Source organism: Nocardioides zeae (assembly GCF_010686755.1).
Taxonomy (GTDB): domain Bacteria; phylum Actinomycetota; class Actinomycetes; order Propionibacteriales; family Nocardioidaceae; genus Nocardioides; species Nocardioides zeae.
In genome coordinates this window covers 234427-289916 of sequence record NZ_JAAGXA010000004.1, presented here as the reverse complement: position 1 = coordinate 289916, position 55490 = coordinate 234427, and the positions used below count along the sequence as shown (strand labels likewise).

Annotated in this window: 53 protein-coding genes (1 of these 53 running past the window's edge); 28 read left to right on the top strand and 25 right to left on the bottom strand. The window is 73.7% G+C overall.

Annotated features, from left to right (window positions below; genetic code table 11):
- Both G3T38_RS08000 and G3T38_RS07995 read left to right on the top strand, forming a co-directional pair.
- Window positions 1-883 carry the 3' portion of a type IV toxin-antitoxin system AbiEi family antitoxin gene (locus tag G3T38_RS08000; RefSeq protein WP_163771672.1) on the top strand. The gene continues 200 nt to the left of window position 1, outside the view, so the window shows 883 of its 1083 coding nt (coding positions 201-1083); its start codon lies beyond the left edge, outside the window; the stop codon is at window positions 881-883.
- Complete coding sequence (locus G3T38_RS07995) at window positions 867-1703, top strand: hypothetical protein (RefSeq protein WP_163771670.1); 837 nt, start codon at window positions 867-869, stop codon at window positions 1701-1703. The genes G3T38_RS08000 and G3T38_RS07995 overlap by 17 nt, the downstream gene beginning before the upstream one ends.
- 10 nt (window positions 1704-1713) lie before the next feature.
- On the opposite strand, the gene G3T38_RS07990 is transcribed toward G3T38_RS07995, so the two are convergent.
- A complete protein-coding gene (locus G3T38_RS07990; RefSeq protein ID WP_206675824.1) occupies window positions 1714-2709 on the bottom strand; it encodes an iron-siderophore ABC transporter substrate-binding protein in 996 nt (331 codons plus the stop codon).
- A 72-nt stretch (window positions 2710-2781) separates the two neighbouring features.
- On the bottom strand, window positions 2782-3255 hold the full coding sequence (locus G3T38_RS07985; RefSeq protein WP_163771667.1) for a MarR family winged helix-turn-helix transcriptional regulator: 474 nt from the start codon (window positions 3253-3255) through the stop codon (window positions 2782-2784).
- Between the two features lie 66 nt (window positions 3256-3321).
- Here G3T38_RS07985 and G3T38_RS07980 point away from each other — a divergent pair, with 66 nt between their 5' ends.
- Window positions 3322-5343 (top strand): MMPL family transporter, encoded by a 2022-nt coding sequence (locus G3T38_RS07980; protein ID WP_338037526.1) that lies wholly within the window; start codon window positions 3322-3324, stop codon window positions 5341-5343.
- Between the two features lie 85 nt (window positions 5344-5428).
- Here the strand turns inward: G3T38_RS07980 and G3T38_RS07975 are convergent, their stop codons facing one another.
- The 3 genes from G3T38_RS07975 to G3T38_RS07960 form a co-directional block, all read right to left on the bottom strand.
- Entirely contained in the window at window positions 5429-6349 is a 921-nt protein-coding gene (locus G3T38_RS07975) for a universal stress protein (protein ID WP_163771665.1), read from the bottom strand.
- 1 nt (window position 6350) lies between these two features.
- Window positions 6351-7811 (bottom strand): amino acid permease, encoded by a 1461-nt coding sequence (locus tag G3T38_RS07970; protein WP_163771663.1) that lies wholly within the window; start codon window positions 7809-7811, stop codon window positions 6351-6353.
- A 263-nt stretch (window positions 7812-8074) separates the two neighbouring features.
- On the bottom strand, window positions 8075-9481 hold the full coding sequence (locus tag G3T38_RS07960; RefSeq protein ID WP_163771661.1) for an NAD-dependent malic enzyme: 1407 nt from the start codon (window positions 9479-9481) through the stop codon (window positions 8075-8077).
- 120 nt (window positions 9482-9601) lie between these two features.
- On the opposite strand from G3T38_RS07960, the gene G3T38_RS07955 reads away from it, so the two are divergent.
- Together G3T38_RS07955 and G3T38_RS07950 are read left to right on the top strand one after the other, a co-directional pair.
- Window positions 9602-9916, top strand: coding sequence for a GNAT family N-acetyltransferase (locus G3T38_RS07955; protein WP_163771659.1), 315 nt, complete (start codon window positions 9602-9604; stop codon window positions 9914-9916).
- Between the two features lie 4 nt (window positions 9917-9920).
- On the top strand, window positions 9921-10433 hold the full coding sequence (locus G3T38_RS07950; protein ID WP_163771658.1) for an SRPBCC family protein: 513 nt from the start codon (window positions 9921-9923) through the stop codon (window positions 10431-10433).
- A 13-nt stretch (window positions 10434-10446) separates the two neighbouring features.
- Here G3T38_RS07950 and G3T38_RS07945 read toward each other — a convergent pair whose 3' ends face one another.
- Window positions 10447-11106 carry a pentapeptide repeat-containing protein gene (locus G3T38_RS07945; RefSeq protein WP_163771656.1) on the bottom strand — a complete coding sequence of 220 codons (660 nt, stop codon included), beginning with the start codon at window positions 11104-11106 and terminating at the stop codon, window positions 10447-10449.
- A gap of 162 nt (window positions 11107-11268) precedes the next feature.
- Between G3T38_RS07945 and G3T38_RS07940 the strand changes: the two genes are divergently transcribed.
- Genes G3T38_RS07940 through G3T38_RS07925 form a run of 4 tightly spaced genes read left to right on the top strand, consistent with a single transcriptional unit; the run spans window position 11269 to window position 13065 of the window.
- Window positions 11269-12156 carry an MbnB/TglH/ChrH family RiPP precursor modification enzyme gene (locus tag G3T38_RS07940; protein ID WP_163771654.1) on the top strand — a complete coding sequence of 296 codons (888 nt, stop codon included), beginning with the start codon at window positions 11269-11271 and terminating at the stop codon, window positions 12154-12156.
- Window positions 12153-12605, top strand: a complete 453-nt coding sequence (locus G3T38_RS07935) for an SCO6045 C-terminal-like domain-containing protein (protein WP_163771652.1) — start codon at window positions 12153-12155, stop codon at window positions 12603-12605. The genes G3T38_RS07940 and G3T38_RS07935 overlap by 4 nt, the downstream gene beginning before the upstream one ends.
- Window positions 12602-12862, top strand: coding sequence for a hypothetical protein (locus G3T38_RS07930; protein WP_163771335.1), 261 nt, complete (start codon window positions 12602-12604; stop codon window positions 12860-12862). The genes G3T38_RS07935 and G3T38_RS07930 overlap by 4 nt, the downstream gene beginning before the upstream one ends.
- A complete protein-coding gene (locus G3T38_RS07925) occupies window positions 12862-13065 on the top strand; it encodes a hypothetical protein (RefSeq protein WP_163771650.1) in 204 nt (67 codons plus the stop codon). The genes G3T38_RS07930 and G3T38_RS07925 overlap by 1 nt, the downstream gene beginning before the upstream one ends.
- Window positions 13066-13207: 142 nt before the next feature.
- Here the strand turns inward: G3T38_RS07925 and G3T38_RS07920 are convergent, their stop codons facing one another.
- Window positions 13208-13840: a nitroreductase family protein gene (locus G3T38_RS07920; RefSeq protein ID WP_163771649.1), complete on the bottom strand. Its 633-nt coding sequence runs from the start codon at window positions 13838-13840 to the stop codon at window positions 13208-13210.
- A gap of 113 nt (window positions 13841-13953) precedes the next feature.
- On the opposite strand from G3T38_RS07920, the gene G3T38_RS07915 reads away from it, so the two are divergent.
- Both G3T38_RS07915 and G3T38_RS07910 read left to right on the top strand, forming a co-directional pair.
- Window positions 13954-14553, top strand: coding sequence for a TetR family transcriptional regulator (locus tag G3T38_RS07915; RefSeq protein WP_163771648.1), 600 nt, complete (start codon window positions 13954-13956; stop codon window positions 14551-14553).
- A 66-nt stretch (window positions 14554-14619) separates the two neighbouring features.
- Window positions 14620-16899 (top strand): MMPL family transporter, encoded by a 2280-nt coding sequence (locus G3T38_RS07910; protein ID WP_163771647.1) that lies wholly within the window; start codon window positions 14620-14622, stop codon window positions 16897-16899.
- A 411-nt stretch (window positions 16900-17310) separates the two neighbouring features.
- Here the strand turns inward: G3T38_RS07910 and G3T38_RS21005 are convergent, their stop codons facing one another.
- Entirely contained in the window at window positions 17311-18762 is a 1452-nt protein-coding gene (locus G3T38_RS21005; RefSeq protein ID WP_163771646.1) for a S1C family serine protease, read from the bottom strand.
- Between the two features lie 148 nt (window positions 18763-18910).
- Between G3T38_RS21005 and ald the strand changes: the two genes are divergently transcribed.
- Together ald and G3T38_RS07895 are read left to right on the top strand one after the other, a co-directional pair.
- Window positions 18911-20059: an alanine dehydrogenase gene (gene ald, locus G3T38_RS07900; protein WP_163771645.1), complete on the top strand. Its 1149-nt coding sequence runs from the start codon at window positions 18911-18913 to the stop codon at window positions 20057-20059.
- Between the two features lie 60 nt (window positions 20060-20119).
- Window positions 20120-20977 (top strand): aldo/keto reductase, encoded by an 858-nt coding sequence (locus G3T38_RS07895; RefSeq protein ID WP_163771644.1) that lies wholly within the window; start codon window positions 20120-20122, stop codon window positions 20975-20977.
- 77 nt (window positions 20978-21054) lie between these two features.
- Here G3T38_RS07895 and G3T38_RS07890 read toward each other — a convergent pair whose 3' ends face one another.
- Window positions 21055-21543, bottom strand: a complete 489-nt coding sequence (locus tag G3T38_RS07890) for an SRPBCC family protein (protein WP_163771643.1) — start codon at window positions 21541-21543, stop codon at window positions 21055-21057.
- Window positions 21540-22142, bottom strand: a complete 603-nt coding sequence (locus tag G3T38_RS07885; protein ID WP_163771642.1) for a rhomboid family intramembrane serine protease — start codon at window positions 22140-22142, stop codon at window positions 21540-21542. The genes G3T38_RS07890 and G3T38_RS07885 overlap by 4 nt, the downstream gene beginning before the upstream one ends.
- A gap of 69 nt (window positions 22143-22211) precedes the next feature.
- Here G3T38_RS07885 and G3T38_RS07880 point away from each other — a divergent pair, with 69 nt between their 5' ends.
- Entirely contained in the window at window positions 22212-23147 is a 936-nt protein-coding gene (locus tag G3T38_RS07880) for a DUF1707 domain-containing protein (protein WP_163771641.1), read from the top strand.
- A 2-nt stretch (window positions 23148-23149) separates the two neighbouring features.
- Here the strand turns inward: G3T38_RS07880 and G3T38_RS07875 are convergent, their stop codons facing one another.
- Window positions 23150-24619 (bottom strand): AAA family ATPase, encoded by a 1470-nt coding sequence (locus tag G3T38_RS07875; RefSeq protein ID WP_163771640.1) that lies wholly within the window; start codon window positions 24617-24619, stop codon window positions 23150-23152.
- 104 nt (window positions 24620-24723) lie between these two features.
- On the opposite strand from G3T38_RS07875, the gene G3T38_RS07870 reads away from it, so the two are divergent.
- Genes G3T38_RS07870 through G3T38_RS07860 form a run of 3 tightly spaced genes read left to right on the top strand, consistent with a single transcriptional unit; the run spans window position 24724 to window position 27658 of the window.
- Window positions 24724-25689 carry a glucosyl-3-phosphoglycerate synthase gene (locus G3T38_RS07870; protein WP_163771639.1) on the top strand — a complete coding sequence of 322 codons (966 nt, stop codon included), beginning with the start codon at window positions 24724-24726 and terminating at the stop codon, window positions 25687-25689.
- Window positions 25686-26549 (top strand): dihydropteroate synthase, encoded by an 864-nt coding sequence (gene folP, locus G3T38_RS07865; RefSeq protein ID WP_163771638.1) that lies wholly within the window; start codon window positions 25686-25688, stop codon window positions 26547-26549. The genes G3T38_RS07870 and folP overlap by 4 nt, the downstream gene beginning before the upstream one ends.
- Window positions 26550-26596: 47 nt before the next feature.
- Window positions 26597-27658 (top strand): class I SAM-dependent methyltransferase, encoded by a 1062-nt coding sequence (locus tag G3T38_RS07860; RefSeq protein WP_163771637.1) that lies wholly within the window; start codon window positions 26597-26599, stop codon window positions 27656-27658.
- An 88-nt stretch (window positions 27659-27746) separates the two neighbouring features.
- On the opposite strand, the gene G3T38_RS07855 is transcribed toward G3T38_RS07860, so the two are convergent.
- The 6 genes from G3T38_RS07855 to zwf all read right to left on the bottom strand — a co-directional run bounded on the left by G3T38_RS07855 (window position 27747) and on the right by zwf (window position 39237).
- Window positions 27747-29672, bottom strand: coding sequence for a hypothetical protein (locus G3T38_RS07855; protein ID WP_163771636.1), 1926 nt, complete (start codon window positions 29670-29672; stop codon window positions 27747-27749).
- Complete coding sequence (locus G3T38_RS07850) at window positions 29669-30874, bottom strand: VWA domain-containing protein (RefSeq protein WP_338037525.1); 1206 nt, start codon at window positions 30872-30874, stop codon at window positions 29669-29671. Before G3T38_RS07850 ends, G3T38_RS07855 begins: the two co-directional genes overlap by 4 nt.
- Window positions 30871-33321: a DUF5682 family protein gene (locus tag G3T38_RS07845; protein WP_163771635.1), complete on the bottom strand. Its 2451-nt coding sequence runs from the start codon at window positions 33319-33321 to the stop codon at window positions 30871-30873. Before G3T38_RS07845 ends, G3T38_RS07850 begins: the two co-directional genes overlap by 4 nt.
- Window positions 33314-34426 (bottom strand): AAA family ATPase, encoded by a 1113-nt coding sequence (locus G3T38_RS07840; RefSeq protein ID WP_163771634.1) that lies wholly within the window; start codon window positions 34424-34426, stop codon window positions 33314-33316. Before G3T38_RS07840 ends, G3T38_RS07845 begins: the two co-directional genes overlap by 8 nt.
- Window positions 34423-37698: a WGR and DUF4132 domain-containing protein gene (locus G3T38_RS07835; protein ID WP_163771632.1), complete on the bottom strand. Its 3276-nt coding sequence runs from the start codon at window positions 37696-37698 to the stop codon at window positions 34423-34425. Before G3T38_RS07835 ends, G3T38_RS07840 begins: the two co-directional genes overlap by 4 nt.
- 78 nt (window positions 37699-37776) lie before the next feature.
- Window positions 37777-39237 (bottom strand): glucose-6-phosphate dehydrogenase, encoded by a 1461-nt coding sequence (zwf, locus tag G3T38_RS07830; protein WP_163771631.1) that lies wholly within the window; start codon window positions 39235-39237, stop codon window positions 37777-37779.
- Between the two features lie 151 nt (window positions 39238-39388).
- Here zwf and G3T38_RS07825 point away from each other — a divergent pair, with 151 nt between their 5' ends.
- Together G3T38_RS07825 and G3T38_RS07820 are read left to right on the top strand one after the other, a co-directional pair.
- Complete coding sequence (locus tag G3T38_RS07825; RefSeq protein ID WP_163771630.1) at window positions 39389-39886, top strand: NfeD family protein; 498 nt, start codon at window positions 39389-39391, stop codon at window positions 39884-39886.
- 43 nt (window positions 39887-39929) lie between these two features.
- On the top strand, window positions 39930-41465 hold the full coding sequence (locus tag G3T38_RS07820; RefSeq protein ID WP_174267731.1) for a flotillin family protein: 1536 nt from the start codon (window positions 39930-39932) through the stop codon (window positions 41463-41465).
- Between the two features lie 92 nt (window positions 41466-41557).
- Here the strand turns inward: G3T38_RS07820 and G3T38_RS07815 are convergent, their stop codons facing one another.
- The gene (locus tag G3T38_RS07815) at window positions 41558-42025 is read right to left on the bottom strand and encodes a MerR family transcriptional regulator (RefSeq protein ID WP_163771628.1); all 468 of its coding nucleotides are present in this window, start codon (window positions 42023-42025) and stop codon (window positions 41558-41560) included.
- Between the two features lie 63 nt (window positions 42026-42088).
- Between G3T38_RS07815 and G3T38_RS07810 the strand changes: the two genes are divergently transcribed.
- Window positions 42089-43021 (top strand): NAD(P)/FAD-dependent oxidoreductase, encoded by a 933-nt coding sequence (locus G3T38_RS07810; protein ID WP_163771627.1) that lies wholly within the window; start codon window positions 42089-42091, stop codon window positions 43019-43021.
- A 10-nt stretch (window positions 43022-43031) separates the two neighbouring features.
- Here G3T38_RS07810 and G3T38_RS07805 read toward each other — a convergent pair whose 3' ends face one another.
- Window positions 43032-44489 (bottom strand): NAD-dependent succinate-semialdehyde dehydrogenase, encoded by a 1458-nt coding sequence (locus G3T38_RS07805; protein WP_163771626.1) that lies wholly within the window; start codon window positions 44487-44489, stop codon window positions 43032-43034.
- 106 nt (window positions 44490-44595) lie between these two features.
- Here G3T38_RS07805 and G3T38_RS07800 point away from each other — a divergent pair, with 106 nt between their 5' ends.
- From G3T38_RS07800 to G3T38_RS07785, 4 genes are read left to right on the top strand one after another with little or no spacing between them, the layout of a single operon-like run.
- Complete coding sequence (locus G3T38_RS07800) at window positions 44596-45606, top strand: ABC transporter ATP-binding protein (protein ID WP_163771624.1); 1011 nt, start codon at window positions 44596-44598, stop codon at window positions 45604-45606.
- Entirely contained in the window at window positions 45603-46364 is a 762-nt protein-coding gene (locus G3T38_RS07795) for an ABC transporter permease (protein ID WP_163771622.1), read from the top strand. The genes G3T38_RS07800 and G3T38_RS07795 overlap by 4 nt, the downstream gene beginning before the upstream one ends.
- Window positions 46361-47476 (top strand): histidine kinase, encoded by a 1116-nt coding sequence (locus G3T38_RS22565; RefSeq protein WP_163771620.1) that lies wholly within the window; start codon window positions 46361-46363, stop codon window positions 47474-47476. The genes G3T38_RS07795 and G3T38_RS22565 overlap by 4 nt, the downstream gene beginning before the upstream one ends.
- A complete protein-coding gene (locus G3T38_RS07785) occupies window positions 47470-48096 on the top strand; it encodes a response regulator transcription factor (protein WP_163771790.1) in 627 nt (208 codons plus the stop codon). Before G3T38_RS22565 ends, G3T38_RS07785 begins: the two co-directional genes overlap by 7 nt.
- A gap of 142 nt (window positions 48097-48238) precedes the next feature.
- Here the strand turns inward: G3T38_RS07785 and G3T38_RS07780 are convergent, their stop codons facing one another.
- Both G3T38_RS07780 and G3T38_RS07775 read right to left on the bottom strand, forming a co-directional pair.
- A complete protein-coding gene (locus G3T38_RS07780; protein ID WP_163771618.1) occupies window positions 48239-49441 on the bottom strand; it encodes a TerC family protein in 1203 nt (400 codons plus the stop codon).
- A gap of 123 nt (window positions 49442-49564) precedes the next feature.
- Window positions 49565-50671 (bottom strand): SGNH/GDSL hydrolase family protein, encoded by a 1107-nt coding sequence (locus G3T38_RS07775; RefSeq protein WP_163771617.1) that lies wholly within the window; start codon window positions 50669-50671, stop codon window positions 49565-49567.
- Window positions 50672-51013: 342 nt separating this feature from the next.
- Here G3T38_RS07775 and G3T38_RS07770 point away from each other — a divergent pair, with 342 nt between their 5' ends.
- Together G3T38_RS07770 and G3T38_RS07765 are read left to right on the top strand one after the other, a co-directional pair.
- Window positions 51014-51151 (top strand): hypothetical protein, encoded by a 138-nt coding sequence (locus G3T38_RS07770; RefSeq protein ID WP_163771615.1) that lies wholly within the window; start codon window positions 51014-51016, stop codon window positions 51149-51151.
- Between the two features lie 174 nt (window positions 51152-51325).
- Window positions 51326-51931 carry a YceI family protein gene (locus G3T38_RS07765; RefSeq protein ID WP_163771613.1) on the top strand — a complete coding sequence of 202 codons (606 nt, stop codon included), beginning with the start codon at window positions 51326-51328 and terminating at the stop codon, window positions 51929-51931.
- A gap of 90 nt (window positions 51932-52021) precedes the next feature.
- Here the strand turns inward: G3T38_RS07765 and G3T38_RS07760 are convergent, their stop codons facing one another.
- Both G3T38_RS07760 and G3T38_RS07755 read right to left on the bottom strand, forming a co-directional pair.
- Entirely contained in the window at window positions 52022-52444 is a 423-nt protein-coding gene (locus G3T38_RS07760) for a DUF1707 domain-containing protein (protein WP_163771611.1), read from the bottom strand.
- Entirely contained in the window at window positions 52441-53172 is a 732-nt protein-coding gene (locus tag G3T38_RS07755) for a PadR family transcriptional regulator (RefSeq protein ID WP_163771609.1), read from the bottom strand. Before G3T38_RS07755 ends, G3T38_RS07760 begins: the two co-directional genes overlap by 4 nt.
- A 104-nt stretch (window positions 53173-53276) precedes the next feature.
- Between G3T38_RS07755 and G3T38_RS07750 the strand changes: the two genes are divergently transcribed.
- A complete protein-coding gene (locus tag G3T38_RS07750) occupies window positions 53277-54275 on the top strand; it encodes a glycoside hydrolase family 6 protein (protein ID WP_163771606.1) in 999 nt (332 codons plus the stop codon).
- Between the two features lie 4 nt (window positions 54276-54279).
- On the opposite strand, the gene G3T38_RS07745 is transcribed toward G3T38_RS07750, so the two are convergent.
- Together G3T38_RS07745 and G3T38_RS07740 are read right to left on the bottom strand one after the other, a co-directional pair.
- On the bottom strand, window positions 54280-54771 hold the full coding sequence (locus tag G3T38_RS07745; RefSeq protein WP_163771604.1) for a glutathione peroxidase: 492 nt from the start codon (window positions 54769-54771) through the stop codon (window positions 54280-54282).
- Between the two features lie 123 nt (window positions 54772-54894).
- Complete coding sequence (locus G3T38_RS07740; RefSeq protein WP_163771602.1) at window positions 54895-55068, bottom strand: CsbD family protein; 174 nt, start codon at window positions 55066-55068, stop codon at window positions 54895-54897.
- A gap of 122 nt (window positions 55069-55190) precedes the next feature.
- Here G3T38_RS07740 and G3T38_RS07735 point away from each other — a divergent pair, with 122 nt between their 5' ends.
- Entirely contained in the window at window positions 55191-55421 is a 231-nt protein-coding gene (locus G3T38_RS07735; protein WP_163771600.1) for a hypothetical protein, read from the top strand.
- Window positions 55422-55490 lie beyond the last annotated feature (69 nt).

Here is a 55490-nt window from a genome sequence, read left to right as displayed (position 1 = left end):
CGAGGACCGGACTGCCCGCTCGCGACCGATCCTGGTCGTCGGCGCACGCATCCAAGAGCGCAGTGCGCGGGCATTTCGGGACCTCGGAATCGCCTACGCAGACACACTGGGAAACGCGAGCATCCGATTCGACGCCGTCCTCATCGAGGTACGGGGACGACGGCCCGACGGCGAGGGCGGCGCAGTTTTCGACCACCCTCGACACAACGTCAATGATCTCCGCCACGAGATAGGCGTGGGCGAACGGACGGTCCGCAACATGTTCAGCACGAGCCGCTCGATGGTCATCGCGACCGCCCTGGCCTGGCCCGACCTCATGCACGAGCCGACCAGGGTGCTGGCGGACGCGGCAGGCGTATCCATCGGACTGGCTCACGAGACGGTCAAGGCGCTCGACGCGAACGGTTACCTCATCGGGCGTCGCCTCCGACCGGATCGCGTCACCGAACTCCTCGATCTATGGAGTGCTGCTTACCCGAACGGGTTGGGGTCGAAGCTGGCCATTGCGTCATACGTAAGCGACAAGCTGCGGCGAGTCGAGCTTTCTCTCGACGACATCACCTGGCCCAGCGACCAGCCCATCGTCGTCAGTGGCGAGGCCGTCCCCGACCTCAGCCTTCGGAAGCGACAGAGCCACACCTACTACACCCCCGAGTGGGATCCCGCCACAGCCGCGAAGAACAGGTGGCGCCCGGTGCGCGATCCCCGCGAGGCCAACATCCGGATCCGCCGCCAGTTCTGGACCGTGCCAGGTCCGTCGGTGAACGAACGTTGGAGCACGGCGCCATGGCCCATCGTGTATGCGGACCTCTTGGCGGAGAACGACGCCCGCCTGAGGGAGGTCGCCGCTGAGTGGAAGGCGCGCCATGCTCGACTTTTCTAAGGTCCCGGCCGAAGAACTTGCACTGGTCGATCGCGTGTGCTCTGCGCTCGTCGGCAACGACGGGCTTCACGCAGAACGGCTGATGATCGTCGGCGCGCAGTGCCGCGACATCATTCAGGCGGCCCTCGGACACGACTTCGCGCTTCGCACGACCACCGACGTGGACTGCGCCATCACCGTCGACGACTGGAAGGTTTACGACGAGCTCACTGCCTCGATGTCGCGACTGGGCGGCACCGGCATCTGCTTTGACGTTGTAGGAATTCCCACCGACATCATGCCTTTCGGAGCAGTCGAGCGGCCCACCGGGACCGTGACGCCGCCCACGCGAGGCGAGGACATGAGCGTCTGGGGATTCCGCGAGGTGTTCGCGGCGTCGCACGCTCTCCACCTTCCGGGCGCCGGTAGCGTCCGAATTCCGTCGATCCCCGGATACTGCGCGCTCAAGCTAGCCGCCTGGCTGGACCGGAGCGCGTACGGTGCCTACAAGGACGCCTCGGACATCGCCATCGCGATCCACTGGTACATCGAGTCGCCAACTGTCGAAGATCATCTGTACGACGACACGACCCTGCTCGCACTGTCGGGCTACGACCCGCGTCTTGGCGCCTCTCGCCTCCTCGGAGCCGACATCGCGAGCCTCATCGGGCCGCAGCGGGTGACCGAGCTTCGGGAGCGGTGGCCAGGCGAGCATCCATACGCCCTGGTTCCCGAGATGAAGATCGCCGGTCCAGCGCCTTGGCCTGACGACCACACCACCCGCCTCGAGATCCTCAACGCCTTCGAGGCTGGCCTCGGCGTCTCGCTGACCATCATGTAGATCGCCCCCCTCAGGACACCGCCGCCGCGAGGCGCGGCACGAGGTTCTCGACCGCGTACGGCACCGACAGCGGCGAGTTGTAGGTGATCGCGCCGCGCTCCTCGGTGGTGGCGACCACGACCCCGTCGTCCTGCACGACGCCGAGACCGGCGAACAGCGGGTTCTCCGCCGCGAGGTCGATGTCCTCGTCGTCGCTGAGCACGAGCAGCACGTCGCCGTCGAGGGCGCCGACGTTCTCGCGCGACAGCTCGACGAAGAAGCTGTCGCCGGTGTCCCGCTCGCTGACCGCCTCCGGGAGGGTCACGCCCAGGTCGGCGAGGAACTGCCCGCGGGCGTCGCCGGGCAGGAACGCGCCGTACTTGCCGTCGTACGGCAGCACCGCCGCCCCCGTGCTCCCCGCCAGCTCCGGGTGGTCGGCGCGGGCCGACGCGAGGGCGGCGTCGGTCTCCTCGACGAGGCGCTCCCCCGCGCTCGGCTGCCCGAGCGCCGAGGCGATGAGCTCGACGGCGTCCTCGCGGGAGGCGGTGTACGCCGGCACCCCGGCCGGTCGGCCCACCACCGGCGCGATCTCCGCGAGCGCGTCGTAGGTGGCCTCGTCGAACCCGGCCGACACCCCGATGATGAGGTCGGGGTCGAGACCGGCGACCTGCTCGAGGCTGGGCGCGGAGTCGGACTCGAGGAACGTCAGGTCGTGGCCCTCGACGAGGTCGTCGGTCCACGGACCGAGGCCGTCGTCGAAGAAGGCGTAGCCGGTGTTGCCGACCGGCACCTTGCCGAGGGCGAGCACGACGTCGGCGTCCGTCACACCGAGCGTGACGATGCGCTGCGGCTCCTCGTCGATGGTCGTGGTGCCGAACTCGTGCGTGACCGCGACGGGGAACGCCCCCGCCTCCGCCAGCGCGGTCCCCTCCGACGTGGTCGTGTCGTCCGATGCGCCGCACGCGGCGAGCAGCGGCAGGAGCACGAGCCCCACGGCGAGAGGACGGACGGTGCGGGACGGCGACATGGAGCGGCTCCTCAGGTCGGGACTTAGGTTGCCCTAACCTAACCTGGGACGCCGCAACGGGTACGCCGCGGGTCAGGTGCCCCGCGGGTCGGTGCCCCGCCCCGCGACCTCGTCCAACGCCGCGATGGCACCCCGCAGGTACCGCGCGACGACGGCCCGCTCGGCCTCGTCGAACTGGTCGTCGAGCGCGACGACGGCCCGGAACATCGGCATGAGGTGTCCGCGCACCTCGGCGCGACCCGTCTCGGTCAGGTGCACCTCCGTGCGGCGTCGGTCGACGGCGTGGGGCCGGCGCTCGGCGTACCCCCGCGCCACGAGCCGGTCCACGATCCCCGTCGCCGCGGCCGAGGTGACCTCGAGCCGCCGGGCGATCTCCGCGGGGCCGACGGGTCCGGGGACGAGGTGCTGGAGCACGGCCATCTCGTGGTCCCCGAGGCCGGCGCCCCGCGCCACGACGCGGTGCACGGCGGTGCCGCGGTCGAGCAGCACGCGCAGCGCCTCGAGCGTCTCGGACGTGTGCCATCCCGGCCTGAGCTCCCCGGCCATTGTCATTCACCGCCTTAGTGGTTAACTTCGTGAAGCATATCGACCCGTTCCCCCGAGGAGTCTGCCGTGTCCCTTGTCCTGAGCCGCGTGCGAGGTGTCGTCGTCGCGCGACGCACCTCCTGGCTCGTCGCCCTCCTCCCGCTCCTGCTGGCGGGCGCGCTCATCGGTCTCGGCGAGGGCGAGCGCGACCGCACGCCGCTCGACAACGTGCCCGCCGGGGCCGACAGCACCGCCGCGCTCGAGCTCGCCGAGGACCTGCCCGAGCAGGACGGCACCGTCGCGGTCGTGCTGTTCACCGCCGACGACGACGGGCAGCTGGGCGACCGCATCCCCGAGCTCGAGGGCCTCGTCGCCGAGCTCACCGGGGGTGCGCCGACGCTCCAGCCCGCGGAGGACGGCACCGCGGCGATCGCCGTCGTGCCGCTCGAGGCGTCCACGGCCACGGAGGTCTCCGACGCCGTCACCGACCTGCGGGACCGGCTCGACGCCGACGTGCCCGACGGACTGACCGCCCAGGTCACCGGGCCGGCCGGCATCCAGGCCGACCTGGCGGCCGTCTTCGAGGGCGCCGACCTGCGCCTGCTGGCGATCACCGCGCTGGTCGTCGCGGTGCTGCTCGTCGTCACCTACCGCAGCCCGATCCTCTGGGTCGTCCCGCTGCTGGTCGTCGGCGCCGCCGACCGCCTCGCCGCCGTGCTCGCCACCCACGTGCTCGCGCTGCTCGACGTCGCCTGGGACGAGTCGACGGTCGGCATCCTGTCGGTCCTCGTGTTCGGCGCGGGCAGCAACTACGCGTTGCTGCTCATCAGTCGCTACCGCGACGAGCTCCGCTCCCGCGAGGACCGCTTCGCCGCCATGGACGTCGCGCTGCGCCACACCGCCGAGGCCGTGCTCACCAGCGCCTCCACCGTCGTCGTGGGCGTGCTCACCCTCGTGCTGTCCCTGACCCCCACCACCCGCGGCCTCGGCATCGCCTGCGCCGTCGGCATCACCGTCGCCGCCCTCTTCGTGCTGCTGGTGCTCCCCGCCGCGCTCGTCTGCTTCGGCCGCTGGATTTTCTGGCCGACCGCCCCGAAGCACGGGGACGTGGTGCTCGCGGAGAGCCGCTCCACCTGGCGGCGCATCGGCGACGTGGTGGCGCGCCGTCCCGCGGCGTACGTCGCCGGCTCGGCCGTGCTGCTCGTCGCCCTGGCCGCGGGCACGACCCAGATCTCGACCGGTCTGGGCACCTCCGAGCAGTTCCTCGACACGCCCGAGGCGATCACCGCCAGTGAGCGGATCGCGGAGTCGTTCCCGGCCGGCACGGCGGAGCCCACCCAGGTCGTCACCCGCGCCGACGCCGACGAGGTGAGCGCCGCGGTCGAGGGCGTCGACGGCGTCGACGCGGTGCGCGTGACCAACGAGGGCGCGGGCGTGACGCAGCTCGACGTGACCCTGGCGAGCACGCCGGGCAGCGACGCCGCCGAGACGACGGTGGAGGACCTGCGCTCCGCGCTGGCGGACTTCTCCGACACCCACGTCGGTGGTGCCTCGGCCGACTCGCTCGACGAGGCCGACGGCAACGCCCGCGACCGGCTCGTCATCCTGCCGCTCATCCTGCTGCTGGTGCTCGGCGTGCTGGGCCTGCTGCTGCGCTCGATCCTGGCGCCGGTCATCCTCGTCGGCACCGTGGTCGCGACCTTCGCCGCCGCGCTCGGTGCCTCGTGGTGGATCTTCACCGGGCTGCTCGGCTTCGAGAACCTGGCCGGGAACGTGCCGCTCTTCGCGTTCCTGTTCCTCGTGGCGCTGGGCATCGACTACAACATCTTCCTCGTCACCCGCACCCGCGAGGAGGCGCGGGCGCACGGCACCCGCGAGGGCGTGCTGCGGGCGCTGGGCGCGACCGGTGGCGTCATCACCAGCGCCGGCATCCTGCTGGCGGCGGTCTTCGCCGTGCTCGGCGTGCTGCCCCTCGTGGTGCTGGCCCAGCTGGGCGTCGTGATCTGCATCGGCGTGCTGCTCGACACGCTGCTGGTCCGGACCGTCGTCGTACCGGCGATCGTGCGCCTGCTGGGCGAGCGGTTCTGGTGGCCCCGGAAGCACGCCTGAACCGGATCCGCCCCCGGACGTGTAACGCGGTGTTCGTGCTACTTGTGCGGTGGTCGACCACCACTGCAGTAGCCCGGACACCGCGTTACACGCGGGGGCGCCACGACGCTCGCGGCACCACCACGACCGGCACGGGCGAGTGCCGCAGGATCTTGGCGGCGCTGGAGCCGAGGAACACCCGGGACAGCAGCCCCGCCGACGACGAGCCGACGACCAGCAGGTCCTCGGGCGTCCAGGGCAGGCCGCCGACCGCCTCGGCCCAGTCACGCCCCCGGCTGACGACGCGCTCGACCTCGGCCGGCACGGCGTCCGCCGGCAGCAGGGCGAGGGCGGCGGCCTGGGCGGCGGTCGCCTGCTCGAGGTAGGCCTCGAGCACGTCGTCCTCGCCGCGCACCTCGGGCGGGTACATCGTGCGGCCGAGCACCCCGAACGTCGCCACCCGCAGCGTCGCCCCCAGCTCCGTGCACAGCCCGGCGGCCCGGGCCAGGGCCGCCGCCGACGCCTGGTCGCCCCGGAAGCCCACGGTCACCCGTCCGACCCGCGTGCCGGGCGCCGCCCGGAAGCCGCGCGTCGCGACGGCGACCGGCACCGGCGAGGAGTGCAGGAGCCGGTCCGCGGCCGACCCCACGACGACGTGCCCCCATGCGCCGTTCGCGCCCGCGCCGAGCACGACGAGCGTCGCGTCGGCCGCCGCGACCTGCTCGAGCAGCGTCCCGGGCACCGAGCGCCCGACCGCGCGCACGACCTCGGCGGTCACGCCGGCCGCCTCCAGGTCCGGCGCCAGCTCCGCCAGCAGCGACCGCACCGCGGGCACCTCCTCGCTCGCGGCGTCGGCGAGGTACGCGGCGTACTCGCGGTCCACGCCCCCCGACAGCGGCGTCGGCCACGGGCCCGGCACGACGCACACGACCCGCAGGCGCGTGCGGAGCGAGCGGGCGAGGAGCGCGGCGTACGACAGCCCGTCGACGTCCGGCTTCCCCGGCGCGATGCCGGCGACGATGGTCATCTCAGACCCCCTCGCCCCGAGCGGTGGCGGGGTCGTTGAGGCGCGCGTGCCGCCGGCCCCACAGCAGGTAGAAGGCGAGCACGATCGCCAGCCACGTGCCGAAGATGGCCCAGGTGACGGCGGGCAGGCCCGACAGGATGTAGACGCAGACCACGACGGTCAGCACCGGCGTCACCGGGTAGCCCGGCACCCGGAACGGCCGCTCCAGGTCGGGCTGCGTGCGCCGCAGCACGAGCACCCCCAGCGCGACCACGATGAACGCGCCGAGCGTGCCGATGGAGACCGTGTCCCACAGGTAGTCGCTCGGCACGAACCCCGCGACCAGCGCGACGACGATCGCGACGACGACGGTGTTGTACGTCGGGGTGAGGGTCCGCGGGTTCACCCGCGCGAAGCGGGACGGGAGCATGCCGTCGCGGCCCATCGCGAAGAGGATCCGGGTCTGGCCGTAGAGGGTCACGAGGGTGACCGAGAAGATCGAGATGACCGCGCCCGCGGCGAGCACTGTGCCCGGGATGCTGGAGCCGGTGATGTTCTGGAGGATGACCGAGAGCCCGGCCTCCTGCTGCTCGGGGCTCTCGAACTCCGACGCCGGCTGCGCGCCGACGCCCGCGATGGCGACGAGCACGTAGACCGTGATGACGACGGCGAGCGCGCCCATGATCGCGCGGGGCAGGGCCCGCTGGGGGTCCCGCACCTCCTCCCCCGCCGTCGACACGGCGTCGAGGCCGATGAACGAGAAGAAGATGGTCGCCGCCGCGGCGGAGACGCCCGCGGCGCCGGCCGCCCAGAAGGCGTCGAAGCGGTCGACCTCGAACGCCGAGAAGCCGACGACCACGAACAGCCCGAGCACGGCCAGCTTGATGAGCACCATGACGGTGTTGACCCGCGCCGACTCGCTGGCCCCGCGCACGAGCAGGAGCATGCAGAGCAGCACGAGCACGACGGCCGGGAGGTTGATCCACCCGGTGGGCCCGTCCTCGTAGGGCACCGGCGACACCGAGAGCTCCTGCGGCAGGCGCACGCCGAGCACCGAGCCGGTCAGCTCGTTGAAGTAGCCGCTCCAGCCGACGGCGACGGCGGCCGAGCTCACGCCGTACTCCAGCAGCACGCACGCCGCGATCACCATCGCGACGAGCTCGCCGAGGGCGTGGTAGGCGTAGGAGTAGGTCGAGCCGCTGACCGGGATCGCGCTCGCCAGCTCGGCATAGCAGATCGCGGACAGCCCGGCCGCGAGGCCGGCGACGAGGAACGAGACGACGACGGCGGGGCCGGCGTCGGGCACGGCCTCCTGCAGCACGAAGAAGATGCCCGTGCCGACCGTGGCGCCGACGCCGAACATCATGAGCGAGAACGTGCCGATGCTGCGGCCCAGCTCGGGGCCGCCAGGGCCGCCAGGGCCGCCGCGGGCGGCGAGCGGCTTGCGGCGCAGCAGCTGGGTGCGGAACGGGACCGGTGCCATCGGGCCTCCTGCATCGACTGCGTCGACCACGCGGGGGTCGCGTGGTGCGGCGACGCTACTCCTGCGCTGTTACGGGGACCCGCCCCCGAACGCAGTCGTGGGGGGCGGGCCCCCGACCACCAAGCCCGGGGGCGCCCAACCCGGGCGGGGCGCAATAAAAGAGCCCCCCGCCCCCCCGGGGCGGGCCCCCCCCCCCCCCCCCCCCCGCGCGGCCCCCCCCCCCCCCCCCCCCCCGCCGCCCCCCCCCCCACGACCCGGGGGGATCAGATCTTCACGTGCTCCTCGCCCGCGATGGCCGCGGCGACGGCCTTCGGCACGGCGGGGTCGAAGACGCTGGGGATGATGAAGCTCGGGTTGAGCTCCTCGTCGGTGACGACGAGCGCGATCGCCTCGGCGGCGCGCAGCAGCGCCTCCTGGGTGACCTCGGAGGCGCGGGCGTCGAGCAGGCCGCGGAACACGCCGGGGAAGGCGAGCACGTTGTTGATCTGGTTCGGGTAGTCCGAGCGGCCCGAGGCGACGACCTTGGCGTACTGGCTCGCCACGTTGGGGTCGATCTCCGGGTCGGGGTTCGCCAGCGCGAACACGATCGGGTCGCGGCCCATCGTGGGGATCCACTCGCCCTGGAGGATGCCGGGAGCGGAGACGCCGATGAAGACGTCCGCCTCGACGAGCGCGTCCTGCAGGCTGCCGGTCACCTGGCGCGGGTTGGTGCGGCTCGCCAGCTCGCGGTGCGCCGGGGGCAGCGTCTCGTCGGTGCTGACGAGGCAGCCGATCTTGTCGACCACGACGGCGTCGGTGACGCCGGCGGCGAGCAGGAGGTTCACGATCGCCGTACCGGCCGCGCCGGCCCCCGAGACCACGACGCGCACGGTCTCGAGCTGCTTGTCGACGACGCGCAGCGCGTTGGTGAGCGCGGCGAGCACGACGATCGCCGTGCCGTGCTGGTCGTCGTGGAAGACGGGGATGTCGAGCTTCTCGCGCAGGCGGGCCTCGATCTCGAAGCAGCGCGGGGCGGAGATGTCCTCGAGGTTGATGCCGCCGAAGCCGGGGGCGATCATCTCGACGGCCTTGACGATCTCGTCGGTGTCCTGCGTGGCGAGGCAGATCGGCCACGCGTCGATGTCGGCGAAGCGCTTGAACAGCGCCGCCTTGCCCTCCATCACGGGCAGCGCCGCGCCGGGGCCGATGTTGCCGAGGCCGAGCACGGCGGAGCCGTCGGTGACGACCGCGACCGAGTTGCCCTTGATGGTGAGGCGCGGGACGTCCTCGGGGTTCTCCGCGAGCGCACGCGAGACCCGGCCGACACCCGGCGTGTAGGCCATCGACAGGTCGTCGCGCGTCTTCAGCGAGACCTTCGAGGAGACCTCGATCTTGCCGCCGAGGTGCAGCAGGAACGTGCGGTCGGAGACCTTGTGGACCGTCACGCCGTCGAGGGCGCTGACCGCGTCGACGAGCGCCTGCGAGTGGTCGGCGTTGGAGGCCGAGCAGGTCACGTCCAGCACGAGGCGGTCGTGACGCGACTCCGCGACGTCGATGGCGGTGACGACGCCACCCGCACCGGAGATCGCCGTGGCGACGGTGCCGATGTGGCTGTTGTCGGGCGTCGTGTGCAGACGCATGGTGATCGAGTACGACGACGTGGTCGCGGGAGTGGACGTGACGGGGGCCATGGAGCCCACCATCGGGCCGGTCTCGGGTTACGGGCAAGTCACGTGCGACCACAGTGTCCAAAAGCGAGCGACCGCTCTGTCGGCCCAGGTCAGACGCAGGACGGGGGTAGCGTCGTCCCCATGACCGACGTCTCCGTCACCGACAACACCGACGCGGCCCGCTACGAGGTGCGCGTCGACGGCGCCCTCGCCGGGTTCGCCGACTACCGGCTGCGCGAGGGCGGCACCGTCGTCGCCGTCATGCACACCGAGATCGACGACGCCTTCGCCGGCCAGGGCCTCGCGAAGCAGCTCGCCGTCGCGGTGCTCGACGGGCTCCGCGCCGACGGCCGCTCGCTCCTGCCGTTCTGCCCCTTCTTCCGCGGGTACGTCGCGAAGCACCCCGACTACGCCGACCTGGTGCCCGAGGGGCGCCGCGCCGAGTTCGGCCTCTGACGCCGTGCCCCAGGTCAGCGCCGCCCAGTGGGTGCCGGTCAGCCCGGCCACCGCGTTCGCGGTCTCCCAGACGACGGGCGAGGTGCGGCTCGCGTGGGACCCGTTCGTCCGCCACCAGCACCTCGTCGACGCCGACCGCCCCCAGAAGGGCGTCCGCACCGTCACGCGGGCGCGCGTCGGGCTCCGCATGGTGAGCGAGTACGCGTCGTACCGGCCCCCGACGTCCGTCGGGATGACCATGGTGAGCGGTCCCTGGTTCTTCGCGACGTTCGGCGGCGGGTGGCGGTTCGCGCCCGAGGAGCGGGTGCTCGACGGCACGCCGATCGCGGGGACGCTGGCGACGTGGAAGTACAGCTATGCCGTGCGGCCCGCCTGGCTGCGGCCCGTCGCGGAGCCGATCGGGCAGTGGCTGCTGGGACGGGAGATCCGCGCCCGCATCGCCGCCTTCGCCCTCGCGTGCACCGACGCCGACGTGCTCGCGGCGGCGGAGCAGGACCGGCGCGCCGACGGCGCCTGAGCGGGCCGCCGGGTCAGTCCTCGACCCGCAGCCCCAGCTCGGCGGCGATGGCCGGGGCGAGCAGCGCCAGCTGCGCCGGTGAGACGGTGGCGCCCCGGAGGTCCCGCACGCCGGTCACGTCGTCGAGGCGGGCGCCGCGCAGGTCGACGTCCGCCAGCTGCGCCTGCTGCACGTCGAGACGACCGACCGTCGTGTCCGCCAGCCGCACGCGGCTGAGCGCGGCACCACCGAGGTCGAGCTCCTCCACCACGCACCCCTCGAGGAGCACGTCGAGCAGCTCGGCGCCGCGCAGGTTGACGAAGCTGAGCTTGCAGCCGACGAGGTGCACCGACCGCCACGACGACTCGTAGGCCTCCAGCGACCCGATCCGACCGGTGACCCGCACGTCCCGCCACTGGGTGCCGATCGCGCGGACGACCGGCAGGCTCACCCCGTCGAGGGCCACGTCGGAGAGGCGCGCGCCCGACAGGTCGGCCTCGTCGGCGTGCACGTCCTCCAGCTGCGACTCGATGAGACGCGCACCGGCGAGCTCGAGCGCCCCGAGCCGGAGCCCGCCGAACCGCAGGCCGTCGACCTCGCCGCCCGGCCGCAGCGCCGTCGGGTCGCCGTCGACCAGGGGCCCCAGGGCGGGAGCGGCGATGCGGGGAGCGGACGTGCTGCGACGGCGGGCCATGCCGGGACCGTAGCGGTCGCGGGAGAGGGCTGTGGAGGACGCCCGGGACGGAGAACGCACCGGTTGGAACGCTCACATGGCCCGATCCGGAGCCGTTCTCCGCCTGGGGCGTCCTCCACAGGCGCGGTTTGGACCTCGGCCGTCCGGCGCACACTCGGGCGCATGGTCCGCGCCCCTGCTCCGCACGGCACGGCCGTCGCGTGGCGGCGGCCGGTGGCGGACCTGCTCGCGTCGTACGCCGCCGCCGGCGACCTCTCCTTCACCGAGGTCGTCGCGGAGAACGTCGACCCCGCGCGGCTGCCCGACGAGCTCGTGGCGCTGCGGGACGCGGGCGTCACGGTGGTCCCGCACGGCGTGACGCTGGGCCTGGCCGGGGCGGACGTGCCCGACCCCCGTCGGTTGGCCCACCTCGCCGCGCTCGCCGAGGCCCTGGGGGCGCCGCTGGTCAGCGAGCACGTGGCCTTCGTGCGCGCGGCCGCCACCCCCGACCCGCTGCACGGCGACGTGCTCGAGGCCGGACACCTGCTGCCGCCGCCCCGCACCGCCGAGAGCCTCGAGGTGCTCGTCGAGAACGTGCGGACGGCGCAGGCCGCGCTGCCCGTGCCGCTCGCCGTCGAGAACATCGCTGCCCTCTTCGCCTGGCCCGAGGACACGCTGGACGAGCCCGACTTCCTCACCGCCCTCGTGGAGCGCACGGACTGCCGTCTCGTGCTCGACGTCGCCAACCTCCACGCGAGCGCGGTCGCCCGGGGCAGCGACCCGGTCGCCGACCTGCTGCGCTTCCCGCTGGAGGCCGTCGCCTACGTGCACGTCGCCGGCGGCCAGGAACGGCCCGACGGGCTCTACCTCGACACCCACGCCCACGCGATGGTCCCGGCGGTGCTCGGGCTCGTGACGACGCTGGCCGCGGCGTACCGGCAGCGCGGGCTGCCCGTCCCCGGCATCCTGCTGGAGCGGGACGAGGACGTGACGCCGGAGGCCGTGGCCGGCGAGTACGACGCGTTGCGGGCCGCCGTCGCCCGGCGCCTCCCGGCGGGAGCGGACCGGTGAGCGCCCGCGCGCGGCTGGCCGGCCGTCAGGAGGAGGTGCTGGCCGCGCTGCTGCGCGGGGACGTCCCGCCCGGGTTCGCCCCGGCGAGCGCGGCGGGAACGGCGCTGACGACCCGCGTGCTGCACCGCAAGCGCAGCGACGCCGTGCTCCGCATCGCGCCCGAGCTCGACCTGTTGCCCGCCTGGCGCGACCGCTTCCACGGCTGGGCGGCCACGCACCCGGCTGCCGGGTGCGCGCACGACGACCTCGCGGCCTTCGCCGCGTGGCTCCCGCAGGCCCATCCCGACGCCGCCGACTGGCTGCGTCTCCACGCCGTCCACGACGGACGCCGCCGCGCGGCCGTCGTGACGATCGCCGGTCGGCGGGCCCTGGTCCTCGGACTGGGTAGCCGCACCTGGCACCTCACCCGCCGGCCCCGCGCCGGCCTCTCGGAAGGAGCTGCACCATGACGATCGTCATCGTGTGCGTCGTGCTGGCGGTGGTGGCCGGAGCGATCGCCCTCGCCGTCAGCACCAACGCGACCTCGAGCCAGCGGCGCCGGTCCCGCGGGCGCCGCGGGGCGTACGGCGCGGGCGGCGGGTACGTCGGGGGCTGCGGCAGCAGCGACTCCGGCAACGACTCGTCCTGCGGGTCCAGCTCCTGCAGCTCGAGCTCGTGCAGCTCCGGGTCGTCGTGCGGTGGCGGCGGCTGCGGGTCGAGCAGCTGATGGCACAGCTCGGGTCGATGGTGGTGCTGGGCCTCGTGGTGCTCGGCGTCGTGCTGGTGGTGCTGGTGGTGTTCGCCGTCCTGGCCCGGCGTGGCGGACGCCGCACCGGGCCGGCCACGGGCGAACCGGGGTCGGACTCCGACGGCAGCTCCGGCGGCTCCGGCTCCGACTCCGGCGAAAGAAAACGCGGACCCGGCGAATGAAAACGCGGACCGGCCGGTCGATTGGAACGTGCCAACCGGGCTTCTCCGACCGTCCCGTCCGCGTTTTCTTTCCTCCGAGGGGAGCCCCCCTCCCCCCGAGGGGCGCCGCCCTGCGACCCGCGCCCCCCGCGCGACCGGCTGGTCAGCCCGGGAAGGGCGTGCCCCAGACGCCGTCGTACCCCACCTCGGAGGCGCCCCGGCGCGTGCGGTCCTTGGTGTGGCGCGCGACGTCGCCCTCGGTGGCGCGTGCGACGTGCTCGTCGCCGCCCAGGCGGCCGACGGCGATGCCGACCATGGGCCGGTAGGCCTCGGGGATGCCGAGCGCGGCCGCGGCCGCCTCGTGGTCGAAGCCGGCGAACTGGTGCGTGTGCAGCCCGACGGCCTGTGCCTGCAGGGTGAGGTGCGCGACGGACTGGCCGAGGTCGTAGAGCGCGTAGTCGCCCATCCCCTTCCGGCCCTCCCACTCCCCGACGAGCGCGGCGGCGACGATCACGACGGGCGCGGTGGGCACCCACCCCGAGTTGCCGTTGCTCAGGCTGGCGATGACGGCGTCGTACGCCGCGGTGCCGGCCCGGGTGACGACGTACGCCCACGGCTGCGTGTTCCCGGTCGACGGCGCCCAGGCGGCGGCGGTCAGCATCCCGGCGAGCTCGTCGTCGCCGACGGGGACGTCGGTGGCGAACACCGCGGGGCTCCAGCGCGAGCGCATGGGCTCGGCGAGCACCTCGGCGCCGGGGCGCGGCGCGCGGACGGGGGTCTCCTGCGTGACGGACATGCCTCGATTGTGGGCTACGGACCCACGTCCACCCCCGCCCGGCCCCCGACTGCGGCACACGTCACAGCGCGAGTCTTTTGCACTTTCGGATACGCAGTGCAAACTTGCACTTCGTGAGCACGAGTGCAGAAAGCGGCGGGGCAGACCACCGCACCAGCAAGCGCGAGGAGACGGCGCGCCGCATCACGCTGTCCGCGCAGCGCCTGGCGACGGAGCACGGCCTCGACGGCTTCACGATGGACGAGCTCGCCGAGGCGGCGGGGGTCGCACGCCGCACCCTCTTCAACTACTACCCGTCGAAGGTGGACGCCTGCCTGGGTCCCCGGGTCGACGTGCCGGCCGACGCCATGGAGGCCTTCGCCCGGGGCGGACCGACGGGCAACCTCGGGGCGGACCTCGAGCACCTCGCCCGCGAGGTGCTGGGGGTCGAGGAGCCCACGCGGGAGGAGATGGTGCTGCACCGCCAGCTCTTCCAGATCCCCCGGCTGGTCGAGGCGGTCCACGACCGCTTCGCCGAGCTCGCCGTCGACCTCCAGGAAGCCGTCCGCGCCCGCGGCGGTGAGCAGCTCGACCAGGAGGGCGCCCTGCTCCTCATCCGCGTGCTGCTCGTCGTGTTCGACACCGCCATCGACGCCAGCATCGCCGGCGACGACACCCCGCTGCCCGACCTCTTCTCGCGCCACTTCGGCACCATCCGCCGGCTGCTCGCCTGAGCCGGCACCCCGACGCACCAGCCCGACGCCCGCACCCCACGCCCGCACCCGACAGGAGCACCAGCGATGGCCACCCTTCTCTACCGGCTCGGAAAGACCGCCTTCCGGCGATGGCCGGCCTTCATCGGCGTCTGGGTCGTCGCGCTCGTCGCCGTGGGCTTCACCGCCCTGGCGATCCAGCAGCCGACGAGCAGCACGTTCTCGATCCCCGGCATCCCCTCGGAGCGGGCGAGCGAGCTCCAGGAGGAGCTGTTCCCCGGCTCCGAGGACGCCCTCAACGACACCTCGGTCACCGTCGTCGTCGCGGTGCCGGAGGGTGAGCAGCTGAGCGACCCGGCGTACGCCGACCGCATCTCCCAGCTCGTCACCGACATCTCCGACAGCCCGCAGGTGCTGTCCAGCGAGCAGGCGCCGATCCTCGACCCGGTGGCCGCGGCCGCCGCCCAGGAGGAGGCGTTGTCGGCCGGTGGCGCCAGCCCGGAGGACGTCGCCAACCTCGCGCCCGTCGACGCGGACGGCCGGGTCGGTCTCATCACCTTCGACTTCGACGTCGACGAGCCCACCGACATCGAGCCCGAGAGCCAGGACGCGATCCTGGAGCTCCTCGACGACGCGCGCGGCGACGGGCTCGAGGTCGAGGCCAACGGTCCCGGCCTGCAGGTCATGGAGATCAGCGGTGCCTCCGAGCTCATCGGCATCGCGGTCGCCCTCGTCGTGCTCGTGCTGACGTTCGGCTCGCTCGTGGCGGCCGGCCTGCCCATCGTCACCGCCATCGTGGGCGTCGCCCTGACCTCGCTCGGCGTCACCGGCATGACGGCGTTCACCGACGTCTCCGACATGACCCCGATCCTGGCGGTGATGATCGGCCTGGCGGTCGGCATCGACTACGCGTTGTTCATCCTGGCCCGCTACCGCAGCGAGCTGGAGCACACCGACGACCGCGAGGAGGCGGCAGGCATCGCGGTCGGCACGGCGGGGTCCGCCGTCGTCTTCGCCGGCCTGACCGTCCTCATCGCCCTCGCGGCGTTGGCCGTCGTGCGCATCCCGTTCCTCACCGCGATGGGTCTCGCCGCGGCGAGCGGCGTGTTCCTCGCCGTGCTCGTCGCCCTGACGCTGCTGCCGGCCGTGCTCGGCATGCTCAAGTCGAAGGCCTTCGGCGGCACCGTGCGGCGCTACGCCCCGCAGCGCGACGAGAAGGGCCGCATCGTCAACAACGGCGTGCGCTGGGCCAAGCTCGTCGGGCGCTCGCCGCTCGCCGCCGTGGTGCTCGTGGTCATCGCGCTCGGCGCTCTCGCCGTACCCGTGCAGAACCTGCAGCTCGCCCTGCCCAGCGACTCGACGAGCCCGAGCGACACGACGCAGCGCAAGGCGTCCGACCTCATCGCCGAGGCGTTCGGTGACGGTCGGCAGGCGCCGCTGCTCGCGGTCGTCGACGGTCGGGACATCGCGGACGACGCCGAGCGCCAGGCCGCCTTCGGCGAGGTCGTCGCCTGGGCCTCGGAGCAGGACGACGTCGCGCACGCGCAGATCACGCAGACGAACGCCGACCCGGAGGGCGACCCCGCGGCAGCGACCGGCGCCCTGGTGCTCATCACCCCCGAGTCGAGCGCCGAGGACGCCGCCACCACGGACCTCCTCGCCGACCTGCGCGACACCCAGGGCGACATCGAGTCGTCGACCGGCGCCGAGCTGGGCGTCACCGGCATGACCGCCGTCGCCGTGGACGTCTCGGACCGGCTCAACGACGCGCTGCCGATCTACCTGACCGTCGTGATCGGTCTGGCGTTCCTGCTGCTCGTGCTGGTGTTCCGCTCGATCCTGGTGCCGCTCACCGCCACCCTCGGCTTCCTGCTGACGGTGCTCGCCACGCTCGGCATCACCGTGCTGGTCTTCCAGGACGGTGCGCTCGGGCTCGTCGAGGGCCAGCCCCTCGTGAGCTTCATGCCGATCTTCCTGGTGGGCGTGGTGTTCGGCCTGGCGATGGACTACCAGGTGTTCCTCGTGACCCGGATCCGCGAGGCCCACGTCCACGGCGCCGACTCGGTCGCGGCCGTCATCGACGGCTTCCGCAACTCGGCGCGCGTCGTGGCTGCGGCCGCGGTCATCATGATGTCGGTCTTCGCCGCGTTCATGCTGATGGACATGTCGTTCATCAAGGCGATGGGCTTCGCCCTGGCGACGGCCGTCTTCATCGACGCCTTCGTCGTGCGGATGACGCTGATCCCGGCGCTGATGTACCTCATGGGCGAGAAGGCCTGGTGGCTCCCCCGCTGGCTCGACCGCATCCTGCCCCGCGTCGACGTCGAGGGCGAGAGCCTCGAGCGCGCGCACGCGCGGCACGACTGAGCGGTACGCCGGGGCGTGGCCCCAGCGCGACGGTTTCCGTCGCGCTGGGGCCACGTTGCGTTTCGGGGGTGGGGTGGTCCCGTCGGCCCCGTGTAACGCGGTGTCCGGGCTACTGCACACGTGGTCGACCACCGCACAAGTAGCAGTAACACCGCGTTACACGCGTGCGCCAAGATCCAGGTCCCCGCCCCAACCCCCACCGCCCGAGCCGGACCGACGGCCGACCGCTCCCGGGGCCGTGCTCGTCCGGCTGATATCTAGCGCGGTGTTAGTGCTACCTCCGCGGTGGTCGTCCACGTGTGGAGTAGCCCGGACACCGCGTTACACGACGACACAACAGAGCGCCGCACGGCAAGGTCTCGGGTCCTCGGCCGTGCGGCGCCCTGGGTCAGCGGGAGCCTGGGGTAAGGCTCAGTTCAGCGGCGACTCCGTGAGGGTCGCGTCGCCGGTCATCTCGCGGCCGTCGCGCTCCCAGGTGATGGTGACGGTGTCGCCGGGCTCGTGGGACGCGACGGCGGCGGCGAGCTCGTCGAAGGTGGACACCTGGGTGTCGCCGATGGCGGTGATGACGTCGCCCTCCTCGAGGCCGGCCTGGCCGGCGGGGGTGTCGGCCTCGGCGGCGGCGACGAGCGGCTCGCCGCCGGACGGGTCGATGCTGACGCCGAGGTAGGCGGGCGTGCCGATGACGATGCCGTCGCCCTCGTCGCCGTCGATGACGGCCTGCACGACGTCGAGCGCCTCGTCGATCGGGCGGGCGTAGCTGATGCCGCCGCCCTTCTGGACCTGGCCCTGCCCCTGGGCCTGCGCCTGCGCCCCGGGCAGGCCGGAGGACGTCGGTCCGTCCTGGCCGTTGGTGGAGGCGGCGGCGGTGCTGATGCCGATGACCTCGCCCTCGGCGTCGAACATGGGGCCGCCGGAGTAGCCGGGCACCACGTCGGCGTCGGTCTCGATGAGGCCCGAGATCTCGGTCTCGTTGCCGTTGTACTGGTCCGTCGTCGTGATGCTCTCGTCGAGGGACGTGACCTCGCCGCGCACCTCGGAGAGGAAGCCCTGGCCGCCGGCGTTGCCGAGCGCGGCGACGGCGTCGCCGACGTCCACCCCGCCGTCGTCGTCGAGGGTGACGGTGTCGAGGTCGCTGACGCCGTCGATCTGGAGCACGGCGACGTCGGCGGACGCGTCGTACCCGAGCACGGTCGCCTCGTGCGTCTCCCCGGTGGCGGCGACCTCGACCTCGACGGTGGTCGAGTTGTCGACCACGTGGTAGTTGGTGACCGCGAGCCCGTCGGAGGTGAGCACCATCGCCGTACCGGCGCCCTCGCCGCCCTGGAGCGCCGTGTTGACGAGGAGCACGCCCGCGTCGGACAGCTCGCCGGGGTCGGAGGCCTCGTCGGTGTCGCCGCCGCCGCGGTTGACGAGGTCGTCGATGTCGGCGCCGCCCGACGTCGAGCTGCTCGGCCGGGTGTCGTCGTTGCCGCCGAAGTCCACGAACGGGATCGTGATCGCACACGTGAGCGCGGCCCCGACGACACCACCGGCGACGGCGGCGAGCACCCCGGCGCGACGCCTGCGGCGCGGCGGCGGAGCGGGCGGCCACGCGCCGTACGCGCCGTACGGTCCCTGGGGTCCCGGCGGGACCTGACCCCAGCCGGGCGGCGGGGGGAGCTGCTGCTGGGGCTGCTGGGGGTACGCCGCGGGCTGGCCCCAGGCGTCATGAGGCGCGGAGGCGTGAGCCCCGGCGGGGCCCTGTCCGTACTGCTCCCCCGGCGGCGGGAACGCGCCGGGCGCGCCGTACGAGGGGAGCGGCTGGGTCGCGGGACGCTCCGGCTCGTGGGGCGGCGGAGCGGAGGGACGGGAGTCGTTCATGGCACCAAGTTCACACCCGCCGACCCAATGTCCGGTGAGGGGACTCTGTGAATCCGGTGTGAGCACCCGTCACAATGAGTGAGCGGCGTCACACCCCGAGGCCGCGCCCCGCCGCGCCACCGCGCGTCCACGAGTCCGAGGAGTCCCCATGCGCATCGGTGTCCCCACCGAGGTCAAGAACCACGAGTACCGCGTCGCCCTCACCCCCGCCGGCGTCACCGAGCTGGTGGCCCACGGCCACGAGGTGCTCGTGCAGAGCGGCGCCGGTCTCGGCTCCGCGCTGACGGACGAGCAGTACGCCGCGGCGGGCGCCCGCATCGTCACCGGGGCCTCGGCGGACGAGGCCGCCGACGCCACCTGGGCGGAGGCGCAGCTGGTGCTCAAGGTGAAGGAGCCGGTGGCGGAGGAGTACCACCGGCTGCGCCCAGGTCTCGTGCTCTTCACCTACCTGCACCTGGCAGCGGACAAGGCGCTCACCGAGGAGCTGCTGGCGCGGGAGGTGACGGCGCTGGCGTACGAGACCGTGCAGGGGCCGGACGGGGGGCTGCCGCTGCTGGCCCCGATGTCGGAGGTCGCGGGACGGCTGGCGCCGCAGGCGGGCGCCTACCACCTGATGCGCGCCGGGGCCGGTGTGCTCGGCGGTCGCGGTGTGCTCATGGGCGGTGTGCCGGGCACCTACGCGGCCAACGTCGTGGTCGTCGGCGCCGGGGTCGCGGGTCTCAACGCGACCACGGTGGCGCTGGGGATGGGCGCCCGTGTGCTGCTCTTCGACCGCAGCCCCGCGGCGCTGCGGCGGGCCGACCAGCTGTTCGGCCACCGGGTGCAGACGGTCGCGTCGAACGCGCTGACCCTGGAGGAGGCAATGCTCGAGGCGGACCTCGTCGTCGGCGCCGTGCTCGTCCCGGGCGCGAAGGCCCCGACGCTCGTCACCAACGACACGGTCGCGCGGATGCGCAGCGGCGCCGTGCTCGTCGACATCTCGATCGACCAGGGCGGCTGCTTCGAGGACTCCCGCGCCACGACCCACGCCGACCCGACCTACCGCGTGCACGACGCGACCTTCTACTGCGTCGCGAACATGCCCGGCGCCGTCCCGCACACGTCGACCTACGCGCTGACGAACGTGACGCTCCCGTACGTCGCGGAGGTCGCCGCCCGGGGCTGGCGTGACGCCTGCGTGGCCGACCCGGCGCTCGCGCAGGGTCTCGCGACGCACGCCGGGGCGCTCACGAGCGAGCCGGTGGGGCGCGCGCACTCGATCGACGCCGTCCGCCTCAGCGCCGTCCTCGACGGGTGAGACGCCTCACGACGCTTCACGCGGAGGAATGATCTTGAACGCGGTGGCACTGTCACTCCCATGGCTTCCGCACAGATCCCGACCGTCAGCCTCAACAACGGCACGTCCATCCCCCAGCTCGGCTTCGGCGTCTACCAGGTGCCGCCGGACGAGACGGAGCGCGCGGTGCTGACCGCGTTCGAGGCGGGCTACCGCCACATCGACACGGCGCAGATGTACCAGAACGAGGCCGGCGTCGGCCGTGCGCTGCGCAACTCGGGCCTGGCCCGCGAGGACGTCTACATCACGACGAAGCTCAACAACGACTCCCACGAGCCCGCCGTCGCCCGCGCGGCCCTCGAGCAGTCGCTCCGTGAGCTCGACGTCGACCACGTCGACCTCTTCCTCATCCACTGGCCGCTCCCGACGCGCTACGGCGGCGACTACGTCTCGACGTGGCGCACGCTCACCGAGCTGGCCGCCGAGGGCAAGGCCACGTCCGTCGGTGTCTCCAACTTCCACCCGGAGCACCTCAAGCGCATCGTCGACGAGACGGGGATCGTGCCCGCGATCAACCAGATCGAGGTGCACCCCTACCTGACGAACGAGGACGCGCGTCTCGCCTCCGGTCGCCTCAACGTGGCGGTCGAGGCGTGGTCGCCGATCGCGCAGGGCGCGGTGCTCGACGACCCGGTGCTGGTGGAGCTGGCCGAGAAGTACGGCAAGACCCCCGCCCAGGTGACGCTCCGCTGGCACATCGAGCGCGGCGACATCATCTTCCCGAAGTCGGTCACGCCGGAGCGGGTGAAGGAGAACGCGGACATCTTCGACTTCTCCCTGCCCGCCGACGAGGTCAACCGCATCACCGCGCTCGACAAGGGCGAGGAGGGACGCACCGGCCCCAACCCGGACACGTTCGACTGGATCCCCGGTCTCTGATCCGACACCCCATCTCGGTCGTGGTGTGAGCCCTCCACTTCTCGGTGGCCTCACACCACGACCAGGGTGCTCCGGGGTCAGATCCCCAGGTGCCGGTCGAGGTTCTCCGCGAAGCCGTTGCCCATCGAGGCCACGACGCGCTTCATGGCGGTCTTGACCGCCGGCGCCGACAGCCGCGGGAGCGGCAGGTCGACGGTGATGGTGAGGCTGATCGCCAGGTGGGAGGCCACCTCCGCGGCGCCCCGCTCGGCGTCGGTGGCGTCACGCAGCTCGTACCACCCCTCGGCCCCCGCGTCCTCGTCCCGTCCCGCGGGCGGGTCGTGGCGGAAGTCGATGCGCTCCAGCTCCGTGAACGTCATGCGCTCCGTGAACTCCGGGGCGACGGCGAGGCTGAGCCCGGGCACCTTCGTCATGCGCCACACCCAGTGCTCGCCCTGCTCCTCGATCGAGGTCAGCATGGGCGTCAGCTGGGCGAGCGTCCCCGGGTCGGTCAGCACGTCCCACACGGCCTGCCGCTCGACGGGCAGCACGGCCGTCGCCTCGTGGGTCACCGAGAACGCAGTCATCGAGAAGCTCCTGTCGGATCGGTACGGCGCGGTGTCAGCATCGCCGCCGCGAGCCCTCCGCCGACGGCGCCGAAGAGGTGGCCCTGCCACGAGATGCCCGGCTGGCCCGGGAGCACGCCCCACAGGGCGCCGCCGTAGAGCACCAGCACCACGACACCGACGGCGATCTGGCCGATGCGCCGGGTGAAGAAGCCGCGGAGCACCAGGTAGACGATGAAGCCGAAGACGAGCACCGACGCGCCGATGTGGTTGGTGCCCGACGGGGCGAAGAGCCACGTGCCGAAGCCGCCGATGACCCAGATCGCGCCCGTGACCGCGAGCGCCTGGCCGATCCCCGACAGGGCGATGACGAAGCCCAGCACCAGCAGCGGGATCGTGTTGGAGACGAGGTGCTCGAAGCCGAGGTGCAGCAGCGGCGCCGTCGCGATGCCGACGAGGCCCTCGTCGGTGCGCGGCTGCACGCCGAACTGGTCGAGGCGGTGGCCGACGATCGTGTCGACGACCTCGAGGACCCACAGGACCGCGACGAACCCGCCGACCAGCGTCGCGGCGTCGCGGACCGGACCGCGCTCGGGGGCCGTCTGCACCGGTGTGCTCATGCCGATCAGGCTAGCGACGGGCGCCCAGCCAGGAGTCGGGACGACGCGGGGTGGGTAGGGACTGCCGACGTGGCACCACCGAAGCGCGCGAGGGACACCGACCGGAACGCCGTCGTCGCGGCACTCACCGAGGCGTACGTCGATGGTCAGCTCGACGCCGTCGAGCGCGAGGAGCGCACCGCGACCGCCCTCGCGGCGACCCACGTGGACCAGCTGGCCACCCTGCTCACCGACCTCCGGGGTGACGCCGTCGACGCGGCGGCGGCCCAGCTCGCGACGAGGCCGGCCCCGCGCCGTACGCCGCCGTCGTCCGGCACGAGCACGAGCAGCACCCGCCGTCTCCTGACCCTCGCCGTCACCGTGGCGCTGCTCGTCGGCGCAGGCGTCGGGGTGCGACAGCTGTTCGGCACCGACGAGCACGACGAGGCGGTCGCCGAGCAGCGGGCCCAGCTCGTCTCCATCGACGACGTCCGCCTCACGCCGGAGGAGCCGGACCCGGGCGACGTGTTCGCCGACCGGCCCACGGTCGCGCTCGAGGGTCTGGACGACTGGGCGCCCGACGAGGCCCACGTGACGACGCTGCTCGAGCAGTGGCGGGCGGTGAAGCGCCCCTACGTGACGGAGCTGCGCTTCGACGAGAACGGCGCGTCCATCACCATCCCGGTGGCGGCGACCACGCCGCGCACCGAGACCTGGACCGTGAACGACGAGGACCCGGGCGCGCCGTACCTGTGGATCCGCGACGACACCCTCGGGCGCGGCGCCTCCGTGATCGACCTGACCGACCTCGACGTGCCCCGCCTCTTCGACAACATCGGCCGCGGGATCGCCGACCTCAACGTGGAGGACGCCGTGCTCAACTGGGTCCAGGTCGGGCTCGACCCGATCGACAAGCTGCCCCAGGTCGACATCTGGATCACGAACGCCTACGCGGAGGGCGCCCGGATGAGCACGACGCTGTCGGGCCACGTGCTGGACGAGTACGGCTTCGACCCCGACCGCTGACGTCAGTCACCACCCAGGACCACGTGGCTGTTGCCCTCCTCGTCGAGCCACGACTCGCCGACCTCACCGCGACGGCGGGGACCGAGCGCCTCGTCCTCGTGCGTCGCCGGCCCCGAGGCCAGCAGGCTGCGGGTGAACGACTCGCGGTCACCGAGGAGCTCGTCGAGGGCTTCCTCCAGGTGCCGGTCGGCGACGGGCACGCCCTCCACGGCGGCGGCCAGCACGGTGCGGCGCACCAGCTCCTTGGCGAACGAGGCGGTGACACCCTCCGCCCGGTCGGCCGCCGCGTCCACGGCCGCATCGCTCAGGTCGAGGCTCCGGGCGTAGAGCGCGAAGAGCCGGCGCCGCGCGGCCGCGTCAGGTCGCGGCACCTCGATGGCGAGGTCGATGCGCCCCGGCCGCTGCGCCAGCGCCTGCTCCAGCAGGTCGGGCCGGTTGGTCGTGAGCAGGAAGGCGACGTCCGCGTCCCCGTCGAGGCCGTCGAGCGCCTCCAACAGCTCGAACAGCAGCGAGTCGGGCGACCCCATCATGTCGCGGTCCTCGGCGATGAGGTCGCAGTCCTCCAGCACGACGATCGCGGGTTCGAGCACGCGGGCGATGCTCGCGGCCTCCCGCACCGCACCGAGGGAGTTGCCGCTGAGCATCAGCACGGTCGTGCCCGCGGCCGCTCCGACGAGGTGGCGCACCGTGTGGGTCTTGCCCGTGCCCGGCGGGCCGTAGAGCAGGACGCCGCGCTTCAGGTGCTGCCCGGCGGCGAGCAGCGCCTCCCGGTGGACGCCGAGCGCGAGCACGTGCTGCTCGAGTCGTTCGAAAGCACCGTCCGGGAGCACGACGTCGTCCCGCGCCACGGAGGGCCGCTCGACGAAGGCGACGCCCCCGAGCATCGACTCGAACCCGTGCGGACGGAACGTCATCACCTGCCCGCGCAGCACGCTGTCGGCGGTCATCCGGCGTCGGACCTCCGCCAGGAAGGCGTCCACCGTCGCGGGGCGGGCGCCGACCACCTCCAAGGTCGCCTCCTGACGGTTCCACTCCGGGTCGGCGGCCGACTGCAGCACGGCCACCGGCTCGCCGGCCCAGGTCAGGAGACGCAGGCCGCGGGAGACGACGCGGCGCTCCTCCCCCGGCCCGATCGGCATCGTGACGTGGTCCACCGGAGCGATGCCCGCCGCACCGTGCCGGCCAGCCACGATCGAGCGGAAGCTGACATCGTGCTGCCGCCGGTCGACGGACAGACCCAGCACGCGACCGGCCGCATCCGCCATCGACTCCATCACCACGTCGGCGTCGACGAGGCGCCAGGGCGGCAGCTTCTCCGTCACGATCGAGCAGTCGGCGGCCGGCGTGCCGAGATGGGCGTCGAGGATCCGCACCAGCTCGCCCGGGTCGGACGAGGTCCTGCGCTCGTGGTCGTGCACCACCCTGTCGAGGAAGCGGGCGAAGGCGTCGATGAAGGCGTCCTGGTCGGGCATGGGTGCAGCCTGGCAGGAGCGGCTGACAGTCCTCGACCTGTTTTCCCCACCGGCCCGCGCCGACCGCCCCGACCCCGTTCCCGACCCACCTCTAACCTGTCGAGGTGAACGCGCCGCGCCCTGACGACGCCACGTCCGCGTGGTCGGCCCGTCGCACCCACCACTGGCAGGACTGGTCGCTCGACGCCCTCCTCGCCGCGCGCGAGGCGTCCGGCGCGACCGTCAGCCTCGTCGTACCGGCCCGCAACGAGGCCGCCACCGTCGGCGACGTCGTGACCCGCGTGCGCGAGCGGCTCGTCGAGACCGCGCGCCTCCTCGACGAGATCGTCGTCATCGACTCCGACTCCACCGACGGCACGGCGCAGGCAGCGGCCGACGCGGGCGCCGTGGTGCACGCCGCCGCCGACATCCGCCCCGACCTCGGCTGGGCGCCCGGGAAGGGCGAGGCGATGTGGAAGTCGCTCTTCGTGACCCGCGGCGACGTGCTCGTCTTCATGGACGCCGACCTGCGTGAGTGGGACACCCACTTCGTGCCCGGCCTCCTCGGCCCCCTCCTCACCGATCCGACCGTCGGTCTGGTCAAGGGCTTCTACGAGCGGCCGCTCGACGTCGAGGGCGGGGGTCCGTACGACGGGGGGCGGGTCACCGAGCTCGTCGCCCGCCCGCTGATCGCGCTCGCGTTCCCGGAGCTCGCCGGGCTCGTGCAGCCGCTGGCGGGCGAGTGGGCGGTGCGGCGCGACCTGTTCGGCTCGCTGAGCGTCCCGACCGGGTACGCCGTCGAGCTGGCCGCGCTCGTCGACACCCTGCGCGCGCGGGGCGCGGACGCGATCGCCCAGGTCGACCTCGGACGCCGCTCGCACCGCCACCAAGGGCTGGCCGACCTGGGCGCGATGGCGACGCAGATCCTCGCCGCGGTCGCGCGCCGCACGGGCGAGGTCGCCGGCGTCGACACGGTCGGGCTGCGGCAGTTCGTGCGCACCGAGGCCGGCGCCGTACCGCACCTGCGGGCCGTGACCGTGGGCGAGCGCCCACCCCAACGCACGGTCCTGGCACCGGAGGAGACCGCATGACGCTGCGCCTGGGGCGGCACTCGTTCCCCGACGACGCCACGCTGATGATGGCGATCGTCAACCGCACGCCCGACTCGTTCTACGACAAGGGCGCCACCTGGGCGGAGGACAAGGCCTTCGACCGCGTGGCGCAGGTCGTCGACGAGGGCGCGGAGATCGTCGACATCGGCGGCATCAAGGCCGCGCCGGGCGTCGAGATCGACGAGGCGGAGGAGCGGCGCCGCGTGGTGTCGTTCGTGGCGCGGGTGCGCGCGGCGTACCCCGACCTCGTCATCTCCGTCGACACCTGGCGCGCCTCCGTCGGCCGCGCCGTCTGCGCCGAGGGCGCCGACGTGCTCAACGACGCGTGGGGCGGTGCCGACCCCGAGCTCGTCGACGCCGCCGCCGAGCACGACGCCGCGATCATCTGCACCCACACCGGCGGGGTCACGCCGCGCACGCGACCGCACCGGCTGGCGTACGACGACGTGGTCGCCTCCGCGATCGCCGACACCACGGCGTACGCCGAGCGCGCGCTCGCCGCCGGCGTGGCGCGGGAGTCGATCGTGATCGACCCCGCCCACGACTTCGGGAAGAACACGTTCCAGTCGCTGGAGGTGACCCGCCGGCTCGGCGAGATGGTCGCGACGGGCTGGCCGGTGCTCGTCAGCCTCTCCAACAAGGACTTCGTGGGCGAGACCCTCGACCGCGGGGTCGGCGACCGGCTGCTCGGCACGCTGGCCGCCACCGCGATCTGCGCCCAGGCGGGCGCGCGGATCTACCGCGTCCACCAGGTGCCCGAGACCCGTCAGGTGGTCGACATGGCGTGGACCATCGCGGGACGGCGGCCGCCTGCGCGCGCGATCCGCGGACTGGCCTGACGCGCCGCTGCCCCACACCGTCGGCGGGTCTGGATAGATTCCTGACCATGACGTCACGCACGCCGCTGAGCACCCTCCTCCCCCGACGGGGACGTCCCGTCGTCGCCCTGGTCGCCCTCGTCGGGCTCGTGGGGCTGCCGCTGCTCGCGGCGGTGGTGGTCGACCTCGACGGGGCCTGGCTCATCGGGCTGGGTCTCGGCGTGGTGCTGACGGTGCAGGCCGTCCTCCTCGGCGCGCTGCACGGGGTGGTCGGCCGGCTCGCCGTCAACGACCGCCACGTCGGCGCCGGCACCGACACGGTCGTGACGCTGCTCAAGGCCCGCACCGACGGCCTCCGGGAGTCCGTCGAGAAGAACGCGATCCGCACCACCGACCTCGTCCGCGGCGCGGTGTCCGACTCCGCGAAGGCCGAGCGGGCCGAGCTCCACCGCGTCCGGGCGTCGACGCTGGACGAGGTGCAGAAGATGCTGACGGCGGAGAACGTCGGCACCACGCGCCAGACCCAGGCGCTGCTGCAGCTCTTCGACGCGGTGCGCATCGAGCGTCCGCTGCCCGGCCTCAGCGGCTTCGCGGCGTCGCCCGACCTGCTGCTCCACCTGGTGGACCTGCTCCGCACCCGGCGCCCGGCGACGGTGCTCGAGTTCGGCTCCGGCTCGTCGACGCTCCTCATGGGGCTCGTCGCGAAGCAGTACGGGCTGCCGACCCGCATCATCTCCGTCGACCACGACGCCTACTACGGCGGCCAGACGCAGCGCACCCTCGAGGAGGCGGGCGTCGCCGACGTCGCCGAGGTGCGGATCGCGCCGCTCGTCGACTCGCCCGTGCCGGGCCACGAACCGCAGTGGTACGACGCGGCTGCGATCGGCGACCTGCCCCCGATCGACCTCATGATCGTCGACGGCCCGCCGGGATCGGGCGGCCCCGAGGCGCGGTACCCCGCATTCCCGGTCATGCGCGACCGCCTCGCGCCGGGCGCCCTGGTGCTCATGGACGACTACGACCGCTCCGACGAGCGCATCACCGGCGAGCGCTGGGCCGAGTCGGAGCCCGGCGCGACCATCGAGCGCGTCGACCTCTACAAGGGGCTCGGCGTCCTGCGGATGCCCTGAGTCCCATCCCTTCCCCGCCCCCGGGTCGTGGTGCGAGGCCACCACTTTCCGGGGGCCTCACACCACGACCGGTGAGGGCGCGAACGGCCTAGCGCCCCATCTCCAGCAGCACGGCCAGGTCGAGCAGGTCGGCCGGGTCGAGCAGGTCGGCCGGGTCGAGCTCCTCGCCCGCGGCCGCCCGCAGGGCCCCGGCCCAGCGCAGCAGGCCCAGCCTCTCGGCTCGGGCCGCGTGATCGGCCAGGTCGCGGCGCAAGCCCGCCGCACCGCGACGCGCCCCCAGCACCAGCAGGCGTCCCAGCGTCTCGGTGACGTCTCCCGTGAGCCGCTGCCACGGGTCGGTCGACGGCTCGGCCTCCCCCGCCGGAGATCCGCCGGCCCCCTCGGCCCCCTCGGCCCCCTCGGCGAGCGGCACGACGAGCGGCCCGCCCGCCCCGTCGAGCAAGGTGGGCCGGACGACGAGACCCTCGGCGCGACGTACCCACCGGCCCGCCACGGCGGTCGTCGTCCCCGACGCCAACCGCTCCGCCGTCGCCTCGATGCCCGGCCGTGCACGGGCCGACACGGGCAGCTCGATCCGGGCCGTCGCTCCCCGCTCGTCGACGATGGTCGCCGTCAGCCGGGCCTCGAGCAGGTCGTGCACGACGTCCCGCACGGAGGCGACCCGCACGGCGCCGACGCCGGCCGCGGAGCCGCGGGGCGCGAGGGGGCCGGGGACGTCGACCCCCACGGCGACCATGTCGAGGCGGTCGGCGAGCAGCGGCGAGTCGTCGGGCACCGGCCAGGTCCCGCCGCGGCGGACTGCCGGTGAGGCCCGTGGCAGCACGAGCTCCGCGCCCCGGCGTCGGCTGCGCGGGAGGACCGCAGCGGCGGCGGCCCAGTCGGCGTACGTGCTGCCCGACCGCGACCGCGCCCCCAGCCGCCGCGCGGTCACCGGCGTCTCCTCGGTGTCGGTCCCCTCCACCGTCAGCGTGCGCACGGCCCCCGAGCGCACGTCGCCCAGGTAGACCCGCAGCCGACCCCAGCCCCCGACGTGCAGGTGCTCGGCCCCGAGGCCGACGAGACGTTGGGCGCCGACGGTCTGCTCGGCGTCGGGCACGCCGGCGACCAGCGCGGGCGGGACGCCCCCGGGTCGCGCGAGCGCCCGCAGCCGCGACTCCAGCTCGCCCGCGAGACCCACGAGCCGGGCCGGCGACACCTCCGCGTCCCGCGCGGCCTGGTGGGCGAGCTGGGCGACGAGGTCGCGCACGACCGCACCCGGGTGGACGAGGCCGGCGTCCTCCATCCGCGTGGCGAGCCCCACCCCGGCGGCGACGAGCTCCTCCGCCGCACCGAGACCGAGGGTGACGAGCTGCGCCCACCAGTCGCGCCAGGCGTCGGTGAGGGCGCCGGGCGCTGCGGCGGCTCCGCCCCCCTCCGGGTCCACGGCGACGAGACCGTCCCCCGGGCCGTCCGCGGCCCGACCTGCCAGCGCGGCGAGCGCGTGGTCGAGGTGGACGCAACCGGGCTGGCCGCAGTCGCAGCGCGCGAACCGCGGGTCGGCGTCCGCACCGAACCGCACCGTCGCCTCGGCGGGCACGTGGAGCACGACCGTCGTGCGCGCGCCGCGCTGCACCGTGGCGACGAGCCCGTACGCCGCCCGCGCGCGTGCCGCTGCCGCCGCCGTCCGGGCGTCGACCGCTCCCCCGCCGTCCCCCTCCCCGGGTCGTGGTGCCGGGCCGCCACTTTCCGGAGGGCTCACACCACGACCTGCGGCGGTGGAGCGCCACGCCAGCACCGCGCGTACGACGTGGCGACAGCCCCCGCCCGCCGCGCAGTCGCAGCGCCACGAGTCGAAGGGCCCGGCGCCCAGCAGGCACGAGGCGTCGGGCGCGGTCGCCTCGAGCCCCGCGTCGGTCTCCGCGAAGGTCACCTCGACGGTGCCCTGGTCGACCTCCCGCTCCGCGCGACGCACCGTGCCGACGTTGGTGAGGTCGCGCAGCACGTCGGGCGTCAGCCCGCTGAGGTCGGGGATCACCGGCTCACCCCCCGCGCCGGGCCGGCCCCCGGTGACGGAGCGGGCGGCGCCGCCGGCGGCCCCGCCTCGCGCCGACCGTCGACGACCTCCGCGACCCACTGCGCGAGCACGTCGGGCGTCATCGCGCCGACGTGCGCGCCGAGCCGGGCGAGCTCGCGGGCCTCGTCCTCGTGCACGGTGACGGTGCCGTCCTCCTCCAGCGCGGCGAGCGCCAGCACGGTCACGCCGCTCTCGGCGAGCTCCCGCACCGCCGCGCGGAGCACCGCCACGTCGCCGCCCTCGAAGAAGTCGCTGATGACGACCACGATCGCCCGCCGCGGCTCGGTCACGAGCGACGCGCAGTAGCGCACCGCCTTCCCGATGTCCGTCCCCCCGCCGAGCTGCACCCCGAGCAGCACCTCGACCGGGTCGGCCAGCTGGTCGGAGAGGTCGACGACCTCGGTGTCGAACGCGACGAGGTGGGTGCGGATCGACCCCACGCCGTGGAAGATCGCCGCCGTCACGGCCGAGTGGATGACCGAGCCGGCCATCGACCCGGACTGGTCGACCGCGACGATCACCTGCCACCGGTCGACCTGGCGGCGCACGCGGCTGGCGAACAGCGGCCGCTTGATGACGAGCTGCCCGCTGACCGGGTCGACGTTGCGCAGGTTGGCCCGGATGGTGGCCCGGGCGTCGAAGTTGGCGGCCACGCGCTGGCGGCTGGGGCGCCGGGGGTCGCGGACGCCGGTGAACGGGTTGCGCACCGGCGTCGCCAGCCGCTCCACGAGCTCGGCCACGACCTGCGCGACGACCGTGCGGGCCGCGGCGAGCACGTGGGGCGCCATGAGGCTGCGGTTGCGGAGGATCGCCGTCAGCAACGCCTGGCTCGGGGTGACGGCGGCCAACGCCTCGGCGTCGAGCACGAGGTCGTCGACGCCCCGCGTCTCCACCGCCCGCTCGACCAGCCGGTCGGCCACCGAGCGCGGGAACAGCTCCTGCACCTCGTTGATCCAGTCCGTGCTGGTCAGGAAGCCGGAGCCGGTCGAGCCCGCCGTGCGTGACGTGCCCTCCTCCAGGAAGCCGAGCGCGTCGTCGAGGCGGGCGTCCTCGCCGACGGGCCGGCCCAGCGCGTCGTCGGCCGACGGCCCCAGCACCAGCCGCCACCGCCGGGCGACCAGCTCCTCCTCGTCGGGGCTCGGGGCCCCGGGCGGGGCGGTCACCGCGCCGTACCCGCTCGCAGCGGCCCCGTGTGCTCCTCCACGAGCGCCCACAGCGCGTCCTCCCGGGCGAGGAGGGCGGCCAGCTCGTGCTCCGGTACGACGAGGTCACCGCCCACCGGGGAGGAAGCCCCGACGAGCCCGCCCCCCAGGTGCGCCAGCAGCGCGCGACGCTCGCGCGGGAGCAGGCTGGTCGCGGCCCGGCGCAGGTCGGGGAGCGCGCGGCGGAAGTCGTCGGGCGACCAGTGCCGCAGGGCGGCGTCGAGCGGGTCGAAGATCTCCGGCGCCGCGAGGGCGAGGTGGCCGGCGACGGCGAGGAGCCCGGCGTACCACTCCCCCGTCCCCGCCGGGTCCGGCGCGCCCTCGGGACCGACCGCCGCGAGGTCCCGCGGCGCGACCGACGCGAGGAGCCAGCGGGCGCCGGTGAGAGCGCCCAGCGCCTCCGGGGCGTGGCCCGAGCGGGTGCTGCCCCGCGCGAGCTGCTCGGCCACGGCTGCCGCGAGCCGCGGCTCGAGGTCCTGCAGCGCGGGCGACGCGACGACGGCGTCGACGAGTCGGCGCAGGGCGACCGCGAGCTGCTCCGACGGCGCGCCCGGGCCCTGCGGTCCGAGCCGCTCGACCAGCTCGACGCACCGCAGGCCGACGAGGCGCAGCAGTGCCCCGAGGTCGGCGCGGTCGGTCGTGCCGTACCACCGGTCGAACCGGTGCAGCCGCAGCAGCACCCCGAGCGGCTCGACGAGCTCCGGGAGCCGGTCGAGGGCCAGCGTGCCCACCTCGACCTGCTCGCTGAGCCGTCCCGTCAGGTCGGGGAGACCGCACAGCACCGCGTCGAGGAGCGCGCTGGTGAGGGATGCGACGTCGCCCTCCGCGGCCCGGCGCCCGAGCACCGCGAGCACGGCCTGCTCGATGCTCGCGCCCCACCGGCTCGCCAGCACCGCCCGGGCGGTCACCGTCGTGCCGCCCCGCACCCGCCACTCCTGGGTGGAGTCCACCCGCGCACCCACCTGCGTGCCGATCGGCCCCTGCGGGTCGGGACCGCGCACGTCCCGCACGAGCCGTCCCGCCGGGATCTCCAGCACCCGGAGCCGCTGGAGCAGCTGCGCCCGCTCGCGGTCGGCGTCGTCCTCCAGGTCGAGCGTGTGCGTCGTCGGCTGCGGGGTCAGCGGCATCCCCAGCGCCGCGCAGCGCGCCTCCACCTCGACCACGAGCGGCGGCACGTCGGTGCCCGGCGCCAACCGCCCGACCGCGTCGCCGCGCATCAGCTCGCGCACCCGGTTGAGGAGCGGGTGGCCACCGTCGGCACTGGTCGCGGCGTCGGGCGCCACCGTGTCCTTCACCAGCGTCGAGGTGAGCGCGTCGACGAGGTCGTCGCGCCAGGGCCGGGCGTGGCCGCGGAGCGTCGCCAGTCCCAGCATCGCCGCCCGCGCCGCGATCAGGTCGGCCGCCGACAGGGTCGCCCCTGCGTCGCGCAGCGCGGCGACCGCCTCGGTGAGCACGGTGTCCGTCAGCGCCGCGGCCTCCGCGCCGGCCGCCCGGTGCACGCGGTCGTAGTAGCCCGGGCTCGGCTGCCCCGCCAGGTAGCCGCGCTGCTCGTCGAGCGCCGGGTACGACGTCGGCACCAGCGCCTGCCCCGTCTCCAGGTCGGCGGGGGTCGGCGGCGGACCGGCGAGCTCGTCGGCCCGGGGCGCCTCGGCCAGGCGTTCCTGCAGGGCCGCCGTGTGGGCGGCGCCGGTGACGACGAGCAGCACCCCGTCCGGGTGGTCGGCCCGCGCCCGGCGGATCTCCGCGGCCATGTGGGCCTCGCGGGCCTCGTCGAGCGCCCGGTCCGCGAGCGCGCGGGCATCACGGCGGGCGTCGCCGTCCGCGCGGATCCCGGCGCCCAGCAGCGCCGCCCTCCGCAGGTAGGTCGCGGTCCCCAGTTCCGGGTCGATCTCCGCCAGCTCGTCCCAGACCGCCGACATCTCCCGCCGCCCCGTGTACGCCGCGAGCCCGTCGAAGAACGACGCGCTGACCTCGTCGGTGCGGTGCAGGGCCGCGCCCTCGGTGGGGGCCGGGCCCGCGTCGTACCCGCCCTCCTCGACGACCACCTGCGCGTGCCACGGCAGGTCGACGAACCGCACGTCGGCGCCGGAGGCCGCGCCGTCGCGCACCGCGTGCCACTCGGGGCTGAAGACCGCGAACGGGTAGAGCGCGTAGGCCACCTGCGTGCGCTCCGGCGTCTCGCGGCGGAACCAGGTCATGAGCGAGACGGGCGGCGTGTGCGCGAGCAGCAGCTGGTCGATGCGCGTGTAGTCGGCCGGGCCCTCCACGAGCACGGCCACCGGGCGCAGGCGGGCGACGAGGTCGCGGACCGCGCGGGTGGCGGCCGGCGAGTGGTGGCGCACGGGCACCCAGCAGACGCCCTGCGCGTCGACCTCGGCGACCTCCGCGGTCGCCCGGACCTCAGCCATCGAGCAGGCCGCGGGCGGCGTGCAGCTCCTGCCACCGCCCGCCGCGCTCCTTCGCGACCCGCGTCAGGTAGCCCCGCAGACGGGACCGGTCCTCGTCGGAGTCCTTGAGCGCCGTGCCGAGCAGGGCGCCGACGACGTCCTCGCCGCGCGGCGGCGCGGCGGTGAACCACGCCGACGAGAGCCCCGTCGCGACCGCGACGGACACCGCCTCCGCCGTCGACATCGCGGTCGAGAGCTGCTCGACCGGACGGCCGTCCGCGGTGCGCCCGCGCCGCAGCTCCGCGAACATCGTCACCAGCACCTCGGTGAGGTCGCCGGGCAGCGCGGCGGTGATGCCGGCGTCGGCGAGGATCGCGTCGCTCTGGCGCTGCACGAGCTCGGCCTCCCGACGCAGGTCGGCGATGGGGTGGATGGTCTCGAAGCTGAAGCGCCGCTTGAGCGCCGCGCTCATGTCGTTGACGCCCCGGTCGCGCACGTTGGCGGTGGCGATCACCGAGAAGCCGCGGCGGGCGTGGAGCACCCGGTGCTCGTCCTCGAGCTCGGGCACGACGAGCACCCGGTCGGACAGCACGGAGAGCAACGAGTCCTGCGTCTCGATCGGGCAGCGGGTGATCTCCTCGAACCGCACCACCGCGCCGGTGCTCATGCCGCGGTGCACGGGCGCCGGCACGAGCGCGTCGAGGCTGGGCCCGCGCGCCAGCAGGAGGGCGTAGTTCCACGAGTAGGTGATCGCGTCCTCCGTGGTCGACGCCGTGCCCTGCACGGTGAGCGTCGAGTCGCCGGAGACCGCGGCGGCGAGCAGCTCGGAGAGGAACGACTTCGCCGTGCCCGGCTCGCCGACGAGCATGAGGCCGCGGTCGGTGGCGAGCGCGACCACGCACCGCTCGACGAGCGCCCGGTCGCCGACGAACTTGGTCTCCAGCCCGAGCCCGTCGCGCTGGCCCGCGTCGCCGAGCACGAAGTCGACGACGCTGCGCGGGGACAGGCGCCACCCCTCGGGCACACGGGCGCCCGTGCGGCGATCGCGGTCGGCGAGGCGGTCGAGCTCGTCCGCCCAGCGCGTCTCGGCCGACGGGCGCTGGACGCGGGGGGCGGGAATGCTCACGCCTCCATCCTCGCCTCGACCGCGGCGAGCGTGCGGCGCACCTCGGAGACCACCACCGGGTCGGCGGTCGCCCAGTCGAGCCGCGGGTCCTCGCGCTGCCACCAGACGTAGCCCACGCCGCCCTCGACGTACGACAGCGGCACGAGGCTCACGGCGTCCAGCTTCTGCGGACCCGACTCGTGGAGCATCCCGGCCCACAGCCCGTCGGAGATCTCGAGCACTACACCGACCCCGTGGGTCGGCAGTGCCAGGGTGAACACGTGGATGACGCCGGCGTCCTGCGGCTCGCCGCGGCGCCAGCCCGCGCGCTCCAGCGTCGTCGACAGCGCGCCGGGACCGATCCGCCCCGTCGGCAGACCGGCGAGCGAGGGCCCGCTCTGCCCCTCCGGCAGCCCGAACACGGCACGGTCGAGCTGCTCGACGGGCGAGGTCAGCTCGTAGTCGAGCAGGTGCGCACGCCACGCGTCCTTGTCGACCTCGTCGATGGTGAGCGGGTGCGCGAGCGCGATCGTGGCGCCCGCGCCGGGCTCCACGGGGTCCTCCTCGGCCGTCACGTACTCCCGGTCCTCCGTCACCCGCACCAGCCGCTCCGCGCCGTCGGCCTCGACCAGGCGCCACACCAGCGGCCGCACGAGCGCGTTGAGCACCGGGTGCCGCAGCACGTACGCCGCGTGGTCGCCCGCCGACCACACCCGCCCGGTCACCATCGCGCGCTCGAGCCGGGTCGTCTGGATGGAGGCCACGTCGGTGAGCTGCTTGCGCAGCACCGTGAACTCCTTCTTCGTCTCCGCAGCCTTCTCGGCGTCGTCCTTGCTGTTGGGCGCGGGCAACGAGGTGCGGGGCTTCCCGGTCGGCCGACCGTCGTCGCCGAGCGCGTGCACCACCGGCTTGCCGTCGGTGCCGAGCCCGACCCGGAACTGTCGCGGGCCGTAGTCGAGCACCCGCACGCCGCGCTCGTCGAGGCCGGCGTCGGGCACGACCCGGTCCTCGAACTCGTCGACCGTGAGGCCCTGCAGGTCGGCGAGGCGCTGCAACGACTCGTTCGCGGCCTTCTGCACGCCCTTGAACTTCGACTTGCCCGCGATGCCGGAGATGGACTGCATCGCGGCGTTGGTGCCGGTCGCGGCGAGCGCGTCGAGGCCGAGCACGGCCCGCTGGTGCTGGCTCTCGCCGGGCCAGGCCCGCACGAGCGGGGTCAGCTCCGCGACGTACCCCTCCGCCCCCAGGAACCCCGACGCCAGGAACAGCGCCCGCTCGCCCGAGGCCGCGCCGTTGCCGAGGAAGCCCCGCAGCAGGCCGCTGCCCACCGCGTCCCGGGCCGAGGCGCTCATGCGCTCCCGCACCGCTGCGACCAGGGGTCGCGGGGCGAGCGTCGGGTCGCACGCGCTGCGCATGGCCGAGCCCAGCACGGCCGCGGTCGCGGCGGGGTCGAGGCGGGCCTCCCCCTCTGCGTCGGTCACGCGCAGCGGCGGCAGCGCGCCCGTCCACGCCGGGAGCTTCTTCAGCACCTTGATCTTGCTGGGAACGACCTCGGCGGCCTCCTCGGCCGCGACCGCCTCCGTCCACCACGTCGGCATCGCGCCGTCGGCGCCCAGCACCGGCAGCGCAGCGAGCCGCTGCACCTCCTCGGTGACCGCGACCATCGCCGGGTGCCGGGGCGCGAACGAGGGGTCGACGACGAGGATCTCCCGCACGAGCCCGCCGAGCGCCTCCCGCTCGGTGCGGTCCAGCGGACCCTCGTACGCCGCGAGCAACCCCCGGTGCGCCACGAGCCAGTCGCGGGCGACGGTGCCGGCCTTCGACCGCGCGAGGAGCCGCAGCATCCCCGGCACCGCGCCGGGCCCGTCGACGCGCGACGCGAGGCGCTGGGCGAGCGCGACGGCCTCGCCGCCGCGACCCTTGGCGCAGACGACCGCGACCGCGCGCTCGAACATCGGCACGCCGAACAGGCCGATCGCGAGGGCGGACGGTAGCGGGGCGGTGTCCGAGACCTGGAGGCCGTCGCTCTCGGACGCGTCCACCACCCGCTCCCAGAGCGCCCGACGGGCGTCGGCGTCGGGCAGCCGCACGGCGGCGGCGACGAGACGGCCGAGGTGCGCGAGGGAGAGGTAGCCGTCGGACCCGACGGTCGTCCCCGCGACCAGGTCGGTGTGCTCCTCGGGGCTCGCCAGGAGCACGCTGCGCAGCAGCGCGGGCTGCAGGTCCGGGTCGATGAACCGCGGCGTGCCCTCCGCGGCCCAGCGCGCCCGCGTGCGGTCGAGGGCGGCGTCCACCTCGGCCGCGGTCAGGTCGGGGACGAGCGCGCGGAACGCGGGCGCCCACTCGAGGGCGATCCGCGACGTGATCCGCTCGAGCACCGCGGCGCGGCCGTCGGTGACGAGGTCGACCGCGATCTCGGAGACGTCGTCGAGGTTGCAGAACTGGACCCCGCCGGTGAGGTCGGTCAGTCCGGGCGGCAGCGCGGCCGCCGCGTCCAGCACGACCTCGGAGGCCCGCGCCCGGCGCTGCCGCTGGTCGAGGTGGCCGCCGTACTCCTTCAGCTTCCGCCCCTCCACCCGCGCCTGCTGCCACTCGGCGGAGGTCACGGGGCGCCACCGGCCGTCCTCGTGGACCTCGGGCACGTGCTCCCGCATGTAGGTCCGCCACCACCGGGCCGTCAGCTCGCCGGGCACGCCCGCGAACGGCGGGCTCGCGGCCCACTCGTGGCGGCGGTAGTCCGAGGTGTCCGCGACCAGGTGCGCCTCGACCGCGGCCTCGCAGGCGGCGACGACCTCCTGCGGGGAGCCCTCCGGGTCGGCGGCGGGCGCCGCCGGTCCCTCGGGGAGCGCAGCCAGCTCGAGCGGGTGCCACCGGAAGCCGAGGTCCCCGGGCTCGAACGCCTCTGGCTCCGGTACGTCGCGGTGCGTCCCCGGCTGCTCCGCCGGAGTGGAAGCGGGTGCGGGCGTGGGTGCGGGGGCGGGCGGCGGGGCCGGCGCGGGCACCGGCGCGGGCACCGGTGCGGACGCCGGCGCGGGTGCGCTCACGGTCGCGGGTGCGCTCACGGTCGCGGGTGCGGCGCCGGAGCCCGCCTCGACGTACCCCTTCTTGACCTTCGCGGCGACCAGCTTCTCGGCGTCCGTGGCCGCGTCGTCCGGGCTGCCGTGGACCTTCTCCTTGACCTGCCCGTTGGTGCCGTTGCGCCCGTAGTGCACGACGACCCGCGCACCGTCGACACCGACGGACCAGAACTTGTCTGCCGAGCCGTCGACCAGCTCGAACCTGCGCATCTCCATGATGACCCCCACCTCCGGAGCGCTGGCTACCCCCCGCCCGGACGGTTCAATCCCCGCCGAGCCCCCGACACCGGTCGTTCACGCGTCGTCGCGCGTCGTGCGCTCCCGCCACTTCCGCTCGAACGGCAGCCGCCAGGCGCGCGGCGCGATGAGCTGGTGGATCTGGTTCGGACCCCACGTGCCGGGCTCGTAGGGCCGCACCGGCGGCGGGTCCTCCAGCAACGGCGTCGAGATCTCCCAGAGGCGCTCGACGCCCTCGGCCGTCGTGAACAGCGTGTGGTTGCCCTTGGTCGCCTCGAGGATGAGCCGCTCGTAGGCCTCGAGCACGGAGCCGGCCCAGGTCGTGTCCTCCACCGAGAACTGCATCGACACCTTGTCGAGCCGGAAGCCGGGACCGGGCCGCTTGCCGTAGAAGGACAGCGACACCCGGGCCTGGTCCGCCAGGTCGAAGGTCAGGTGGTCGGGACCGTGCTGGCCGATGCCCGAGCCCTCGGGGAACATCGACTTGGGCGGCTCCTTGAACGCGACGGAGATGATCCGCTGGCCCTCGGCGAGCTTCTTGCCGGTGCGCAGGTAGAACGGGACGCCCGCCCAGCGCCAGTTGTCGACGAAGCAGCGCAGCGCGATGAAGGTCTCCGTCTCCGACTCCGGGTCGACGCCGGGCTCCTCGCGGTAGCCCAGGTACTGCCCCCGGACGACGTCCTCCGGGTGGATCGGCAGCATCGACCGGAAGACCTTGAACTTCTCCTCGGTGATCGACTGCGGGTCGAGCGCGGTCGGGGCCTCCATGGCCGTGAACGCGAGCACCTGGAAGAGGTGGGTGACCACCATGTCGCGGTAGGCGCCCGTCGACTCGTAGAACGACGCACGCTGCTCGAGGCCCAGCTTCTCCGGAACGTCGATCTGCACGTGGTCGATCATGTTGCGGTTCCACACGGGCTCGAACAGGCCGTTGGCGAAGCGGAACGCCAGGATGTTGAGCGCCGCCTCCTTGCCGAGGAAGTGGTCGATGCGGAAGACCTGGGACTCGTCGAAGACGGCGTGCACGGCCGCGTTGAGCTGCTTCGCGCTCTCGAGGTCGGTGCCGAACGGCTTTTCCATGATGACGCGCGAGCCCTCGACCAGGTCCGCGTCCCGCAGGGTGTGGATCACGGCCAGCGCGGCCCGCGGCGGCACCGAGAGGTAGTGCAACCGCCGCTGCGGGCCCTCGCACTCGCCCTCGGCCTCCTCGACGGCGGCGCGCAGCGACTCCGCCGTGCCCCCGGGCGCCCAGAAGAGGCGCTGGGCGAAGTCCTTCCACTCGGCCTCGGTGGTGTCGGGGGAGAACTCCCGGATGGCCCGGTGGGCGAACTCGACGAAGGAGTCGCGCGTGTGCTCCTCCAGCGACGTCCCGACGATCTGCACCCGGGGCAGCAGGCCGGAGCGCAGCAGGTGCAGCATCCCGGGCAGCAGCTTGCGCCGCGCGAGGTCGCCGGTCGCGCCGAACAGCACGATCGTGGTCGGGGGTCCGGGCGTGCCCTGGGGATGTGCGCTCGACATGACGTCCAGACTGCCACGCCCGGGCGACAGTTCCGGGTGCTCTTCCCCACCCTGGGGACGCGGCCCGACGCCGGCGGCGGAGGTGTGCGAGGGTGGAGGCGGGGGTAGGACCAGGTGCACCGCCCCCTTGCCCCGAGGAGACGTGCTGCCCGTGACCCCCTTCGTGATCATCGGACTCTGCGGCGTCGGCGTGCTCCTGCTCTCCCTCGTCCTCGACGGCATCCTCGACTTCGACGGCCTCGCGGGCGACTGGTTCTCCACGGCCGCGCTCGGCGGTTTCGTCTCCGCCCTCGGCTTCGGCGGCGCGATCGCGCAGGGCGCCGGTGCTCCCCAGCTCGTGGCCACGGGCATCGGTGCGGGCGCCGGTCTGCTCGTCGGCTGGTTCAGCGCCTGGCTGACCCGGCTCGTCCGCTCGGGCGCCACCGACGAGACCCCCACGACCCGCGACGTGGTCGGCTGGGACGCCCAGGTGGTGTCCGCGATCCCCGACGGCGGGTACGGCGCGATCACCGTCCGGCGCGGCGGCCACACCTTCCGCTTCAACGCCCAGGCCGAGCGCGCGCTCCCCGCAGGCACCGAGGTGCACGTCACCGGCGTGCTCTCACCGACCGCGGTGACGGTCGCCGCGACGTACGACGTCCTCCCCTGACCCCCGCACGACCTGCACATCCACGACCGAAAGGCCCATGTACATGGACCCGGTACTGACATCGATCATCGGATTCGTCGTCCTCTTCGTGCTGCTGGTGCTGCTCATCACCAGCCGCTACAAGGTCGCCGGCCCCAACGAGGCGTTCATCGTCACGGGCCGCAAGGGCAAGGCGGTGGTCAACCCGGAGACGGGTGAGCTCACCACCGACCTCTCGGGCCAGAAGGTCGTCATGGGTGGCGGCACGTTCGTCATCCCGTTCGTCCAGAAGCTCGGCAACCTCGACCTGTCGTCGCGCCGCATCTCGGTGCAGATCCGCGGCGCGGTCTCCGGCCAGGGCATCAAGCTCAACGTCGAGGGCGTCGCCATCGTCAAGGTGGGTGGCAACGCCGACCAGATCCGTCTCGCCGCGCAGCGGTTCCTCTCCCAGCAGGGCGACATCGAGCCGTTCACGCAGGAGGTGCTCGCCGGTGCGCTGCGCTCCATCGTCGGCGGCCTGACGGTCGAGCAGATCATCCGCGACCGTGCGGCGTTCGCGCAGCGTGTGGCCGACGAGTCGGAGAACTCGCTGACCGGCCAGGGCCTCATCCTCGACACGTTCCAGATCCAGGACGTCACCGACGACGGGTCCTACCTGGCCGACCTCGGCCGGCCCGAGGCGGCGCGCATCCAGCAGGAGGCGTCGATCGCGGAGGCCAACGCGCGGCAGGCCGCCGAGCAGGCCCGCATCGCCGCCGAGGAGGAGATCGCGATCTCGCAGCGCGCCCTCGCGCTGAAGCAGGCCGAGATCCGGGTCGAGACCGACGCCGCCCAGGCTCGTGCCGCTGCGGCCGGCCCGCTCGCGCAGGCCGACCAGGACCAGGCGATCCTGCTCGAGCAGGAGAAGGTCGCCGTGCGCCAGGCGGCGCTGACCGAGCGCGAGCTCGAGACGAAGGTGCGCAAGCCGGCCGACGCCGAGCGCTACCGCGTGGAGCAGGACGCCGAGGCCAAGCGCTCCGCCGAGATCGCCGCCGCCGAGGCCCGCAAGGCCTCGACGATCGCGGCCGCGGAGGCCAAGGCCCAGGAGGCCCGCCTCAACGGTGAGGCCGAGAAGGCCCGTCGTTCCGCGCTGGCCGAGGCCGAGGCCATCGAGGGTGAGCGCCGTGGTGCCGCCGAGCGCGCCCGCCGTGTCGCCGAGGCCGACGCCGTCCGTGCCGAGGGCGAGGCCCAGGCTGCCGCCGTGCTCGCCGTCGGTCAGGCGGAGGCGGAGGCGATGGACAAGCGCGCCGAGGCGTTCGCGCACTACAACGACGCCGCGGTGCTGCAGATGCTCATCGAGGTCCTGCCCCAGATCGCCAAGGAGGTCGCGGCCCCGATCTCCGCGATCGACAAGCTCACCGTCGTCTCCACCGACGGCGCGGGCGCGATCCCGAAGCAGGTCACGAACAACCTCGTGCAGACGCTCGACATGCTGAAGACGTCGACCGGCCTCGACCTCGACGCCCTCATCAAGCGGTCGGTCGGCTCCGCGACCGAGAAGATCGGCCTCGGTTCCGGCGCGGATGCCTCCGACAGCACCGCGGAGCAGCCCACCGCCTGATCCCCCAGGGCCCTCCCGCCCGACCCCACCCCGGGACGTCATGCGAACCGGTCGCCCCCGCGACCACCTCGCATGACGTCCCGCGGTGGTTCTCAGTCGACGGCGGCTCGCGCGCGCCGTACCGCTCCCTCCCAGCTCGCCTCCGCCGGGAGCGGCGGCCGCGGGCGCGACTCGTCGAGGAGGTCGGCGAGGAATCCCTTGTAACGGGGGCAGTTGGTGACGTCGTGCGCCCGGCAGGCCAGCGCGTGCTCGGTCATCTCGCGCCACAGCTCCATCGACCGCACCCGCTCGGCGATGTCGTCGAGGTGGGCCTGCAGCACCTCGCGCCGCCCCTCGGCCTCGCTGTCGAGCAGGATCCGGATCTGCTCCAGCGTCATCCCGGCGGCCTTGTTGCGCACGATGGCCGCGATCCGCACGATGTCGCGCTCGACGTAGCGCCGCCGTCCGGCACCGTCGCGCCCCGGCTCGAGGAGACCTTCGTCCTCCCAGTGCCGCAGCACGTGCGTCTCGAGCCCGAACCGGCTCGCCGCAGCCCCGATGCTCCACTCGCTTGACTTCATCCCAACATGAAGTCACACGCTGGTGACCAGCGCAAGCATCCATCACCCGCGAAGGAGCACCCCATGTCCGAGATCCGTGACGCCCTCGTCGTCGGCGGCGGTCCCGCCGGCCTCCAGGCGGCCCTCACCCTGGGCCGCATCCACCGGTCGGTGACGCTCGTCGACTCCGGCCGCTACCGCAACGCCACCGTCGAGCACATGCACAACGTCCTCACGCACGACGGCCGCCCGCCGGTCGAGTTCCGGGCGCAGGCCCGGGAGCAGCTGGCCGACTACGACGTCGAGCTGCGCGAGACCGGCGTCGAGTCGATCGCCGGCGACGTGGCGACCGGGTTCACCGCCACCCTCGGCGACGGGACGACCGTGCGGGCCCGCCGGGTCGTGCTGGCCACCGGCCTCCGCGACGAGCTGCCCGCGAAGGAGGGGCTCGACGAGCTCTGGGGCACCGTCGCCGCGCAGTGCCCGTTCTGCCACGGACACGAGTTCCGCGACGGCCACCTCGTGGTCCTGGGCGCCGGCGCACCCCAGGTGCACGGCACCGCCCTCATGCGCCGCATCGCGGGTCGCATCTCGGTGCTGGCCGACGGCCAGCCGGTCGAGCCCGAGGTGCGGGCCCAGCTCGAGGCACTCGGCGCGACGGTCGTGGAGGCGAAGGTCGAGCGCTTCGAGCGGTACGGCGAGGGCGCGCGCGTCCTGCTCTCCGACGGCGAGGCGATCGACGCCATCGGCGTGCTGGTGACGCCGACGTTCCACCAGGCCGCGCCCTTCGCGGAGCAGCTGGGGCTCACCCTGCTGCCGTCCGGATGCGTCGAGATCGACGACATGGGGCGCACGAGCCTGCCGGGCGTGTTCGCCGGCGGCGACCTGGCCCACCGTCCGTCGTTCCCGATGCCGATGCCGTCGGTGATCGCGGCGATGGCGGCGGGCCAGATGGCCGGCGCCGCCACCGCCGCCGACCTGCTCGCCGACGACATGGCCGCCCTCGGGGCTGGCTGAGGGACCGACCTCAGCCCCCCACGGCGATCCCGACGTACGTGGTCTCGAGGTACTCCTCGATGCCCTCGAACCCACCCTCGCGCCCGAAGCCGGACTGCTTCACGCCACCGAACGGCGCGGCGGGGTTGGACAGCAGCCCGGTGTTGATCCCGACCATCCCGTAGTCGAGCCGCTCGGCCATCCGGATCGTCCGCTCGATGTCGCGGGTGAACACGTAGGAGGCGAGGCCGTACTCCGTCGCGTTCGCCCGCTCGACGGCCTCGTCCTCGGTGGTGAAGGTGGAGATGGGCGCGACGGGCCCGAAGATCTCGGTGGTCGCGATCGCGGCCTCGTGGGGGACGTCGGTCAGCACGGTGGGCGGGTAGAAGTAGCCGGGCCCGTCGGGCACGGTGCCGCCGGTGAGCACGCGGGCGCCGTCGTGGACGGCGTCGGTGACGAGCTGGTCGATCTCCTCGACGGCCTTGGCCTGCACGAGCGGACCGACCTCGACGCCGTCGTCCTGCCCGCGGCCCACCCGCATCGCCCCCATCCGCTCCGCGAGTGCCGTGGAGAACGCGTCCGCCACCGACTCGTGCACGAGGAACCGGTTGGCCGCCGTGCACGCCTCGCCCATGTTGCGCATCTTCGCGAGCACGGCCCCCTCGACGGCGGCGTCGACGTCGGCGTCCTCGAAGACGATGAAGGGCGCGTTGCCGCCCAGCTCCATGGACAGCCGCTGCAGCTGCTCGCTCGACTGCTCGACCAGCTTCTTCCCGACGGGCGTCGAGCCCGTGAACGACACCTTCCGCAGCCGCTCGTCGGCCATGAGGATCGACGAGACCTCGCCCGACCGCGTCGACGTCACGACGTTGAGCACCCCGGCGGGCAGGCCGACCTCCTCGAACACCTGCGCCACGGCGAGCGTGGTCAGCGGCGTGAGGGCGGCCGGCTTGACGACCATCGTGCAGCCCGCGGCGATGGCGGGGCCGATCTTGCGGGTCGCCATGGCGATGGGGAAGTTCCACGGCGTGATGAGCAGGCAGGGGCCGACCGGCTTCTTCACGGTCAGCAGCCGGGACCCGCCGGCGGGCGCGTCCATCCACCGGCCGTGGATCCGCACGGCCTCCTCGGCGAACCAGCGCAGGAACTCTGCGCCGTACGCCACCTCGCCCGCCGCCTCCTTGAGCGGCTTGCCCATCTCGAGGCTGATCAGCCGGGCGAAGTCGTCGGTGCGCTCGACGATCCGCTCGTACGCCGCGCGCAGGATCTCGCTGCGCTCCCGCGGCGGGGTCCGCGCCCAGTCCCGCTGGGCCGCGACCGCGGCGTCGAGGGCGGCGACGGCGTCGTCGGCGGTGCCGTCGGCGACGGTCGCCAGCACCGACTCGTCGGCCGGGTCGAGCACGTCGAAGGTCTCGCCCTCGTCGGCGTCGCGCCAGGTGCCGCCGACGTAGAGCTGCGGGGTCAGGATGCCGTCCGGGAGTGCGCTCATGGAGCCAGCGTGCCACCGCGCACCAGCACTCGCATGACAGGTGTCACGGGAGGGTCGTGACAGGCGGGCACGGCGCGGGACCGGTCCGTCGCGGCAGGCTCGGGCCATGACCACGACCCACCCCAGCGGGCCCACCGCGGCCCGGCCGAGCGACGGCCCCGCGGTCGCGCTGCGGTCGCTCACCAAGACGTTCCGCACCCGCGCCGGCGAGGTGACGGCCGTCCGCGGCATCGACCTGACGATCCAGCCCGGCGAGGTGGTGGCCGTCCTCGGGCCCAACGGCGCGGGCAAGACGACGACGCTCGACATGCTCCTCGGCCTCACCGACCCGACGAGCGGCAGCGTCGAGGTCTTCGGCCTCGCCCCCCGGCGGGCGATCGCGACGGCCCGCGTCTCCGCGGTGCTGCAGACCGGCGGCCTGCTCCACGACCTCACGGTCGCGGAGACGGTGCGGCTGATCGCGTCGACGTACCGGCACCCCGCGCCCGTCGACGACGTGCTCGCGCGCGCCGGCCTCACCGACCTGGCGTCCCGCCTCGTCTCGAAGTGCTCGGGCGGCGAGCAGCAGCGCCTGCGGTTCGCGCTGGCCCTGCTGCCCGAGCCCGACCTGCTCGTGCTCGACGAGCCGACCGCCGGCATGGACGTCACCGCCCGCCGCGACTTCTGGGCGACGATGCACGCCGAGGCCGCGCGCGGCCGCACGGTCGTGTTCGCGACGCACTACCTGGAGGAGGCGGACCAGTTCGCCGACCGCATCGTGGTCGTGGCCGACGGCCTGGTCATCGCCGACGGCACGACCGCCGAGATCCGCTCGCGGGCGTCGGGCCGCACGGTGCGTGCCACCCTCCCGGAGACGCTCTCCTTCGAGGAGCGGCACCAGACGCTCGTCGCCCTGCGTCGTCACCCCGGTGCCGCCAGCGTCACGGCCGACGACTCGGGCCGCGTCGCCGTGGTCGCCACCGACTCCGACGCGGTGGCCCGCGTGCTCCTCGTCGACGTCGGCGCCCACGACCTCGAGGTCGTGACCGGCTCCCTCGACGACGCCTTCGTCGCGCTCACCAGCGCCCCCACCAGCGCCCCCACCGACGCGTCCGCCCCGCAGGAGGAGTCCCGATGAACACCACCTACCTCGGCCTCGAGGTCCGACGCTTCGTCCGCGACCGCGCGAGCCTCTTCTTCATCGTCGCGCTGCCGGCGTTCCTCTACATCGTCTTCGGCGCCACCCAGGACGGCTCGCAGGCGTCGGTCGGCAACGGCAACGTGGCGCTCTACATCATGTTGTCGATGGCGGCGTACGGCGCGGTGACCGCCACCGTCGGCGTCGGCGGCACCGCCGCCGTCGAGCGCATGCAGGGGTGGGGCCGCCAGCTGGGCCTCACGCCGCTGCCCGACCTCGGCTTCGTCGTCGTGAAGGCCACCCTCGCGGTGCTCGTCGCCCTGCTCCCGGTGGCCCTCATCTCCGTCCTCGGTGCGCTCACCGGCGCCTCGGGCACCGCGGCCGCCTGGGCGCTGAGCCTGCTCGCGATCGCCATCGGCTCGGTGGTCTTCGCCCTGTTCGGTCTCTGCGCCGGTCTGGCCTTCCGCAGCGAGGCCGCCGTGAGCGCGGCGAGCGGTATGGTCGTGATCCTCGCGTTCCTGGGCAACGTCTTCGTCCCCCTGAGCGGCACGCTGCTGACGATCGCGAAGTTCACGCCGCTCTACGGGTACGCCACGCTCGCCCGCTACCCCGTCACGGAGGGCCGCCTCATCTCGAACGACGGTTCCGACCTCGGCACCGACCCGCTGTGGGTCCCCCTGCTCAACCTGGGCGTCTGGTGCGCGGTGCTCGGCGTCGTCGCGGTGCTCCTGGTGCGCCGGGGGCGTGCGCGCCAGTGAGCTCGACGACCGACCACCCCGCCGGTACGGCGCGGAGCACCGCCCCGGCGGACCCCGGTGTCCGCTGGGGCTGGGCGATGGCCTGCATCTGGCTGGTCTTCATGCTCTTCCCGGCGCTGGACCTGCTCCAGACGCCGCGGCCCCTGGCCCAGCAGGTCGTCGGGTGGACGGTGCTCGTGCTGTTCGTCGCCGTCTACGTCCACGGGTTCGTCATCGCCGACCTGGGCTGGATGCAGGCCCGCCTGCCGTCCTGGTGGCCCGTCGCGGGGCTCGTCGCGCTCGTCGCGTTGAGCGCCGCCTCGGTCGCCCTCCAGGGCATCTCGTCGATGGGGTTCTTCATCTACACGTCGGCGTACGCCCTGTTCCTCGCCCCGCTGCGCATCGCCTCCGTGGTGGTCGGCGTGCTGGTCGTCGCGACGGCCGTGCTCGCCGGTCTCGTCGAGGCGTTCTCCGGCGGCGCCTTCTTCCTGCCGGTGCTCGTCGCGACCATCGTCACGATGGTGGTCGCCCGGGTGCTGGAGGACCGCCGGGACATGCTGCGCGAGGTGGGCGAGGAGATCGCCCTCGTCGCCGAGCGGGAGCGGGTGGCCCGCGACGTCCACGACGTGCTGGGCCACAGCCTCACCGTCGTCGTCGCCAAGGCGGAGCTCGCGGAGCGGCTCGTCGACCTCGACCCCGAGCGGGCGAAGGCCGAGATCGCGTCGATCCGGTCGCTCAGCCGGGAGGCGCTCGGCGAGGTGCGGGCCACCGTGTCCGGCCTCCGGGTCGCCCGGCTCGGCGACGAGCTGGCCTCCGCCCGGGAGGCGCTGACCGCCGCGGACATCGTGGCGGACGTGCCGAGCGACCCCGACGTCGTCGACCCGCGCCGCCGCATCGTCGTCGCCTGGGTGCTCCGCGAGGCCGTGACCAACGTGGTGCGGCACAGCGGCGCCTCCCGCTGCACGGTCGAGCTCGGCGACGCCCGCCTCGCCGTCAGCGACGACGGCCGGGGTGGGGTCCACCAGCCCGGCAACGGGCTGCGCGGCATCGGCGAGCGCGTCCGCGCCGCCGGAGGCACCCTCACGGTCACCAGCGGGCCCGAGGGCGGGACACGACTGGAGGTCACCTGGTGAGCACCATCCGCATCCTCCTCGCCGACGACCAGGCGCTCGTGCGGGGCGCGCTGGCCGCGCTCCTCGACCTGGAGCCCGACCTCGAGGTCGTCGCCCAGGTCGGGCGGGCCGACGACGTGGTCGCCGCCGCGGAGCGCAGCGCGGCCCACGTCTGCCTGCTCGACATCGAGATGCCGGGCAGCACGGCCGTCCCGGACGGCATCGCGGCCGCGGCGGAGCTCGCCCGCGCCGTACCCTCCGCCCGCTCCCTCATGGTCACCACCTTCGGGCGCCCCGGGTACCTGCGGCGTGCGCTCGAGTCGGGGGCTGCCGGCTTCGTCGTCAAGGACACCCCGGCGGGCGAGCTCGCGGAGGCCGTACGGCGCGTGCACGCCGGCCTGCGCGTCGTCGACCCCCTCCTGGCGGGGGAGTCGCTGGCCGGCGGCGCCAACCCGCTGACGGAGCGCGAGGCGGAGGTGCTGCGTGTGGCCCTCGACGGCGTGCCCGTCGCGCGGATCGCCGAGCGCGTGCACCTCTCGGCGGGCACCGTGCGCAACTACCTGTCGTCGGCGATCGGCAAGACCGGCACGTCCACGCGCGTCGAGGCCGCCCGCGTCGCCCGCGACCGCGGCTGGATCTGACCCCCCACCCCACCCGGGACGTCATGCGGGGCGGCGGCCCGGGCGACCGCGGCGCATGACGTCCCGCAGAGGAGCCGCCAACGGAACGGGGCCGGAGCGACCTGGTGGTCGCTCCGGCCCCGCCGGTGCTGGGTGACGGACCTCAGAGGGTCTTGCCGCCCGGGGAGACGTCGCCGTGCGCCTCGTGCACCCGGGCGAAGAGCGCGTCGAGCTCGGCCCGCTCCTTCGCGTCGGGCTGGAACTTCTCCGGCAGGTCGGCGATCTGCTGCTCCTTGGCGGCCACCACGGCGTAGAGCCGGTCGTGCTCGGCCGGGTCGTGCGTGTAGGAGCCGTCGAGGTAGTGCTCGGCGTTGGCCTTCGCCGCCTTGATCGTCGACTCCGCCTTGCCCTTCGGCGAGAGCAGCGAGGCGATGACCGTGATGGCGAGGACGCCGACGATGACGCTCAGCGAGACCGCGATCGAGACCTCGGGGATGACGGTGACGTGCTCGCCGCCGTTGATGAACGGGATCTCGTTCTTGTGCAGGGCGTGGATGAAGAGCTTCACACCGATGAAGCCGAGGATGACCGCCAGGCCGTAGGACAGGAACACGAGGCGGTCGAGCAGGCCGTCGATGAGGAAGAACAGCTGCCGCAGGCCCATGAGCGAGAAGGCCGTCGCCGTGAAGACGATGTAGGACTCCTGCGTGAGCCCGAAGATGGCCGGGATCGAGTCGAGCGCGAAGAGCAGGTCGGTGCCGCCGATCGCGATCATCACGAGCAGCATCGGCGTCAGCATGCGCTTGCCGTTGACGACGGTGAACATCTTGTCGCCGTCGTACTCGTCCGAGGTGTGGAACCACTTCTTGGCGAGGCGGATGACGAAGTTGTCGATCTCGCCCTCTTCCTCGTCCTCCTCCTTCAACAGCGACAACGCCGTGTAGATGAGGATCGCGCCGAAGAGGTAGAAGACCCAGGAGAAGTTGTTGATGGCCGCGGCGCCCACGAAGATGAACGCGCTGCGGGCGAACAGGGCGAACACGATGCCGAAGAGCAGCACCTTCTGCTGGTCCTCGCGCGGCACCTTGAAGCTCGCCATGATGATGAGGAAGACGAAGAGGTTGTCGACGCTGAGCGCCTTCTCCGTGATGTAGCCGGCGTAGTACTCACCGCCGTACCTCCCACCCCACTCCCACAGCACGAAGAAGCCGAACGCGACCGCGAGCCCGACGTAGATCGCCGACCAGATCGCCGCTTCCTTCAGCGTGGGGATGTGTGCCTTCCGCACGTGGAAGAAGAAGTCGAAGGCCAGCAGGCCTGCGATGACGACGATGGTGAGACCCCAGATCAGTGGGGAGACATCCATGGACGGGCTCCGATCAGTTCATTCAGCCAGAGGGAGAGGACGGGGTACGCCGCGGCTGTCCCGCGACGTACCCCTCTCAGGCTCCTCCAACGAGCCGGTGCCCTCCGTGGTTCCCGGGGTGCGTCACTCGGCGGGCGCGGCACCCCTCGCGACGGCGTCGTGGGCCCGGTCGAGCTGCGCCACGTCGACCTGGGCCGGGCTCACACCGCGGTCGAGGGGCGCGCGCTCGGCCTGCAGCGCGGCCTGCTCGCCGGAGCGGGAGGCGGCCTCCGCGACCACGGCGTCGGTGACCGTCACCGTGGTGCCCACGGCGGCGCCGACGAGCGGCGTGTAGCCCTGGGCGTGCCCCGCGACGTTGGGGTGGTAGCTCTCGACGACCGGGTTGGAGAGGCCGTTGAGCCACTCGGGGTCGTCGCACACGGCGTGGCCGGTGAAGGCGCCCGTCGGGTTCACGAAGGTGAAGCCCGCCGCCGACGCCGCAGCGGCGGTGCGGCTGTTGAGCTGGTCGGCCGTCGCGTTGAGGCGCGTCTGCTCCTCGGGCGAGAAGAAGGTGAGGGCGTCGCAGTCCTCACCCATGAACAGCCGCGGGTAACCCGCGACGACGACCTCCGCGGCCGGCGCCGCAGCCCGGATCTCGGCGTAGAGACCCGAGAGCCGCGACGGCAGCGTCGCGGCCACGAACGCCTGCGCCTGGTCGATCGCGGCGTCGCAGTCGCTCGCCCAGGCCGGCAGCGCGCACTCCGTGATGACGCCGGTGAAGTCGGCGTCGTTGCCGCCGATCGTGAGCGTGACCAGGTCGGTGTCGGGCCCGAGCGCTCCGAGCTGGTTGGCCCGGACGTCCGCGACGACGGAGCCCGAGCACGCCCGGAAGTCGAGCGCGTAGCCGTTCGCTGCGGCCAGGAGCGAGGGGAAGGCGCTCGCGGAGCGCAGGCACTCCGTGCCGTCGTCGAGATAGCTGCGCGTGCCGGTGCCGGACGAGTAGGAGTCGCCGAGAGCGACGTACGTCGACCCGGCGGGCACCGCTGCCCCCACGGAGGTGGAGCCGGAGACGCCGGGCGTGGCGGAGGCGGTGTCGGGGCCGGCGCCGGTCGAGCCGGACACCGGGTCGGCGACGGCGGCGCCGCTGCCGAGGGCGGTGGCGGCGAGGGCCAGACCGGCCCCCGCGGCGAGCAGGCGGCCTGCGGGCCTGGCCCACGATCGGCCGGCGGACAGGAAGGGGTGGATCGCCATGTGTTCCTCCCGAGAATGATGGCGAGACGGGTGGCGCCCGAGCGGCACCACCAGCACCGTAGGCGCGGCCACCGACAGTCCGCCACCCTCGCGACCCGACCCACGGCCCGGACCCTTCCGGTTGCGCCGAAGGCTCGTTCACCTTTCGTTCATCTCCGGACGCCCGCCGTTCACCTCGCCCGACCGGCTCGAGTGGAGCGACATCGCCCCCTCGGGGGCCGAAATCGGGGTCCGAGTGGGGCGGACGTGCCCGATCCGGCGCGTTTCGGGTCACGTCGACTACCGAAGTGCCGACCGGTGGGCTATCTTTTGGTGAACGGAACATGAACAGGAGGTGTCACCATGCACAACGCCGCACAGGACCGCCGCTCCGCGCCCGCCATGACCTGGGTCAAGGTCACGGACATCAAGGGCCGCACGCGCATGGAGGCTCGCTGGACCTCGGCCTCGTCGGCCGTCGCCCGACCGGCCGCCGCCTGACGCTCCCCGCACCCACCACTCCACGTCGGAGCCGCCACCCCACCCGGGGTGGCGGCTCCGTCTGCATTTCACCCACGCGCCACCGGCGGAGGCTTGACGCTTCAACCGGACCGGAGTACCGTTTCTGTTGAATGTTCAACTAGAACACCAGCGACCACCCCGGAGGACAGCACCATGGGCATCTTCAACCGCAAGGCCACCACCGACACCGCGTCCGACTTCGACGCCCCCACCACCCTGCTCGACGACATCGCCGGCGACTACGCCCTCGACATCACCCACACGCGCTTCGGCTTCTCCGTGCGCCACGCGATGGTGACGACGGTGCGCGGCTCCTTCAAGGAGTTCGAGGGCACGGCGCACGTCGACACGGCCACGCCGGCCAACTCGAAGGTCGACATCACCCTCAAGGCCGCCAGCATCGACACCGGCAACGCCGACCGCGACGGCCACCTGCAGACCGGTGACTTCTTCCAGGCCGACGTGTTCCCGAACATCACCTTCGTCTCGACCAAGGTCGAGCGCGAGGACGCCGACACCTGGCTGATCACGGGCGACCTCACCATCAAGGACGTCACCAAGCCCGTCACCGTCGAGCTCGAGCAGACCGGCTCGGCCCGCGACCCGTTCGGCAACGTGCGCATCGGCTTCGAGGGCGGCGTCACCATCAACCGCAAGGACTGGGGCCTCACCTACAACGCGGCCCTCGAGACCGGCGGCGTGCTCATCTCGGAGAAGGTCAAGCTCGAGTTCGACATCTCCGCGGTCCAGTCCGCCTGAGCGACCCCCCGCACGGTCCCGTCACACCCTGACGGGCACCCACCGACGCCCCCGCCCTCCCCTCACCCGGGGAGAGCGGGGGCGTCGTCGTCACGACATCCGGCGGGCGAACAGGAACGCGAACACCACCGCCAGGGGCAGGAGCACCAGCACGGCGCCGACCTCGCCGACGGCGGTCAGGCCGAAGACGGTGAGGAGCACGACCCCGAGGCCGACCGTCCACGTCCGTCGCGCCACCTGCCCCGGGGGACGGCGGCGGACGACGTCGTGCCGCGGCGCGTTCCAGTCGACGCCGTCGCCGGCCCTCCGCTCGAGCGAGCCCCCGATCGCGACCGGGTGCGGGGCGGGCAGGTCGTCGAACACCGGTCGGAGGTCCGCGGCGTACCGCGCCGCCCACACCCGCGCGAGCCGCTCCTCGTGCTCCTCGACGTCCAGCCGCCCGGCGACGTGGTGGTCGGCGAGCACCTGCGCCGCCTCGGCGCGCTCCGCGTCGGACAGGCGCAGGTCGGTCACTTGTCGCCCTCGGCCAGGATCCCGTAGAGACGGCGTCGCGCGTCGGCCAGCACCTCCAGCGCCTGCTTGCGCTGCGCGTCGGTGCCCGTCGCGACGATCTGCCACAGGGCGCTCATGACCTGGCCGATCTCGGGCAGCGCACCCTGCGGGTCCGGCTCCGGCGGGGCGAACGGCCGCCACACGGCGGCGAGCTCGTCGGCGTGGGCCGCGACGTACGCGCGTCCCTCCGCCGTCAGCGTGAGCGTGCGGCGACCCAGGGGCTCGTCGGCGACGACGAGGCCCTCGTCCTCCAGCTGCTGGATGGTCGGGTAGACCGAGCCCGGCGACGGCTTCCACTCCCCGTGGGAGCGCTCCGCGATCTCGTTGATGACCTGGTAGCCGTTGCGCGGCTCCTCGGAGAGCACGTCGAGGATCGCCGCACGCACGTCGCCGCGCCTGACGCGCGGCCCGCTCGGGCGCGGGCGCTCCGTCGGCGCGTCGAAGCCGAGCAGCGCCGCCATCCACGGGGGCACCGGCTGGCCGTGGCGGCCACCGGGACGACCGGCGCCGCGACCCGGGCCACGGCCCGGACGCGGTCCGCGGCGACCCGGCTGCGGCGGCCCGAACGAGGACAGCGCCTCACCCCACGCGGCCCACTCGCCGCCGCCGAAGCGGTCGGACCCGCTCCCCCGGCGGCGCTCACCCTTCTGCTCGTCGCGCTCCGCGTCGTCGTCCGCGTCGTCCCACATGGCTGCTCCTCATCGACAGTCGGCGATATATCGCGAGCGTACGCCGACCGGCCGGATCGGCCAAGCAGGCCTCGGGGAGGCGGTCCGCGCCGTACGCTCCGCCCATGACCCTGCGCCGCGCGCCCTGGTCGGTCGCGGGCGTCGCGGTCGCCACCCTGCTCCTCAGCCTGCTGGCCCCCGGCGGCACGCCCGTCGCCGCCGCGACCCCGGTGACCGCGTCGGTCGCGGCGGCCCCGGCTCCGGCGGCGCTCGACCCGCGGCTCACGCGTGGCTTCCTCATCGACCCCTCGAGCCTCGCGATGAAGGCGGCGGCGAAGGACCCGTCGTTCAAGCGCATCGCGGGCGTCGCCCAGGCGCGGTGGTTCACCTCGGCGCTGCCCGTCAGCAAGGCCCGGTCCGCGGCGAAGTCGTGGGGCGACTACGGCGTACGGAGCCAGAAGACCCCGCTCGTGGCCATCTACGCGCTGCCTGGCCGGGACTGCGGGAACCACTCGGCGGGCGGGTTCGACCCGACGACGTACCGCTCGTGGATCCGGGAGGTCGCCGCCGGGCTGAAGGGGTCGCGGGCCGTCGCCGTGCTCGAGCCCGACGCGCTCGCGCTGCTCGGCTCGTGCACCGGGCAGGAGCAGTGGCTGCCGCTGATCCGGTACGCCGCGCAGCAGCTCCAGGCGGCCGGGGTGTGGGTCTACCTGGACGCCGGGCACTCGGCGTGGCAGCCGGCCAGCGTGATGGCCGACCGGGTGACCCAGGCCGGCATCGCCTACGCCCGCGGCGTGTCGGTGAACGTCAGCAACTACCAGGGCACCAACACGGTGGGGGCCTACGGTCAGCAGGTGGTCGCCGAGCTCGCACGCCGCGGCGCCCACGGCAAGACGGTGCTCGTCGACACCTCGCGGAACGGCGGCGGTGCTCCGGCCGACGGCCAATGGTGCAACGCGCCCTCGGCCCGGCTCGGCATGAACCCGCGGGTCGTCAACGCGAAGAGCATCGACTTCGTCGCCTGGGTCAAGCGGCCGGGCGAGTCCGACGGCACCTGCAACGGAGGCCCGCCGGCCGGCCAGTGGTGGCCGACCGGGGCCAAGCGCCTCATGGCCAAGCCCTGAGGCGTCAGCCCGCGAGCGCCTTCTCGATGTCGCCGGCGATCTTCGCGGGCTTCGTCGTCGGCGCGTAGCGGTCGATGACGCGTCCGTCGCGGCCGACGAGGAACTTGGTGAAGTTCCACTTGATCTTGCCGCCGAGCAGGCCGGACTTCTCGTGTCGCAGCCAGTCGTAGACCGGGTGGGCGCCCGGGCCGTTCACCTCGACCTTGGCGAACATCGGGAACGTCACGCCGTAGTTGCGCTGGCAGAAGGAGCCGATCTCGTCGGCGTCGCCGGGCTCCTGGCCGTTGAACTGGTTGCACGGGAAGCCGAGGACGACCAGTCCCTGGTCGCCGTACGTCCGGTACAGCTCCTCGAGGCCCTCCAGCTGCGGCGTGAACCCGCACTGGCTGGCGGTGTTGACGACGAGGACGACCTTGCCGGCGTACGTCGCCAGCGGCTCGTCGTGGCCGTCGAGACGGGTCGCGGTGAAGTCGGACAGGGTGCTCTTCGTGCTCACGGGGTTCCTCGGGCTTCCTCGGGTCGCTGCGGACGTGCATCGGGGCGGGACACCGGTGGTTCGGCGCCGTCCGTCGTGCGGATGGCTCCGTCCCACCGGTGTCCCGCCCCGGGGAGCACGGTGTCAGGAGCGGAAGACGTCCTTGACGTTCTCGCCGGCCTGCTTGGCGGACGCCTTGGTCTGGTCCGCCTTGCCCTCCGCCTTCAGCTCGTCGTCGTTCTTCGCGTCGCCGAGGGCCTCCTTGGCCTTGCCAGCGAGGTCCTGCGCGGTGTTCTTGGCCTTGTCGGCGATACCCATGGTGCAACCTCCGTGCGTCGTCGGATGGAGCGGACGCCCTCCACGGTAGGCACGTGGTGGTGGAAACCCCAGGAAGTGTCGAAGCACCCCCGCGGCCGGACGCCCGCGGCGAGGATGACGCCATGCAGGTCTCGACACCCGACGGGCGCACCGTCGACGTACGCCGCCGGTTGCTCCCCTGGCAACCCCGCCGACGGCTGGGTTACGAGCCCGGCGACGCCAGCGACGGCGACCTCGGGGGCGACAGCCTCGTGGGCATCGTGGTCGGGATCCTGTTCGTCGTCGTGATCCCCCTGCTCGTGGTCGTCGGGGCACTCCTCGTCGAGCTGCCCCTCACGACCGGACCTGCCTGAAACGGGTCGTGGGCCCCCCCCGCCGGCAACAGGCGCGCGGGGGGCACCCACCCGGGGGGCCGGGGGGGT

What these genes read in the sequence shown, in the direction of transcription:
- G3T38_RS07750 (WP_163771606.1), top strand. Translation starts at nt 53,277, where the DNA reads ATGACCCTGCGCCGCGCGCCCTGGTCGGTCGCGGGCGTCGCGGTCGCC.
- G3T38_RS07815 (WP_163771628.1), bottom strand. Translation starts at nt 42,025, where the DNA reads ATGAAGTCAAGCGAGTGGAGCATCGGGGCTGCGGCGAGCCGGTTCGGG.
- G3T38_RS07975 (WP_163771665.1), bottom strand. Translation starts at nt 6,349, where the DNA reads ATGACCATCGTCGCCGGCATCGCGCCGGGGAAGCCGGACGTCGACGGG.
- ald (WP_163771645.1), top strand. Translation starts at nt 18,911, where the DNA reads ATGCGCATCGGTGTCCCCACCGAGGTCAAGAACCACGAGTACCGCGTC.
- G3T38_RS07955 (WP_163771659.1), top strand. Translation starts at nt 9,602, where the DNA reads ATGACCGACGTCTCCGTCACCGACAACACCGACGCGGCCCGCTACGAG.
- G3T38_RS07770 (WP_163771615.1), top strand. Translation starts at nt 51,014, where the DNA reads ATGCACAACGCCGCACAGGACCGCCGCTCCGCGCCCGCCATGACCTGG.
- G3T38_RS07845 (WP_163771635.1), bottom strand. Translation starts at nt 33,321, where the DNA reads ATGGCTGAGGTCCGGGCGACCGCGGAGGTCGCCGAGGTCGACGCGCAG.
- folP (WP_163771638.1), top strand. Translation starts at nt 25,686, where the DNA reads ATGACGCTGCGCCTGGGGCGGCACTCGTTCCCCGACGACGCCACGCTG.
- G3T38_RS07765 (WP_163771613.1), top strand. Translation starts at nt 51,326, where the DNA reads ATGGGCATCTTCAACCGCAAGGCCACCACCGACACCGCGTCCGACTTC.
- G3T38_RS07795 (WP_163771622.1), top strand. Translation starts at nt 45,603, where the DNA reads ATGAACACCACCTACCTCGGCCTCGAGGTCCGACGCTTCGTCCGCGAC.
- G3T38_RS07895 (WP_163771644.1), top strand. Translation starts at nt 20,120, where the DNA reads ATGGCTTCCGCACAGATCCCGACCGTCAGCCTCAACAACGGCACGTCC.
- G3T38_RS07835 (WP_163771632.1), bottom strand. Translation starts at nt 37,698, where the DNA reads ATGGAGATGCGCAGGTTCGAGCTGGTCGACGGCTCGGCAGACAAGTTC.
- G3T38_RS07755 (WP_163771609.1), bottom strand. Translation starts at nt 53,172, where the DNA reads ATGTGGGACGACGCGGACGACGACGCGGAGCGCGACGAGCAGAAGGGT.
- G3T38_RS07995 (WP_163771670.1), top strand. Translation starts at nt 867, where the DNA reads ATGCTCGACTTTTCTAAGGTCCCGGCCGAAGAACTTGCACTGGTCGAT.
- G3T38_RS07740 (WP_163771602.1), bottom strand. Translation starts at nt 55,068, where the DNA reads ATGGGTATCGCCGACAAGGCCAAGAACACCGCGCAGGACCTCGCTGGC.
- G3T38_RS21005 (WP_163771646.1), bottom strand. Translation starts at nt 18,762, where the DNA reads ATGAACGACTCCCGTCCCTCCGCTCCGCCGCCCCACGAGCCGGAGCGT.
- G3T38_RS07910 (WP_163771647.1), top strand. Translation starts at nt 14,620, where the DNA reads ATGGCCACCCTTCTCTACCGGCTCGGAAAGACCGCCTTCCGGCGATGG.
- G3T38_RS07960 (WP_163771661.1), bottom strand. Translation starts at nt 9,481, where the DNA reads ATGGCCCCCGTCACGTCCACTCCCGCGACCACGTCGTCGTACTCGATC.
- G3T38_RS07780 (WP_163771618.1), bottom strand. Translation starts at nt 49,441, where the DNA reads ATGGATGTCTCCCCACTGATCTGGGGTCTCACCATCGTCGTCATCGCA.
- G3T38_RS07805 (WP_163771626.1), bottom strand. Translation starts at nt 44,489, where the DNA reads ATGAGCGCACTCCCGGACGGCATCCTGACCCCGCAGCTCTACGTCGGC.
- G3T38_RS07735 (WP_163771600.1), top strand. Translation starts at nt 55,191, where the DNA reads ATGCAGGTCTCGACACCCGACGGGCGCACCGTCGACGTACGCCGCCGG.
- G3T38_RS07810 (WP_163771627.1), top strand. Translation starts at nt 42,089, where the DNA reads ATGTCCGAGATCCGTGACGCCCTCGTCGTCGGCGGCGGTCCCGCCGGC.
- zwf (WP_163771631.1), bottom strand. Translation starts at nt 39,237, where the DNA reads ATGTCGAGCGCACATCCCCAGGGCACGCCCGGACCCCCGACCACGATC.
- G3T38_RS07945 (WP_163771656.1), bottom strand. Translation starts at nt 11,106, where the DNA reads ATGGCCCGCCGTCGCAGCACGTCCGCTCCCCGCATCGCCGCTCCCGCC.
- G3T38_RS07990 (WP_206675824.1), bottom strand. Translation starts at nt 2,709, where the DNA reads ATGTCGCCGTCCCGCACCGTCCGTCCTCTCGCCGTGGGGCTCGTGCTC.
- G3T38_RS07970 (WP_163771663.1), bottom strand. Translation starts at nt 7,811, where the DNA reads ATGGCACCGGTCCCGTTCCGCACCCAGCTGCTGCGCCGCAAGCCGCTC.
- G3T38_RS07920 (WP_163771649.1), bottom strand. Translation starts at nt 13,840, where the DNA reads ATGTCCGTCACGCAGGAGACCCCCGTCCGCGCGCCGCGCCCCGGCGCC.
- G3T38_RS07885 (WP_163771642.1), bottom strand. Translation starts at nt 22,142, where the DNA reads ATGAGCACACCGGTGCAGACGGCCCCCGAGCGCGGTCCGGTCCGCGAC.
- G3T38_RS07820 (WP_174267731.1), top strand. Translation starts at nt 39,930, where the DNA reads ATGGACCCGGTACTGACATCGATCATCGGATTCGTCGTCCTCTTCGTG.
- G3T38_RS07775 (WP_163771617.1), bottom strand. Translation starts at nt 50,671, where the DNA reads ATGGCGATCCACCCCTTCCTGTCCGCCGGCCGATCGTGGGCCAGGCCC.
- G3T38_RS07875 (WP_163771640.1), bottom strand. Translation starts at nt 24,619, where the DNA reads ATGCCCGACCAGGACGCCTTCATCGACGCCTTCGCCCGCTTCCTCGAC.
- G3T38_RS07860 (WP_163771637.1), top strand. Translation starts at nt 26,597, where the DNA reads ATGACGTCACGCACGCCGCTGAGCACCCTCCTCCCCCGACGGGGACGT.
- G3T38_RS07925 (WP_163771650.1), top strand. Translation starts at nt 12,862, where the DNA reads ATGGCACAGCTCGGGTCGATGGTGGTGCTGGGCCTCGTGGTGCTCGGC.
- G3T38_RS07890 (WP_163771643.1), bottom strand. Translation starts at nt 21,543, where the DNA reads ATGACTGCGTTCTCGGTGACCCACGAGGCGACGGCCGTGCTGCCCGTC.
- G3T38_RS07940 (WP_163771654.1), top strand. Translation starts at nt 11,269, where the DNA reads ATGGTCCGCGCCCCTGCTCCGCACGGCACGGCCGTCGCGTGGCGGCGG.
- G3T38_RS07800 (WP_163771624.1), top strand. Translation starts at nt 44,596, where the DNA reads ATGACCACGACCCACCCCAGCGGGCCCACCGCGGCCCGGCCGAGCGAC.
- G3T38_RS07930 (WP_163771335.1), top strand. Translation starts at nt 12,602, where the DNA reads ATGACGATCGTCATCGTGTGCGTCGTGCTGGCGGTGGTGGCCGGAGCG.
- G3T38_RS07985 (WP_163771667.1), bottom strand. Translation starts at nt 3,255, where the DNA reads ATGGCCGGGGAGCTCAGGCCGGGATGGCACACGTCCGAGACGCTCGAG.